The 44,185-nt window shown below is 71.2% G+C and carries 37 protein-coding genes; 19 read left to right on the top strand and 18 right to left on the bottom strand.

Features of this window, described 5'->3' with window-relative positions; genetic code table 11:
- Positions 1-366: 366 nt before the first annotated feature.
- Entirely contained in the window at positions 367-1,374 is a 1,008-nt protein-coding gene (locus AC07AW_RS40690; protein WP_478820499.1) for a stage II sporulation protein M, read from the bottom strand.
- 119 nt (positions 1,375-1,493) lie between these two features.
- On the opposite strand from AC07AW_RS40690, the gene AC07AW_RS40685 reads away from it, so the two are divergent.
- Complete coding sequence (locus AC07AW_RS40685) at positions 1,494-2,456, top strand: RDD family protein (RefSeq protein ID WP_478820498.1); 963 nt, start codon at positions 1,494-1,496, stop codon at positions 2,454-2,456.
- A gap of 13 nt (positions 2,457-2,469) precedes the next feature.
- Here the strand turns inward: AC07AW_RS40685 and AC07AW_RS40680 are convergent, their stop codons facing one another.
- The 8 genes from AC07AW_RS40680 to AC07AW_RS40645 all read right to left on the bottom strand — a co-directional run bounded on the left by AC07AW_RS40680 (position 2,470) and on the right by AC07AW_RS40645 (position 11,253).
- On the bottom strand, positions 2,470-3,084 hold the full coding sequence (locus AC07AW_RS40680; protein WP_478820497.1) for a hypothetical protein: 615 nt from the start codon (positions 3,082-3,084) through the stop codon (positions 2,470-2,472).
- A 154-nt stretch (positions 3,085-3,238) separates the two neighbouring features.
- On the bottom strand, positions 3,239-4,693 hold the full coding sequence (gene ahcY, locus AC07AW_RS40675) for an adenosylhomocysteinase (protein WP_478820496.1): 1,455 nt from the start codon (positions 4,691-4,693) through the stop codon (positions 3,239-3,241).
- A 475-nt stretch (positions 4,694-5,168) separates the two neighbouring features.
- A complete protein-coding gene (locus AC07AW_RS40670) occupies positions 5,169-6,134 on the bottom strand; it encodes a cation diffusion facilitator family transporter (protein WP_478820495.1) in 966 nt (321 codons plus the stop codon).
- A 66-nt stretch (positions 6,135-6,200) separates the two neighbouring features.
- Positions 6,201-7,352, bottom strand: a complete 1,152-nt coding sequence (gene manA / locus AC07AW_RS40665; RefSeq protein WP_478820494.1) for a mannose-6-phosphate isomerase, class I — start codon at positions 7,350-7,352, stop codon at positions 6,201-6,203.
- Between the two features lie 227 nt (positions 7,353-7,579).
- The gene (locus tag AC07AW_RS40660; protein WP_478820493.1) at positions 7,580-8,728 is read right to left on the bottom strand and encodes an SIS domain-containing protein; all 1,149 of its coding nucleotides are present in this window, start codon (positions 8,726-8,728) and stop codon (positions 7,580-7,582) included.
- A 345-nt stretch (positions 8,729-9,073) separates the two neighbouring features.
- On the bottom strand, positions 9,074-9,256 hold the full coding sequence (locus AC07AW_RS40655; protein ID WP_086832166.1) for a Trm112 family protein: 183 nt from the start codon (positions 9,254-9,256) through the stop codon (positions 9,074-9,076).
- A gap of 90 nt (positions 9,257-9,346) precedes the next feature.
- Positions 9,347-10,714 carry a phosphomannomutase/phosphoglucomutase gene (locus tag AC07AW_RS40650; protein ID WP_478820492.1) on the bottom strand — a complete coding sequence of 456 codons (1,368 nt, stop codon included), beginning with the start codon at positions 10,712-10,714 and terminating at the stop codon, positions 9,347-9,349.
- A 104-nt stretch (positions 10,715-10,818) separates the two neighbouring features.
- Positions 10,819-11,253, bottom strand: coding sequence for a DUF3499 domain-containing protein (locus tag AC07AW_RS40645; protein ID WP_478820501.1), 435 nt, complete (start codon positions 11,251-11,253; stop codon positions 10,819-10,821).
- Positions 11,254-11,552: 299 nt separating this feature from the next.
- Between AC07AW_RS40645 and AC07AW_RS40640 the strand changes: the two genes are divergently transcribed.
- Positions 11,553-12,008 carry a metallopeptidase family protein gene (locus AC07AW_RS40640; RefSeq protein WP_392160872.1) on the top strand — a complete coding sequence of 152 codons (456 nt, stop codon included), beginning with the start codon at positions 11,553-11,555 and terminating at the stop codon, positions 12,006-12,008.
- A 226-nt stretch (positions 12,009-12,234) separates the two neighbouring features.
- On the opposite strand, the gene AC07AW_RS40635 is transcribed toward AC07AW_RS40640, so the two are convergent.
- The 3 genes from AC07AW_RS40635 to AC07AW_RS40625 form a co-directional block, all read right to left on the bottom strand.
- Positions 12,235-13,761: a DUF5719 family protein gene (locus AC07AW_RS40635; protein ID WP_478820491.1), complete on the bottom strand. Its 1,527-nt coding sequence runs from the start codon at positions 13,759-13,761 to the stop codon at positions 12,235-12,237.
- Complete coding sequence (locus AC07AW_RS40630) at positions 13,758-17,471, bottom strand: glycosyltransferase family 2 protein (protein WP_478820490.1); 3,714 nt, start codon at positions 17,469-17,471, stop codon at positions 13,758-13,760. The genes AC07AW_RS40635 and AC07AW_RS40630 overlap by 4 nt, the downstream gene beginning before the upstream one ends.
- A 323-nt stretch (positions 17,472-17,794) precedes the next feature.
- Positions 17,795-18,058 (bottom strand): WhiB family transcriptional regulator, encoded by a 264-nt coding sequence (locus AC07AW_RS40625; RefSeq protein ID WP_015033978.1) that lies wholly within the window; start codon positions 18,056-18,058, stop codon positions 17,795-17,797.
- Positions 18,059-18,711: 653 nt separating this feature from the next.
- Between AC07AW_RS40625 and AC07AW_RS40620 the strand changes: the two genes are divergently transcribed.
- The 3 genes from AC07AW_RS40620 to AC07AW_RS40610 all read left to right on the top strand — a co-directional run bounded on the left by AC07AW_RS40620 (position 18,712) and on the right by AC07AW_RS40610 (position 21,702).
- Positions 18,712-19,221: a cysteine dioxygenase gene (locus tag AC07AW_RS40620; RefSeq protein ID WP_478820489.1), complete on the top strand. Its 510-nt coding sequence runs from the start codon at positions 18,712-18,714 to the stop codon at positions 19,219-19,221.
- 13 nt (positions 19,222-19,234) lie between these two features.
- Positions 19,235-20,191 carry a 2-phospho-L-lactate transferase gene (gene cofD / locus AC07AW_RS40615; protein WP_478820488.1) on the top strand — a complete coding sequence of 319 codons (957 nt, stop codon included), beginning with the start codon at positions 19,235-19,237 and terminating at the stop codon, positions 20,189-20,191.
- 164 nt (positions 20,192-20,355) lie between these two features.
- Entirely contained in the window at positions 20,356-21,702 is a 1,347-nt protein-coding gene (locus tag AC07AW_RS40610) for a coenzyme F420-0:L-glutamate ligase (protein ID WP_478820500.1), read from the top strand.
- A 7-nt stretch (positions 21,703-21,709) separates the two neighbouring features.
- Here AC07AW_RS40610 and AC07AW_RS40605 read toward each other — a convergent pair whose 3' ends face one another.
- From AC07AW_RS40605 to AC07AW_RS40595, 3 genes are all read right to left on the bottom strand, one after another.
- A complete protein-coding gene (locus AC07AW_RS40605; RefSeq protein ID WP_478820487.1) occupies positions 21,710-22,654 on the bottom strand; it encodes a DNA-3-methyladenine glycosylase family protein in 945 nt (314 codons plus the stop codon).
- Between the two features lie 387 nt (positions 22,655-23,041).
- Positions 23,042-24,124 carry a mannose-1-phosphate guanylyltransferase gene (gene manB, locus AC07AW_RS40600; RefSeq protein ID WP_478820486.1) on the bottom strand — a complete coding sequence of 361 codons (1,083 nt, stop codon included), beginning with the start codon at positions 24,122-24,124 and terminating at the stop codon, positions 23,042-23,044.
- Positions 24,125-24,240: 116 nt separating this feature from the next.
- Complete coding sequence (locus AC07AW_RS40595; protein ID WP_478820485.1) at positions 24,241-25,689, bottom strand: peptidoglycan recognition protein family protein; 1,449 nt, start codon at positions 25,687-25,689, stop codon at positions 24,241-24,243.
- Between the two features lie 137 nt (positions 25,690-25,826).
- On the opposite strand from AC07AW_RS40595, the gene AC07AW_RS40590 reads away from it, so the two are divergent.
- From AC07AW_RS40590 to AC07AW_RS40540, 11 genes are all read left to right on the top strand, one after another.
- On the top strand, positions 25,827-26,579 hold the full coding sequence (locus tag AC07AW_RS40590; protein WP_478820484.1) for a TIGR03089 family protein: 753 nt from the start codon (positions 25,827-25,829) through the stop codon (positions 26,577-26,579).
- A 186-nt stretch (positions 26,580-26,765) separates the two neighbouring features.
- A complete protein-coding gene (locus tag AC07AW_RS40585) occupies positions 26,766-27,929 on the top strand; it encodes an LCP family protein (RefSeq protein ID WP_478820483.1) in 1,164 nt (387 codons plus the stop codon).
- A gap of 231 nt (positions 27,930-28,160) precedes the next feature.
- Positions 28,161-29,906, top strand: a complete 1,746-nt coding sequence (locus AC07AW_RS40580; protein WP_478820482.1) for an LCP family protein — start codon at positions 28,161-28,163, stop codon at positions 29,904-29,906.
- A gap of 50 nt (positions 29,907-29,956) precedes the next feature.
- Entirely contained in the window at positions 29,957-31,711 is a 1,755-nt protein-coding gene (locus AC07AW_RS40575; RefSeq protein WP_478820481.1) for an LCP family protein, read from the top strand.
- A 202-nt stretch (positions 31,712-31,913) separates the two neighbouring features.
- Positions 31,914-32,342, top strand: a complete 429-nt coding sequence (locus AC07AW_RS40570) for a hypothetical protein (RefSeq protein ID WP_478820480.1) — start codon at positions 31,914-31,916, stop codon at positions 32,340-32,342.
- A 420-nt stretch (positions 32,343-32,762) separates the two neighbouring features.
- A complete protein-coding gene (locus tag AC07AW_RS40565; protein ID WP_478820479.1) occupies positions 32,763-33,209 on the top strand; it encodes a hypothetical protein in 447 nt (148 codons plus the stop codon).
- 148 nt (positions 33,210-33,357) lie between these two features.
- Positions 33,358-34,326: a hypothetical protein gene (locus AC07AW_RS40560; protein ID WP_478820478.1), complete on the top strand. Its 969-nt coding sequence runs from the start codon at positions 33,358-33,360 to the stop codon at positions 34,324-34,326.
- 73 nt (positions 34,327-34,399) lie between these two features.
- Positions 34,400-36,085 (top strand): peptidoglycan-binding protein, encoded by a 1,686-nt coding sequence (locus AC07AW_RS40555; RefSeq protein WP_478820477.1) that lies wholly within the window; start codon positions 34,400-34,402, stop codon positions 36,083-36,085.
- Between the two features lie 92 nt (positions 36,086-36,177).
- A complete protein-coding gene (locus AC07AW_RS40550) occupies positions 36,178-36,837 on the top strand; it encodes an ABC transporter ATP-binding protein (RefSeq protein ID WP_478820476.1) in 660 nt (219 codons plus the stop codon).
- A gap of 65 nt (positions 36,838-36,902) precedes the next feature.
- Positions 36,903-38,084, top strand: a complete 1,182-nt coding sequence (locus AC07AW_RS40545; protein ID WP_478820475.1) for an ABC transporter permease — start codon at positions 36,903-36,905, stop codon at positions 38,082-38,084.
- Between the two features lie 108 nt (positions 38,085-38,192).
- Complete coding sequence (locus tag AC07AW_RS40540; RefSeq protein ID WP_478820474.1) at positions 38,193-38,651, top strand: hypothetical protein; 459 nt, start codon at positions 38,193-38,195, stop codon at positions 38,649-38,651.
- A 254-nt stretch (positions 38,652-38,905) separates the two neighbouring features.
- On the opposite strand, the gene AC07AW_RS40535 is transcribed toward AC07AW_RS40540, so the two are convergent.
- Positions 38,906-39,943 carry a glycosyltransferase family 2 protein gene (locus AC07AW_RS40535; RefSeq protein WP_478820473.1) on the bottom strand — a complete coding sequence of 346 codons (1,038 nt, stop codon included), beginning with the start codon at positions 39,941-39,943 and terminating at the stop codon, positions 38,906-38,908.
- 125 nt (positions 39,944-40,068) lie between these two features.
- Here AC07AW_RS40535 and AC07AW_RS40530 point away from each other — a divergent pair, with 125 nt between their 5' ends.
- Positions 40,069-41,532: an LCP family protein gene (locus AC07AW_RS40530; protein ID WP_478820472.1), complete on the top strand. Its 1,464-nt coding sequence runs from the start codon at positions 40,069-40,071 to the stop codon at positions 41,530-41,532.
- Between the two features lie 214 nt (positions 41,533-41,746).
- On the opposite strand, the gene AC07AW_RS40525 is transcribed toward AC07AW_RS40530, so the two are convergent.
- Positions 41,747-42,292, bottom strand: a complete 546-nt coding sequence (locus AC07AW_RS40525) for an acyl-CoA thioesterase (RefSeq protein WP_478820471.1) — start codon at positions 42,290-42,292, stop codon at positions 41,747-41,749.
- Positions 42,293-42,461: 169 nt separating this feature from the next.
- On the opposite strand from AC07AW_RS40525, the gene AC07AW_RS40520 reads away from it, so the two are divergent.
- Both AC07AW_RS40520 and AC07AW_RS40515 read left to right on the top strand, forming a co-directional pair.
- On the top strand, positions 42,462-43,670 hold the full coding sequence (locus tag AC07AW_RS40520; protein WP_478820470.1) for an LCP family protein: 1,209 nt from the start codon (positions 42,462-42,464) through the stop codon (positions 43,668-43,670).
- 55 nt (positions 43,671-43,725) lie between these two features.
- Positions 43,726-44,034 carry a putative quinol monooxygenase gene (locus AC07AW_RS40515; protein ID WP_478820469.1) on the top strand — a complete coding sequence of 103 codons (309 nt, stop codon included), beginning with the start codon at positions 43,726-43,728 and terminating at the stop codon, positions 44,032-44,034.
- Positions 44,035-44,090: 56 nt separating this feature from the next.
- Here AC07AW_RS40515 and AC07AW_RS40510 read toward each other — a convergent pair.
- The coding region (locus tag AC07AW_RS40510; protein ID WP_132919430.1) for an acyl-CoA dehydrogenase family protein at positions 44,091-44,185 on the bottom strand (95 nt) is incomplete at its 5' end.

The following is a 44,185-nucleotide window of genomic DNA, read 5'->3' as shown; positions in this document are numbered from 1 at the left end:
CGCTTCCTTCGTTCCTGTTTCCAGGCCCTCCGGGCGCTTCCTTCGTTTCCGACTCTATCAGATCTTTTCGATCCGATTTCCTCGGTGCTTTCCGGCCCCTTTCGCTTTCGCTCCGGGCCCTTCCGGCTGTTTCGACTTTATCAGATTCATTTCGGCCGACCTAATCGGTGGCTTTCGTGATTCGAATAAGAATCGGGATGACTCCGTGGAATCGAATCCCTTACCGGAGTGAGTGAGACTCTACCCGGTCACTGCCGAACTGTCCAGTTCTAGGCAACCGTTTGAATCTACCTCCCCACGAGCCCCGTGTCAACGGGTTTCGCGAGCACCGGAGGAGACTAGCAGCTCAGGAGGGGTCGACGCACATCAGGCGGCGGTGGGGAGCATGGCGCTGCGGTCGGGTTCCTCCAGGTCGCCGATGTCGCCGGCCCGGGCGGCGCGGCCGCCGAGGACGTAGACGTACGCCAGGAAGGCCAGCTCGGCGGCGATGCCGATGGTGATGCGGGCCCAGGTGGGAAGGCCTGAGGGAGTGACGAAGCCTTCGATCAGGCCCGACACGAAGAGCACCAGGGCCAGGCCGATCGCCATGCCGACGGCCGATCGGCCCTGTTCCGCCAGGGCGGCGCGGCGTGTCCTCGGGCCCGGGTCGATGACGGTCCAGCCGAGCCGGAGGCCCGTACCGGCGGCCACGAAGACGGCGGTCAGTTCGAGCAGGCCGTGCGGAAGGATCAGGCCGAGGAAGACGTCGAGGCGGCCGGCGGAGGACATGAGCCCGATGCCGACGCCCAGGTTCAGCATGTTCAGGAAGAGGATCCAGAGGACCGGGATGCCCAGGAACGCGCCCAGGACCAGGCACATGGCCGCGGCCTGGGCGTTGTTCGTCCAGACCTGGGCCGCGAAGGACGCCGCCGGGTGGCTGGAGTAGTACGTCTCGTACTGGCCGCCGGGGCGGGTCATCTCGCGGAGGTCGGTGGAGGCGCCGATCGAGGCCTGGACCTCCGGGTGCGTGCCGATCCACCAGCCGATGAGGACCGCGAGCAGGGTGGAGAGGACGGCCGTGGGGATCCACCAGCGGCGGGAGCGGTAGACCGCGGCGGGGAAACCGGCCGTCAGGAAGCGGATCGCGTCCCGCCAGGAGGAGCGGCGGGTGCCGGTGACGGTGGCGCGGGCGCGGGCCACGAGCTGGGTGAGCCGGGCCGTGAGCATGGGGTCCGGGGTGCTGGACTGGACGATCGAGAGGTGGGTGGCCGTGCGCTGGTACAGCGCGACGAGCTCGTCGGCCTCGGCGCCGGTGAGCTTGCCGCCCTGGCGCAGGAGGTGGTCGAGGCGTTCCCACTCGGCGCGGTGGGCGGTCACGTAGACGTCGAGGTCCATGATCGGCTGCTGCTCCAGGCACTGGCTGCGGACGGGTCCGTACTACTGCGGCGCGCTGCGGGTCAGCTTGGCAGACTGGCGTTCGGAGGGGCCGGGAAGGTCGGAGAAGGGTGGGTGCCGTGAGTGGGCTGGTGACGGGAGACGCCGTCGTACTGGGGTTGCAGCCGGCGCGGCTGCCGAGTCGGGCGCTCGCGGTGCTCATCGACCTGGTCGTGGTGTGGGCCGCGTACCTGCTGATCTCGCTCGGGCTCGCGGTCGCGACGGCTTCGCTGGACGAGGCGGCGGTCATGGCGGTGTCCATCGCGTCCTTCCTGCTGGTGCTCGTGGGGGCGCCGATCGCCGTGGAGACGCTGTCGCACGGGCGGTCGCTGGGGAAGCTGGCCTGTGGGCTGCGGGTGGTGCGGGACGACGGGGGGCCGATCCGGTTCCGCCACGCGCTCGTGCGGGGCGCCATGGGGGTCGTGGAGATCCTGATGACCTTCGGGGTCGTCGCCTGTGTCGCCTCGCTGGTGTCCGAGCGGGGGCGCCGACTCGGGGATGTCTTCGCGGGGACGCTGGTGGTGCGGGAGCGGATACCCGCGGCGCGGGTTCTGGCGGTGCCTCCGCCGCCGCCGTGGCTGGTGGGGCGCTTCGCCGGGCTCGATCTCTCGGCGGTGCCGGAGGCGCTGTGGCTGGAGATACGTCAGTACCTGACGCGGTCGCGTGAGCTGGACCCGGTCGTGGGGCGGCACCTTGCGGAGCGGCTGGCCGACGAGATCGTCACGCGGACCGGTACGCCTCCGCCGGCGGGGGTGCCGGCCGACGCCTATCTGGCGGGGGTGGTGGCCGAGCGGCAGGCGCGGGACGCCCGGCGGGCGTTCGCCCCGGGCGCGGCGGCCGGACTGTCGGGTGCAGCTGGCTTGTCGCGGGCGGCCAGCTTGTCAGGGGCGTCAGGGGTGCCTGGGGTGTGGGGGGTGCCTGGCGGTGTTCCGGCCTCGGTTGCCGCTCCCCCGGTGGTTTCTCCCCCGGTGCCGTCTCCCCCGGTTGTCGATCCTGTCGGGGAGTCCGGGGTGCGTCCTACCGGGTTCGCGCCTCCGGCCTGAGGAGCTGATCCGGTCAGGGAAAGACCGAGGGCGGGGTCTCCAGGGCTTCGAGTTCGATGCCGGGGGCGGAGAGGACGACGTCGCCGGCGATGTGGACCGTATGGCGTTCGCCCGTGTCCAGGGCGCTGACCTGGTACTCGTCCACCATCAGAAGGCCGTTGTCAGTGGCGTGCGCTTCACTTCTCAGCAGGGCCCAGGACTGGTCGACCGTGAGGGGGGCGAGGACCGGGTCCGTGAAGGCGACCAGCCTGACACGGGTCTCGGGGGAATCGGGGGTGAGACGCAGGAGTCGCGTGAGGGCGACGAGGAACGCCGGGGACGTGCCGGTGAAGGCGTGGGCGCGCACATTACCTTCGGTGGCGTGGGTTCCGGTGGGGTCCGTACGGACCCAGGTGACGCCGTCGAGGGCCGCGCCGCGGACCTGCCAGCTCGCGGCGTGCAGTTCAAGGCGGATGGGGCGGCCGAGTTCGTCGACGGCCAGGTCGACGGAGCCACGGTGGTCGCCCTCGGGGGTGGTGATCTGCGAGACGTAGCGCCAGCCGGAGGGGCCGGGCGCGCAGTGGAAGTGCTCTTCACCGAGGGGGGTGTGATCGTGCGGGTCATGGAGCGAATAACGGCCGCGGGGCATGGGTCCTCGGGGTCCTCGGGTGGCTACCGGGTGCGGTAGCGCTGGGCGGGACGGGGCAGGCCCCCCGGCACGGGGGTGCGGGGGGCCTGCCTGAGTCCTCTACGGGTGTCCGGGACGGCGCCGCGTCAGCGCGCGGGCGCCGCCGGCCGGGGCATCAGTAGCGGTAGTGGTCCGGCTTGAAGGGGCCCTCGACCTCGACGCCGATGTAGGCGGCCTGCTCGGGGCGGAGGGTCGTCAGCTTGACGCCGAGCGAGTCCAGGTGGAGGCGGGCGACCTTCTCGTCCAGGTGCTTCGGGAGCACGTAGACGTCGGTCGGGTACTCCTGCGGCTTGGTGAAGAGCTCGATCTGGGCCAGGGTCTGGTCCGCGAAGGAGTTCGACATCACGAAGGAGGGGTGGCCGGTCGCGTTGCCGAGGTTCAGCAGGCGGCCCTCGGAGAGGACGATGAGGACCTTGCCGTCGGGGTAGGTCCAGGTGTGGACCTGCGGCTTGACCTCGTCCTTGACGATGCCCGGGGTCTTGGCGAGGCCGGCCATGTCGATCTCGTTGTCGAAGTGGCCGATGTTGCCGACGATGGCCTGGTGCTTCATCTTGGCCATGTCCCCGGCCATGATGATGTCCTTGTTGCCGGTCGTGGTGATGAAGATGTCGGCGGTCTCGACGACCTCGTCGAGGGTCGTGACCTGGTAGCCGTCCATCGCCGCCTGGAGGGCGCAGATCGGGTCGATCTCGGTGACGATGACGCGGGCGCCCTGGCCGCGGAGGGACTCGGCGCAGCCCTTGCCGACGTCGCCGTAGCCGCAGACGACGGCGGTCTTGCCGCCGATGAGGACGTCGGTGGCGCGGTTGATGCCGTCGATGAGGGAGTGGCGGCAGCCGTACTTGTTGTCGAACTTCGACTTCGTCACGGCGTCGTTCACGTTGATCGCCGGGAAGAGGAGCGAGCCGGCCTGGTGCATCTCGTACAGGCGGTGGACGCCGGTGGTGGTCTCCTCGGTCACGCCGCGGATCTCGGACGCCAGCTGGGTCCACTTCTGCGGGTTCTCGCCGAGGGTGCGGTTGAGGAGACGGAGGATGTGGCCGTACTCCTCGCTGTCCGCGGTGGACGGGTCCGGGGCCGAGCCGGCCTTCTCGAACTCGACGCCCTTGTGGACGAGGAGGGTGGCGTCACCGCCGTCGTCCAGGATCATGTTCGGGCCGCCGGTGGGCGTGTTCGGCCAGGTGAGGGCCTGCTCGGTGCACCACCAGTACTCCTCCAGGGTCTCGCCCTTCCAGGCGAAGACCGGGACGCCCTGGGGGTTCTCCGGGGTGCCGTTCGGGCCGACGGCGATGGCCGCGGCGGCGTGGTCCTGGGTGGAGAAGATGTTGCAGGAGGCCCAGCGGACCTCGGCGCCGAGGGCGACCAGGGTCTCGATGAGGACGGCGGTCTGCACGGTCATGTGCAGGGAGCCGGTGACGCGCGCGCCAGCGAGCGGCTGGGTCTCGGCGTACTCGCGGCGGATCGACATCAGGCCGGGCATCTCGTGCTCGGCGAGGGTGATCTCCTTGCGGCCGAAGGTGGCCAGGGAGAGGTCGGCGACCTTGAAGTCCTGGTGGGCGGCAGTCGTCATGACTGGGCTGCTCCTCGTGTGTGCGAGTGCGAGGGTCGGTTGAGGCGCCTGGCACCGGGGCAGGGCGCCGCTGGGCACACGAATGCCCGGGCGCTTGCTCGGTGCCGTCGTCGGAGGCCCTCTCTCCCTCGGCCGGTCCTCGGACCGCCCGACCGCCATCAGCAGCGACGTCTGGCTGGTCACGAATCTACACCGATCGGTGCGGCGGGCCACAGTCCGCATCGAGCCCGCGTGGGACTGCTGTGCGCTGTGGCTCGTACTGTCGTGCGCTCGTCATCTGTGGCCCGTACGGGCGTACGGGCGTGCGGACGTGCGGACGTGCGGACGTGCGGACGTGCGGGCGGCGGGCGTGCGGGCGTGCGGGCGCACGAGACCCCCGGGACGTGTGGTCCCGGGGGTCCGAGGGGGTGGGGCGTGCGCGCCCGGGGGCCGGTGGCCCTGATTGCGCCTCGCCGGTGGGGCCGGGGGCCCGGGGTCAGTGGCCGGGGCCGCCCGGGGTCTTGGCCGGGTTCTTGCCCGCCGAGGCGGCCGTCTCGCTGTAGATGTCGGGCTCCAGGTAGATGACCCGGGCGATCGGGACGGCGGCGCGGATGCGCTCCTCGGCGGCGTTGATGGCGTTCGCGACCTCGGCGGCCGTGTTGTCGTGCTGGACGGCGACCTTGGCGGCGACGAGGAGCTCCTCGGGGCCGAGGTGGAGCGTGCGCATGTGGATGAGGCGGGTGACGGTCTCGCCGTCGACGACGGCCGCCTCGATCTTCTTGACCTCGTCGACGCCGGCGGACTCGCCGAGGAGCAGCGACTTGGTCTCGCCGGCGAGGACGATCGCGATGAGGACGAGGAGGACACCGATGCAGACGGTTCCGATGCCGTCCCAGACGCCGTTGTCGGTCAGCAGGGCGAGGCCGACGCCGCCGAGGGCCAGGACGAGGCCGACGAGGGCGCCGAGGTCCTCCAGGAGGACGACCGGGAGCTCGGGGGCCTTGGCGCGGCGGACGAACTCCTTCCAGGAGAGGCCGCCGCGGATCTCGTTGGACTCCTTGATGGCGGTGCGGAAGGAGAACGACTCGGCGATGATCGCGAACACCAGGACGCCGACCGGCCAGTACCAGGCCTCGATGGGGTGCGGGTGCTTGATCTTCTCGTAGCCCTCGTAGATGGCGAACATGCCACCGACGGAGAAGAGCACGATGGAGACGAGGAAGGCGTAGATGTACCGCTCGCGGCCGTAGCCGAAGGGGTGCTGCGGGGTCGCCTCGCGCACGGCCTTCTTGCCGCCGAGGAGCAGCAGGCCCTGGTTGCCGGAGTCGGCGAGCGAGTGGACAGCCTCGGCGAGCATCGACGACGAACCACTGAAGAGGAACGCCACGAACTTGGCTACGGCGATCGCGAGGTTGGCGGCGAGTGCCGCCACGATCGCCTTGGTTCCGCCTGACGCGCTCATGGGTGTACGTGGTCCCTTCGTCGGTGCTCCGGCTCGATCGCCGCGGCTCGGCCGGTCATTGTCGCATCAGGCCACGACGGTCGCGCGGAAGACGGTGCCCACCCCCGACAGCTCGGTGGGCTCGCCCGCCGGTACGAAGACGGACTCGCCGGGGCCGAGGGTGACCTCGCCCGCCTTCGGGCGGCCCGCGACGGCCAGCAGGATCTGGGGGGTGGCGGCGGTGACGTCCGTCGGTGCGGCGCCTTCCGGGCGGACGAACCGGGAGAGACGGAACTCGTCGATCGGGGTCTCGTAGACCTCCTCGCCGGAGGGGGAGGCCTCGGGGCGCAGGACGGCCGGGTCGTTCGGCTCGAAGCGGACGACCCGGAGGAGTTCGGGGACGTCGACGTGCTTGGGCGTGAGGCCGCAGCGCAGCACGTTGTCGGAGTTGGCCATGATCTCGACGCCGAGGCCGTCGAGGTAGGCGTGCGGGACGCCGGCGCCGAGGTAGAGGGCCTCGCCGGGCTGGAGCCGGACGCGGTTGAGGAGCATGGCGGCGATCACGCCGGGGTCGCTCGGGTAGTGGTGGGCCAGGGTCGCGAACGGGGCGTGGTCGCCGCCGAGGCGGTCGGCGGCCGCATGGGCCTCGGCGACGGTGTGCGCCATCTCCTCGCGGTCGGCGGTGAGCAGGGCCGTCAGGACCTCGCGGAGCGCGGCCTCTTCGGGGTGGGCGTGGAGGAGGTCCACGTACGGCTTGAGGGAGTCGACGCCCAGCGCGGCGATGAGGTCGGCGGCCTCGACAGGGGCGCGGAAGCCGCACAGGCCGTCGAAGGGGGTGAGGGCGCAGATCAGCTCGGGCTTGTGGTTGGCGTCCTTGTACATGCGGTGCGGGGCGTCGATCGGGATGCCGGCGGCATCCTCGGCGGCGTACCCGGCCTTCGCCTGCTCCAGGTCGGGGTGGACCTGGAGGGAGAGCGGGGCGCCCGCGGCGAGCAGCTTCAGGAGGAACGGGAGCCGCGGCCCGAACTTCTCGACGGACCGCTCCCCCAGCTCACGTACGGGGTCGGCGGCGATGAGCTCGTTCAGCGCGCCGCGGTCGGTGCGGGAGGGGGCACCGGGGTGGGCGCCCATCCACATCTCGGCCTGGGGCTCGCCGGTGGGGGCGGTTCCGAGCAGTTCCGGGATGGCCGTCGTGGATCCCCAGGCGTAGGGGCGGACGGTGTTGACGAGGCGGTCCATGGTGCCTGCCAGCTCCTCGGGGTGGTGACGGATCGTGCGGGTGTCGGGAGACAGGTGACAGGGGGCGGGTGACGGATGGGTGACGTGGTGGGGGCTTGGTGGGGGCCTGGTGGTGGCCCTCCGCCGACGTGGCCGGGTGGGGTGGTGCCGGGGGGTCTTCGGTGGTGCTCGGCTGGTGTGGGTGGGTGCCCGCCCGGTGCCCGGTGGTGCCTGGTTCGTGTGGGTCGTCAGTGCGGGGTGCGGCCCGGGGTGGCCAGGTTGAGGTAGACCGCCGCGAAGTCGGTCACCGCGAGCAGTTCGGCGAGTGTCTCCAGGTCGCCGCCCTCCTCCGGTTCCAGTTCGCTGATCGCGGTCTCGTGGCCGAGGGCCAGTTCGCGGGCGGCCGGGGCCGCGGTCAGGCCGTCCGTCGGGCGGTCGCGGAGCAGCACCACGCGCGCGCGGAGCGCCTGCTGCTCCTCCACGCGGTCGCGGAAGAAGTCGTCCGGGTCGGCGCCGGCCGCGTAGTCGCCCGCGAGGAGGACCCCGTGCGCGGGCAGGGCCTCGGGGAGTTCCGCGGCGAGCGCCGGCAGGCCCGCGAGTTCGGCGAGGACGGCGGCGAAGCGGCGGCCGGCCGGGCCGGCGGCGTTGCCCTCGGTCCAGATCAGCGGGAGCGAGTCCGCGAGTTCGGCGGCGAGCGTCTTCGCCGGGTTGCTGTACGTGGCGATGGCCGGGCCGCAGCGTTCCGCCGTGCGGTCCAGGCGGTCGGCGACCTTCTCCAGGGCCTCCGGCGGCGCCTCGATGAGGCCGACGCGGTCCAGGAGCGCGAGCAGGGGGGTGAACAGGGCCCAGAGCGCCCCCGGGCTGGCAGCGATGCTCTCGGCGTACTCGTCGGGCGTCTCGTTCGGGGCGATCGCCATCGGGACGAACAGGCCGCGCGAGCCGTTCACCGCCTCGGCGAGCGGGGAGGCCTTCGGGGCTACGGCGACGACCGTGATCCCGCGGCGGTACGCCTGCTCGGCGAGGAGGGCGAGGCCCGGTTCCGAGCCGTCGGTGGTGGGCAGCAGGAGCAGGTCCACCGATCCCGCCCAGCCCGGCAGGGCCCAGCGCAGGGCGCCCGCGGCGGGGGCGACGCCGGTCGGCTGGAGCCGTACGACGGGGGCGGCGGCGCCGGCGAGCGCGCCGATCAGGTCCGCGACGCCTGCGGCGGCCGTGCCGGGGCCCGCGACGAGGACGGCACGGGGGCGGCCCTCGGGGCGGAGGTCCGCGATGCCGGCCTCGGCGGCGTGCCGGGCGGCGGTCCGTACCCGTGCGCCTGCCTCGGCGGCGCCGCGGAGGAGGCCTCGGCGGTCGGCCAGGGCGAGGTCGTCCGGGGCGTCGAGGAGGGTCTCGTCGAGCATGTGCGGTGCCTCCTGGGTGGACGGGGTTACGGGGTCCCGTGCGGGGCGCTGCGAATGCGGGTGCAGGTGGGTGGGTGCGGGGTGCTGGGCCCCGGCCTCCCGCACCAGCGCGGTGCTGTCTTCCTGGGTGCGGGTTCAGGCGCGGGAGCCTAGGCCCGGCAAGGGGCGCCGTCCGTTGTGCCCACCCGTTCCGCCCCAGCGGAACGATTGCCCACAACGGCGGGGGCGGCGGACGTAGGGGTGGGCACCGCCCCAGCGGAACGATGGCCCACAACGGCGGGGGCGGAGGACGTGGGGATGGGCACCGCCCCAGCGGGACGATTGCCCACGCGCGCGTGGGGGCCGTTACGCCGGCTTGCGGGCCTCGTCCGTGAGGAGGACCGGGATGCCGTCGCGGACCGGGTAGGCGAGGCCGCAGTCGGGGCTCGTGCAGATCAGCTCGGGGGTCTCGTCCGCCGTGCGGTCGTTCAGCGGAGCGTGGCAGGCCGGGCAGGCCAGGATCTCCAGGAGGCCGGCTTCGAGCGGCATGGGATGTCCCTTCGAACAGACGGATCGGGCCAGGTCAGCCTACCGCCGGGGAACGGGGCACGCCCCCGTTCCCCGGCGGGACGGCGGGGGTCAGTCGGTCGCCCGGACCAGGGCGAGGACCTCGTCGCGGATCTTGGCCATGGTGGCCTCGTCGCGGGCCTCGACGTTGAGGCGCAGCAGCGGCTCCGTGTTGGAGGGGCGGAGGTTGAACCACCAGTCCGCCGCCGACACGGTCAGGCCGTCGAGCTCGTCGAAGGTGATGCCCTCCGCGCCCTCGTACGTCGCCCGCACCTTCGCCGTGCTCGCCGCCTGGTCCGCGACCGTCGAGTTGATCTCGCCCGAGGAGGCGTACCGGTCGTAGGCCGAGACCAGGTCGGACAGGGTGCCCTCCTGGCCGCCCAGGGCCGCCAGGACGTGGAGCGCGGCGAGCATGCCCGTGTCCGCGTTCCAGAAGTCCTTGAAGTAGTAGTGCGCCGAGTGCTCGCCGCCGAAGATCGCTCCGGTCTTCGCCATCTCCTCCTTGATGAAGGAGTGGCCGACGCGGGTACGGACCGGCTCGCCGCCCTGCTCGCGGACGACCTCCGGCACCGACCAGGAGGTGATCAGGTTGTGGATGATCGTTCCGCCGGGGCTCTTGGCGAGTTCGCGCGCGGCGACGAGGGCCGTGATCGCGGACGGGGAGACCGGCTCGCCGCGCTCGTCGACGACGAAGCAGCGGTCGGCGTCGCCGTCGAAGGCGAGGCCGAGGTCGGCGCCCTCGGCGAGGACGCGGGCCTGGAGGTCGACGATGTTCTTCGGGTCGAGCGGGTTGGCCTCGTGGTTCGGGAAGGTGCCGTCCAGCTCGAAGTACATGGGCACGGTGTCGAGCGGGAGGCCCTCGAAGACGGTGGGGACCGTGTGGCCGCCCATGCCGTTGCCCGCGTCCACGACCACCTTGAGGGGGCGGATCGCGGTGAGGTCGACCAGGTTCTTGAGGTGGGCGGCGTAGTCCGCGAGGGTGTCGCGTTCCGTGATCGTGCCCGGCTTCGCCGCCGCCTCCGGGGCGCCCGTCTCGCTCCACTCCTGGGCGAGGGCGCGGATGTCGGCGAGGCCGGTGTCCTGGCCTACGGGGGCGGCGCCGGCACGGCACATCTTGATGCCGTTGTACTGGGCCGGGTTGTGGGAGGCCGTGAACATGGCGCCGGGCAGGCCGAGGCTGCCGGAGGCGAAGTACAGCTGGTCCGTGGAGCAGAGCCCGATGAGCGTGACGTCGGCTCCGAGGCGGGCCGCGCCGCGCGCGAAGGCGTCCGCGAGGCCGGGCGACGAGGGGCGCATGTCGTGGCCGATGACGATCGCGTCCGCGTCCGTCACCCGTACGAAGGCGGCGCCGAAGAGCTCGGCGAGCGTCTCGTCCCACTGGTCGGGTACGACTCCGCGGATGTCGTACGCCTTCACGATCTGCGACAGATCGGCAGTCACGGATCCACCCTCCTGAGTTCTCCACACGCGTGTGCGGCGCGTGTACGGAACGCCAAAACTACCCGGAGCGCAGTCGGGGATACGCGGACGGTGGCCGGTTGCCGTCAGTTGTCGGGCGAACGGAGCACCCTGAGGTGCCCGCGGCGACCGACCTCCATGGGGTCGCCGCCGCGGCCTCCGCCGCCCTTGCCGCCTGCCCCGGCCGCGCGCTCCTGGGGGCGGGCCGCCTCCCGTACCGCGTTGGCCAGCGCTTCGAGATCGTCGCCGCTGGGGCGGGCGGGGGCGGATCCGTCGGAGAGCCGCACCACCTCCCAGCCGCGCGGGGCGGTGAGGCGCTCGCTGTGCTCGGCGCACAGGTCGTAGCAGTGGGGCTCGGCGTAAGTGGCGAGCGGGCCGAGGACCGCAGTCGAGTCGGCATAGACGTACGTCAGTGTCGCGACGGCAGGGCGGCCGCACGCGGTGCGCGAACAGCGACGTACAGGGCTCACGACGTTGGACGGTACCGCACTCTTGACCGGGCCGCGACGACTCTCCCTCAGGTCACTCCACCGTGTCGCGGTGTGACCTCCGCCACCCCCCTTCGAGTGGTGACGGCTCTGACCTGCACGGGAGGGGGCACAGGGGGGTGGGGGGAGGGGGCTATCCGGACACCTTGGGATACAAATCCGGTCAACCAGGGCCAGATGGCCGATCGTGACGGGCTGTCGAATCGGGCGGGTGGTTGGCCGGAATGTTCAGGTTTCGACAAGGCGGGGGGCGACGGGGCGGCCACGCCGGAAAAGGTGGCGAGGATGCGCCACGGTGCGCTGGGACGGATGAGGGTTACGCTGCGTCAGTGATGGACAGTCCTGTGCCGCCGAGCCCCTCGCACCGTCCCGCGGAGCCCCCGGCGGAGCCTCGGGTCCGCCGCCGCGACCGGCACGGCCGCGGGATGCGGGGACCGGTCGCGCCGCCGCAGGTGCCGCTCTCCGCGAGCCGGGCCGACACCTTCCGCGATCTCGTCCTCGACTCGGTCGAGCGCCTCGAACGGCGCTGGCCGCAGCTCGCGGACGTCGACTTCCTGGTGATGGAGGTGCCTCCGCCGGTGTCGGGCGAGACGGTGCCGCTGGGGGGCTCGGTGCCCGCCGAGAAGAACGAGCCGGCGCGGGTGGTCGTCTACCGGCGGCCGGTCGAGATCCGCTCGAAGAGTCGGGACGAGCGGGCGCTGCTGGTCCACGAGGTGGTTGTGGAGCAGGTCGCCGAGCTTCTCGGGCTCTCGCCGGAGTCTGTTGATCCTCGGTACGGGCAGGACTGAGGCCGCGCTTCCCCCGTACGGGGCACAACCTGGGACGCCGCGCGCCCGGTGCGGGTTCAGGCGCGGGAGCCTAGGCCCGGCACGGGGCGCCGTCCCGTGTGCCCACCCTCCCCCAAGCTCTCGGCTCCGCTCGAGCAGGGGGGACCCCCATCGCCCCTGCGGGACGATTGCCCACACGGCGGGTGGGCGGGGCGGGACGATTGCCCACACGGCGGGTGGGCGCCGATCAGTCCAGTACCCCCAGGTCCTGGTGGGCCGACGGGACCTCGACCGTGCCTCGGTCGTCCACGAAGGTCTGGATCGTGAACATCGGGACGCCGTCCTCCGGAAGGGCGAGGGTCCGGGCCGCGTGCACCCTGCCGCCCGAGACCGGTTCGACCGTCAGCGCGTAGGAGCCCTTGAGGCCCTCCGGGACGAGGTCGGTCAGGACCGTCGTCGTGCCCGCCTTCACCGTGACGGTCTTCGACATCGGCGCACCCCCCTCGGAGCCGGCCGAGGCCGTGACCTTGACCTGGGCGTCCGCGCCGGGGGCGGTCAGGGAGAGCGTCGAGGCCTTCGCGCGGTTGTCGGCGACCGTCGCCCGCGCGGAGACGGCCGCGGCCGCCGGGATGAACGCGATCTCGGTGTTCTCGCCCTTGCCGCGCACGACCTCGAGGGCCGCCACCACCGGCGTCGGCTTCTTCGGGTCGCTCGGGGTCAGCAGCAGGGAGCCCACCGCGCCCCGGGTGAGGTTCGGCAGGTCGACAGCGGCCGTCATCCCGGACTTCACGTGCAGGGAGTCGGCGCCCGCCGGGACGATCGTGCCGCTCGCGGTGACCAGCTGGACCTTGAGGTCGGCGTCGTCGTCGCCGGGGGCGAAGGCCACGAGCCGCACCGCGGTGGCGTCGGCCGGGATGCCGGGGAGCACGGCGGTGCTCGCCGGGTCGGCGGCCGGGGCGATCCAGTCGCTGCCGAGCTTGTCGTCGGCGGCGGCCACGGCGGCGCCGACGCGACCGCTGCGGGTGGTGACGTGGACGGTGACGTCCTTCCGGCCGGCCTCGGTCGTGAGGGTGGACAGAAGCACCGGAACGGTGGAGCGGGCGGGGACCGGGATGCCCTCGGTGAACTGGGACTTGAGGGCGCCCTCGGGGCCGTACATCTCGATGTCGGCGACGGCGGCCGTGTCGTCCGGGTTGGTGAGGTGGACGTAGTCCTGGCGGTCCTTGTCGGTGGAGGCCGCCGGGAACCAGAAGTCGGTGTCGGGGGCTCCGCAGCCGAGGCCGAGGAGGCCGCGCGCGCCGCCCGCCGGGACGACGGTGGTCTGCTGGACGGTCCAGCCGGGGGCCAGGCTGCCGGTCGCGGCGCCGGTGAGGGCGGGCACGGAGCCGCCGTCCGCCTGGGCGGTGACGGGCTTGCCGGGGGCGGTGACGGTCGCCGGGGCCTTCGGGGCCTGGGGCTTCTTGCCCGTCTTTCCGGTGCCGCCCGTCGCCGGTCCGCTCGCGGCGGTCCGGAGCAGCGCCGTGGGCGGCTCGGCCTTGCCGGAGCCCGCGGCGGCGGAGCCCGTACCCGTCGGGGTGTACGAGGTGTAGCGCGTCTCGGCCACCTCGGAGGTGCTGGGCACCGGGCAGACGAGGCCGGCGCGCTCCACCGGCAGGCGGGTGGTGGCCTTCGCCTCGGCGACGGCGGTGCCGTCCGGGGCGGTGAGGGCCGCGAAGCCGGTGACGGCGGCGAGGGCCGTGGCGCCCGCGATCAGGGAGAGGGTCGTGCGCTTCACTGGTTGCTGCTCCCGTCGGGACGCTGCTCGGTCTCGTGGCCCTGGGGGTATCCGTAGCCGTAGCCGCCGTACGGGTCGTACTGCTGCTGGTCGTACTGCTGCTGCGGCTGCTGCGGGTCGTACTGCTGCGGCTGCTCGTAGCCCTGCTGTTCGTACCCCGGCTGGTCGTAGCCCTGCTGGGGGTACGCGTACGGCTGCTGCTGGTACGGGTCGGCCGCGTAGTCCTGGTAGTAGCCCTGGTCGGCGTACGGCTGGGTTCCCGGCTGCGCCGGGGCCTGCGCGTAGGCCGGGTCGTAGCCGGCGGCGCCTTCCTGGTCCTGGTCCTGTTCCTGGGGCTCGTAGGACTGCTGCCCCGGGATCGGGGCCGGCGCGCCCTGCGCATGTCCGAAGGCGTCGAAGGCCTCGGAAGCGTCCGGGGTGCCGGACGCGGCCTCCGCGGCTGCTTCGGCTTCCGCGGCGGCGCGCAGGCGGCGGGCGCGGCGGCCGTCGCCCTCGGTCGCCTGGGCGGGGATCGCGAGCTCCTCCTCCGGCAGGTCGTCGTCGATCTCGCGGCGTCGCCCGGGCAGGGCGAGGACGAGCAGGACGACGGCGAGGCCGGCCTGGGCCCAGATCCACGCGGTGTGGGTGAGCGGCTCGTCGTACGTGAGGTCGAGGCGGCCGCCCCCGGCGGGGAGCTCGAAGCCCTGGGCCCAGCTGTCGACGGTGGTCCGGGTCAGCGCCTTGCCGTCGAGGGTGGCGGTCCAGCCCTCGTCGGCGCGGTCGGCGAGCCGCAGGACGCGGCCCGTGGGGCCGGCCGGGACCTGGGTGTGGGCCTCGACGGGGCCGGCGGCGACGGCGACCGGCTTGGCGGTCTCCTCCTTGGCGCCGTCCTCCGCCGTGGCCTTGGCCGCCGGCGGGACGATCATGATGCGGGCGATCTCGCGGTCGACGCGCCAGAGCGCGCTGCCGTCGAGCTGGCTGAGGCGGCTGAGGCCGGGCGTGGAGTCGAGGACGCGGCTCATCTGGCGCGGTGCCCCGTCCCGTACGAGGACGTACCGGATGGCGTAGCCGCTGAGCTCCTGGGTCTGGTCGGCGCCGGAGCCGGCGACGAGGTGGGCGACGACCGCGTCGAGACGCTGGTCGGGCTCGGCGGTCGCGGTGAGTTCGGCGTCGCCGAGGCGGGCGCCGGAGCCGCGGACCAGGGTGTAGGCGACCTCGCCGGGCGCGCCGGCGCCGAGGACGAGGGTGCGGGGCTGGTCGCGGGTGCCGCTCTCCTCGGCGACGAAGGCCGGGACCTGGACCGGGTCGCGGCGGGTCAGCGGGCCGTCGGCGCCGCCGATCATCCAGCCGGCGGCGGCGACGGCGGGGCCGAGGGCGCAGGCGAGCGCGATGAGGGCGGCTACGGGCTGGCGCCAGCCGAAGCCGTGGGCGGCGACGCGGGTGCGGCCGCCCTCGGCGCCGATCATGCCGGCGGCGATGAGGGCGGCGCCGTAGACGAGGGTGGCGGGTCCGGCCCAGCCGGTGCCGCCCGCGCCGTTGGTGAGGACGGCGAAGAGGAGTCCGGCGAGGGCGGCGGCCCAGGCCGTACGGACGGCGAGCTGCCGCTCCTCGCGGAGCAGTCCGGCCAGGCCCGCGAGGACGAGGCCGATCAGGAGCAGGCCGCCGGTGGTGCCGGGGCCGCCCGGGCTGGTGCCGAGGAGGTCGAGCGCGGTCGCCGTGCCCGTACGGACGTCGAGACCCACCTCGCGCAGGAGGGAGCCGGGGTCGGTGAGGAGGGTGAGCGACCAGGGCGCGAGGACGAGCAGCGGGGTGCCGACGGCGGCGAGGAAGCGCAGCCCGTACGCGGTGAGGTCGGAGCGGCGGACGGCGAGCACGCCGAGGCCGAGGAGGACGGCGAGCGGCCAGACGACCGGGGTGAACGCCATCGCGAAGGTCAGCAGGAAGGCGTACGCCCAGGTGGCGCGCCAGCTGCCCCGGTCGGGCCGGTTGAAGCCGTGGGCGGCGACGGCGGCGCGGGCGATCAGCGGGAGCAGGATCGCGAGGACGGCGGTGCCGAGCCGGCCGGCGGCGAGGGCGCCGGTGGCGGCGGGCAGGAAGGCGTACGCGATGGCGCCCCAGGCGCGCAGGAGCCGGGACTCGACGATGCCGCGGGCGGCGAAGTACGCGGTGAAGCCGGCGAGCGGGACCGAGCAGACGAGCAGCAGGGTCAGCGCGGTGGAGGTGGAACCGAGGAACAGTGCGGAGAGCGCGGCCAGGACGGCGAGGTAGGGCGGTGCGGTCTGGGTGCCGCCGGTGCCGATGGCGTGCCAGGCGTCGGCGTACCGCGACCAGAGGCCGGAGACGGTGTCGGGGGCGGGCAGCAGGGCGCCGCCGGCCAGCGAGCCGCCGGCGAAGAGGTTGCGGCAGGCGACGAGGGAGACGAGGAGGAGCAGGGCGAAGAGGACCGGGCCCGGCTTGCGGGCGATCTTCTTGAGCCGGGCGAACTGCTCGATCTCCAGGTAGTCGGCGTCGTCGCCGCCGGGCCCGGACTCGACGACGCCGTGGCGGGAGCCGCCGGTGTCGGCGTCGGATCCGCCGAAGTGGGAGGCGAGCTGCTCGACGGTGGCGCGGACGGTGGCGCCGGGCGGCGGGAAGAGGGAGCGGAACTCGCTGTTGAGGACGGCGGGGTTCCTGCGGCGCTTGCGGGCGGCGAGGATCTTCTCGGGCCGCAGCAGGGTCGCGAGGAGGCCCATGACCTCGTCGACCGCCTGGCCCGGGGCCTTGCCGACGAGGTAGGCGAGGGTGCGGAGCAGGGTGCTGAGGACGAGCCGTACGAGGACGTACGGGAGGGCCAGGCCGCGGGCGTTGGCGAGGAGGGTGTGGACGGCACCGGCCTTGTCGACGCGGTGCGGGTTGGCGGCGGTGCGTCCGGCGCAGTCGACGGTGCGGCGCTCGCGGGCGGAGGCCTCGGCGTGCCGCAGGACGGCGTCGGGGGCGACGAGGACGTGGAAGCCGGCGGAGTGGGCGCGCCAGCACAGGTCGACGTCGTCGCGCATCAGGGGCAGGCGCCGGTCGAAGCCGCCGAGGCTCTCGAAGACGTCGCGGCGGACGAGCATGCCGGCGGTGGAGACGGAGAGGACGGAGCGGACCTGGTCGTGCTGGCCCTGGTCCTGCTCGCGGCGGTCGAGGCCGGTCCAGCGGCGGCCGCTGCGGGCGATGCTGACGCCGGCTTCGAGGAGCTGCTTCCTGTCGTACCAGCCGCGCAGCTTGGGGCCGATGACGGCGGCTTTCGCGTCGGACTCGGCGACGCGCAGGAGTTCGGCGAGGGCGCCGGGCTCGGGGGCGCAGTCGTCGTGGAGGAGCCAGAGCCACTGGACCGGTTCGCCGTGCGGGAGTTCGGGGAGGTCGTACGCCTCGTCGTTCCAGGTGCGGCTGACGGGGTCCCAGCCGCTGGGGCGCTTCAGGTAGGGCAGGTCCTCGGGTCCGAGCAGGGGCGCGGTGCGGGCGGCCTCCTCGACGGCGGCGCCGAAGCCGGTGCGGCGCGCGAGGTGCAGGACCCGGTCGGCGCCGATGGCGTCGGCGACGAGCTGCGCCGAGTCGTCGGCGCTGCCGGTGTCGGCCGCCACCACGGCCTGCACGGGGCGCTCCTGGGCGAGCAGCCCGGCGAGTGCGTCGGGCAGCCAGCGGGCGCCGTCGTGGGTGACGAGCACGGCGGTGACGACGTGTCGCGGAAACTCAGGAGTTGAGGACATCGAGCTACGGGCCCTCCGGCCGGGGTCGCCCGCGGGGGGCGTGGGGAGCGTCTCGGACGGAGGCCCACACTAACGGCTGCACGCGGAGCGGTCCGCCGCCCTGTGGACAGACCGTGCGGGACGCCTTCGTAAGGGACACAGCGTTCCGGACATGCAGAACGGTTCGCCGCCTGTGGACGGAGCGGCGGACGGTTCCGTACCGGACGCTTCGCCCCGGACATGCAGAACGGTCCGCCTCCTGTGGATGGGCACAGGGGGCGGACCGTTCGTCGTGTCCTGGTGTGCGCGCCGGGGCGCGCGGGGCCGGACGGGCTCGGCGCGGTTCAGACGGCGGCCTTCTTCAGGCGGCGTCGCTCGCGCTCGGAGAGGCCGCCCCAGATGCCGAACCGTTCGTCGTTCTGCAGGGCGTATTCGAGGCACTCGGAGCGGACCTCGCAGGCGAGGCAGACCTTCTTGGCCTCGCGGGTCGAGCCGCCCTTCTCGGGGAAGAAGGACTCGGGATCGGTCTGGGCGCACAGCGCGCGCTCCTGCCAGCCGAGTTCCTCGTCCGCGTCCTCGACCAGCAGTTCCTGGAACAACTCGGTCATGTGCGCCCCTCGTCTGTTCTGTGCGTCCCCGTGATGTTGCCGGGGCGAACCCGGCCGAACGACACGAGTGAAATTACAAGTTCGTGCTCTGTGCGAGTCAAGCCGAGATCTGCTATTGGGCCCCGTATTCACTCTGCGGAACCAAGCCTATGCAGAAAGTGTTCAAATCACCAAAAAACGTGACACATGCCGCCGGCTTGACCGCGCCGCGACACCTTCACAGGGGAGGACGTCCAGGACTTGGATCTTGTTGCGATCCAGCCATGGATGCGATCTGGATCACAGTCCGATCACGCCCGGCCATGTTTAAGGGCGCGGTCGAAGCGCCATCTCTCCTGGTCCGCGCGTGAACAAACCTTTCTCCGGGGACTGTAACCGGATGAGGTGAAACATTACCCCCAAATCGGGCATTGAGTTGACAGTCGGGTGCCCCTCCGTCCACCTTGGGTGGCATGCCAGCGACCGCAGCGCCCTCCGCGACCCACGCCCGTGGGTTCCGCCGCGCTGTCCAGGCGCGCTGTTGCTGTTGCTGTCCCAGCTGTTGATGCCGTAGAGCTCCAGCTTCTTCTCCCAGCGTCACCCTGCGTCACCCGTGTCACCTCTCTTCCGTGACCCCCACCGCTTCTGTTTCTGCTGAGGAACCTCCCCATCCCATGAACATGGACAGCGACCTTCAGATCGCCGGCGACATCCTCGAAGTCCCGCACCTGCTCCAGCCCGAGCGCGCCCACCCCGTCACCGTGGCCGAGTTCGCCGGCCTCGCGCGCTCCATCGCCGAGGACCGCTCCCAGTGGGCCCCGTACGTCGAGTACGACGCCACCACCCGCTGGTACCACCGCCTGCGCACCGGACCCGGCTACGAGGTGTGGCTGCTCTCCTGGGTGCCCGGCCAGGGCAGCGGCCTCCACGACCACGGCGTCTCCTCCGGTGTGCTGACCGTCCTGGAGGGCGAGCTGACGGAGCGCACGGACCGGGGCGCCCGGACGCTCGACGGCGGCGCGCAGCGGGTCTTCGCGCCCGGGTACGTCCACGAGGTCGTCAACGACTCCCTCGAACCGGCCGTCAGCCTGCACGTCTACTTCCCCGGCCTCACCGAGATGCCGATGCACGAGTCGCTCCAGGCGCAGTGCGCCCCGGCCGCCCCCGGACTGATCGTCGCCTGACAGACTGCACTGCATGCGCATTGTGGTTCTGGCCGGCGGCATCGGTGGTGCCCGTTTCCTTCGCGGCCTCAAGAAGGCCGCGCCGGACGCGGAGATCACGGTCATCGGCAACACCGGTGACGACATCCATCTCTTCGGGCTGAAGGTCTGCCCCGACCTGGACACGGTGATGTACACCCTCGGCGGTGGCATCAACGAGGAGCAGGGCTGGGGACGCACGGACGAGTCCTTCACCGTCAAGGAGGAGCTCGCGGCGTACGGGGTCGGGCCCGAGTGGTTCGGCCTCGGCGACCGGGACTTCGCCACCCACATCGTCCGTACGCAGATGCTCGGCGCGGGCTACCCGCTGAGCGCCGTCACCGAGGCGCTGTGCGCCCGCTGGCAGCCCGGCGTACGCCTCCTCCCCATGTCCGACGACCGCGTCGAGACGCACGTGGCGATCGAGGTCGACGGCGAGCAGCGCGCCGTGCACTTCCAGGAGTACTGGGTGAAGCTGCGCGCCTCCGTCGACGCGAAGGCCGTCGTGGCGGTCGGCGCGGAGGCCTCGAAGCCCGCGCCGGGCGTCCTCGAGGCCATCGCCGAGGCGGACGTCATCCTCTTCCCGCCGTCCAACCCGGTGGTGAGCGTCGGGACGATCCTGGCCGTGCCCGGGATCCGCGAGGCGGTCGTCGCGGCCGGCGCGCCGGTCGTGGGCCTCTCCCCCATCGTCGGCGACGCCCCCGTGCGCGGCATGGCCGACAAGGTCCTCGCGGCCGTGGGCGTGGAGTCCACGGCGGCGGCGGTGGCCCTGCACTACGGCGCCGAACTCGTCGGCGGCTGGCTCGTGGACACCGTGGACGCGGGCGCGGTCGCGGAGGTCGAGGCGGCGGGCATCGCGTGCCGCGCGGTGCCGCTGATGATGACCGACGTGGACGCGACGGCCACGATGGCCCGCGAGGCGCTGGCGCTGGCCGAGGAGGTGCGGGGGTGACGACTGCGGGCCCGGGCGGGTCGGTCGGGGCCGGGGGCGGTTCCGGGGCGGTCGGTGGTTCCGGGGCGGTGGGTTCGGCCGGCTCGGTCGGGGCCGAGGCGACCGGTGGTTCCGGAGCGGGCGGGGTCGAGGGAGGTTTCGGGCCGGCCGGTGGTTCCGAGTCGATCGGGGCCGACGGCGGTTCCGGGGCGGGCGGGGTCGGCGGCGGCTCGTACGCGCCCGCGTATCGCGTGTGGGCCGTGGCCGGGCTGCCCGAGGTGGCCCCCGGTGACGATCTCGCCAAGCTGATCGCCTCCGTGTCCCCGGGGCTCGTCGACGGGGACGTCCTGCTCGTCACCTCCAAGATCGTCAGCAAGGCCGAGGGGCGGATCGTCGCGGCCGACGACCGCGAGGAGGCCATCGACGCCGAGACGGTACGGGTGGTGGCCCGGCGCGGCACGCTCCGTATCGTCGAGAACCGGCAAGGGCTCGTCATGGCCGCCGCCGGGGTCGACGCCTCCAACACCCCTTCCGGGACGGTGCTGTTGCTGCCCGAGGACGCCGACGCCTCTGCGCGGCGCATCCGTTCGGGGCTGCGCGAGGCGCTCGGCGTCGACGTCGGCGTCGTCGTCACGGACACCTTCGGGCGGCCCTGGCGCACCGGGCTCACCGACGTGGCGATCGGCGCGGCCGGAGTGCGGGTCCTCGACGACCTGCGCGGCGGGACCGACGCGCACGGCAATCCGCTGAGCGCGACCGTGGTCGCCACCGCCGACGAACTCGCCGCCGCCGGAGACCTGGTGAAGGGCAAGGCGGCCGGGCTTCCCGTCGCCGTCGTCCGCGGACTGCCCCATGTGGTGGGCGGCGACGACGAGGAGGGCGCGCGGGCACTCGTGCGCATCGCCGCCGACGACATGTTCCGGCTCGGGACCTCGGAGGCCGTACGGGAGGCGGTGACGCTGCGGCGGACCGTACGGGAGTTCACCGACGAGCCGGTCGACCCGGGCGCGGTCCGGCGCGCGGTCGCCGCCGCCGTGACGGCCCCGGCGCCGCACCACACCACGCCGTGGCGGTTCGTGCTCCTGGAGTCGGCGGAGTCGCGGACGCGGCTGCTCGACGCGATGCGGGACGCGTGGATCGCGGACCTGAGGCGGGACGGCAAGTCCGAGGAGTCCGTCGCGAAGCGGGTCCGGCGCGGGGACGTCCTGCGCAACGCGCCCTACCTCGCGGTGCCCTGCCTCGTCATGGACGGCTCCCACCACTACGGCGACCCGCGCCGGGACGCCGCCGAGCGCGAGATGTTCGTGGTCGCGACGGGCGCGGGCGTGCAGAACTTCCTGGTCGCCCTCGCCGGCGAACGGCTCGGCTCGGCCTGGGTGTCCTCGACGATGTTCTGCCGGGACGTCGTACGGGACGTCCTCGGGCTGCCGGACGACTGGGACCCGATGGGCGCGGTCGCGATCGGCCACCCGGCGGCTCCGCCGAAGGAACGTCCGGCGCGGCTCGCTTCGGAGTTCGTCGCGGTGCGGTGAGGCTCTTCTAGAAGCGTGTGATGTCGTTCGGCGTCATGCGCGGGGCCCTGCGGGGCGGTACGCGGCCGCTGAGGAGGATCAGGCGGGCCGCGCGGTGACGCTGGCCCGCGTACGGGGCCAGGAGCTCCAGCATCGCCTCGTCGTCCGTCGTACGGTCGCCCGCGAGCGCCCAGCCGACGATGCCGGGCAGGTGCAGGTCGCCGGTGGTGACCTCGTCCGGGGCGCCGTTGCTGCGCTGGATCGTCTCGGCGCTCGTCCAGGGGCCGATGCCCGGGACCAGCTCCAGGCGCTTGCGGGCCGCCGGGCCGTCCATGTCCGCGGCCTCCTCCAGGCGGGCCGCGACCCGCGCCGCGCGGACGATCGTGGCGGCGCGCTTGCCGTCCACGTTCGCGCGGTGCCACTCCCAGGACGGGATCTGCGTCCACGCGCGCGCGTCCGGCATCACGTACAGGCCCTCCGGGGCCGGGCCCGGGGCCGGCTCGCCGTACTTCCGTACGAGCGCACGCCAGGACCCGTACGCCTCGATCGTCGTGACCTTCTGCTCCAGGACCGACGGGATCAGGGACTCCAGGACCAGGCCCGTACGGGTCAGGCGCAGGCCCGGGCGGCGGCGGTGGGTCGCCAGGACCAGCTTGTGGCGGGGGACGAAGGCGGTGGGGTCGTCCTCGGCGCCCAGGAGGGCCGGGAGACGGTCCAGGAGCCAGCCTGCTCCCGGGCCCCAGGCCTCGGCGCCCCCTGCGGTGATACGGAGCGTTCCCGGGCCGTCCGGGGTGCGGCTGGCCCGCCAGACCGAGCCGTCCGGGGTCACCCGGAAGGTGGGGTCGGCGGGGCCGCGGCGGAGGGGGCCGAGGGTGAGGCCCAGGTCCAGGGCGGCGTCTTCTGTGACGGGGAGGGGGATGTGGCCGCCGCGTGTGGTGGTGCGGGTGGGTTTGGGTGCGAAGCGGCCGGCCATGGGTACGAGCGTAGCCGGGCGGGCCTTTGCCTGGGCCGCGCCTGTGTGGGCGCCCGCGCCCGGGTGGGCCTGCGCGCCCGGCTGGGCGGTGCCCCCCGCCCGTATGGGCCCCCGCGTGCGGGGCGGTGCCCTCCGCCACCCGCCGTGTGGGCAGTCGTCCCGCTGGGGCGGGACGGGTGGGCACACGGGACGGCGCCCTTCAGCGGCGCCTCCGCATTCCGCGCCTGGACCCGCACCACGAGTGCGCCGTACCTGCGGGTGCGGGTCAGGGAGCGGAAGCCTCTGGCGCCGGCAGGGCGCGGGTCCGTTGTGCCCACCCGTTCCGCCCCAGCGGAACGATTGCCCACAACGGCGGGGCGCAGGCCCACAACGGCGGGGGCGGCGGTACTACTGGTCTGAGGAGAAGCGGACCGCGCCCGCGGGGAGGGTGGTGTTGCACCAGACTCGGACGCCGTCCCGGAGTTCGTTGTCCGGGCCCACCTGCGCGCCGTCCCCGATCACCGCCCCACTCACCACCGTGCGCGCGCCGATGCGCGCCCCCGCGCCGATCAGGGAGTCCGTGATCACCGCGCCCGGTTCGACGATCGCGCCGGCGAGGAGGGTCGAGCCGATCACCCGGGCGCCTTCGCCCACCACCGCGTCCGCGCCCACCACCGTGCCGCCGGTCAGCTTCGCGTCCGGGGCGACGCGGGCCGACGGCAGGACCAGGCGGTCGCCGCAGCGGCCCGGGACGGCCGGGGAGGGCGCGCGGCCCATGACCAGGTCGGCGGAGCCGCGGACGAAGGCCTGCGGGGTGCCGAGGTCCAGCCAGTACGTGGAGTCCACCATGCCCTGGAGGTGCGCCCCGGAGGAGAGGAGCTCCGGGAACGTCTCGCGTTCGACGGAGACGGGGCGGCCCGTCGGGATCGAGTCGATGACCGAGCGCTTGAAGACGTACGCGCCCGCGTTGATCTGGTCCGTGACGATCTCCTCCGGCGTCTGCGGCTTCTCCAGGAAGGCCGTGACGCGGCCCGTGGCGTCCGTGGGGACCAGGCCGAAGGCGCGCGGGTCCTCGACCCGGGTCAGGTGGAGCGAGACGTCCGCGCCGGAGGAGGAGTGGGTCGCGACGAGGGCCTGGATGTCCAGGCCCGTGAGGATGTCCCCGTTGAAGATGAGGACCGGCTCGTCGGGGCCCGAGTGCAGCCGCGAGGCGACGTTGCGTATCGCGCCGCCGGTGCCGAGGGGCTCCTCCTCGGTGACGTACTCCAGGCTCAGGCCGAGGGACGAGCCGTCACCGAAGTGCGGCTCGAAGACCTCGGCCAGGTAGGAGGTGGCGAGCACGATGTGCTCGACGCCTGCCGCGCGGGCCCGGGCCAGCTGATGGGTCAGGAAGGGGACGCCCGCCGCCGGGACCATGGGTTTGGGCGTGTTGACCGTGAGGGGTCGCAGCCGTGTGCCCTTGCCACCGACCAGGAGGATCGCTTCTGTCACCTTGTCGTCTCTGCTTCCTGTTCGGGGCCGGTCAGCTCGCCCGTCTCGGTCGTCCGTGCGATATGACCGGTCAGTTTATGCAGATGGTTGCCTCCCTGACCGCATCCGAGACCCCATCAGGGCCTTCCCTGGTACTTCGCCGAGGTCGTGCGGGCCGTGCCGAGCTTGCCGTACAGGCGTCCGCCGGGACATTCCGTGGCGAATCCGTCGCGGTGTCCGGCGATGGCGTTGAACCGTACCGTCGTGCCCTTCTTGTACAGGTTTCCGCCGCCTGAGATCAGGTACGACGTGCCCTTCGGATTCACCCCGTGCAGCCCGAGCTTCCAGGCCGTCAGGCGCGCGACGGCGGTCACGACGGCGGCGGGCGGGTTGCTCTTGCTGAAGGTGCCGAGGACGGCGATGCCCATGCTGTTGGTGTTGAAGCCGAGGGTGTGCGCACCCATGACCGGCTTGGCGACGCCGCCGGCCCGGCCTTCGTAGATGTTTCCGCACTTGTCGACGGCGAAGTTGTAGCCGAAGTCCCGCCAGCCGCTGCTCTTCACGTGGTAGCGGTAGATGCTGCGCAGGACGGAGGGGGCCTGCTTGCAGGTGTAGTTGTTGCCGGTGGCGCTGTGGTGGACGAAGGCCGCCTTGATGGTCTTCGTGTAGACGAAGCCCTTCTCGCGGATGCTCTCGTCCGCGCCCCAGCCCTTACGGGTGATGATCTTGGGGCGGGGGCCGATGTACGGCTTCGCCGCGAGCGCGCCCCGGGCGGCCTGGACTCCCTGTGCCGCCTGCGCCGCCTGCGCTGCTTGCGCCGCCTGTGCCGCCTGCGCCGCTTCCTGTTGCGGCATGCTCCGGGCCGTGAGTTCGGTCTCCTCCTTCGAGAGGGCCGGGATCCAGGCCGCGCCGTACGGGGCGAGCTGGGCGTTCACCGCGCTCGCCGCCGCCTCCGCCGCGCTCAGGCCGACCGGGCCGGCCGGAAGCCTGGCGCTCCGGGCGTGGGGCGTGGGGGCCTCGGGCTCGGCGACCGGGTCCTGCCCCGGGGCCTCGCCCGGGTCCACCAGTTCGAGCCGCAGGCCCGCCGGGAGCGGTTCCTCCCCCCGTACGCGAATCTCCACGCCGTCCGAGTCGCCCACCCACAGCGGGGCCGTGGAGCCGCGGAGCGCACGGGCGGAGCCCTCGGCGGTGCCCGGGTCGGCACCGTGCTCCTCGTTGTGGGTCTCCACGTCCTGCCACTCCGACCAGGCGCCGCCGCCGGTGGCGCGGGTGCGGACCTGGACGGTGCCGTGCAGCGGGGCCGCCGGGTCGTCCCAGACGACGCCGACGAGCGAGAAGGGCCTGACGTCGCGTCGGGTGAGCCCCTGCTCGCCCGAGCCGATCGCCCCGCCGACCAGGGACCGCGTGGCGGCACCGAGCGGTTCGAGCGGCAGCGACTGGGTGGAGCCCGGGAGTTCGGGCGCGGGTGGCAGTGCGGAGGCGGCCGTGGGTGGCGCCGAGGCCGCCGCCGGCGCGGTGAGGGAGACCGGCAGGGCGAGCACCGCCGCGCAGGTGACGGCGATCGAGGAGGCGAGTGAGGCACGCATGGGCCGATCGTGCGGATCGCCGGGCCGTTCCGCGCGCCGGGAACCGGCCCGGAAGCTGACGAGCCGTCGGTCCGACCGGAGGACGCCGTCACCGGTACGGCGGACCCCCGCGCGCCCGCCCGCGTACGCTGTCCGGCGTGAACGCCAGCGACCGCACCCCCGCCGACCTGCTGCGATCCGCGCTCGCCGCGGACCCCGCCCGCCCCTTGGTCACCTTCTACGACGACGCCACCGGTGAGCGCGTGGAATTGTCCGTCGCCACCTTCGCCAATTGGGTGGCCAAGACGGCGAACCTGCTCCAGGGCGAGCTGTCCGCCGGGCCCGGCGACCGGCTCGCGCTGCTGCTGCCCGCGCACTGGCAGAGCGCGGTGTGGCTGCTCGCCTGCTCGTCCGTCGGTGTGACCGCGGAGGTCGGCGGCGACCCGGCGGACGCGGACGTCGTGGTCGCGGGGCCGGACACCCTGGAGGCGGGTCTCGCCTGTTCCGGGGAGCGGATCGCGCTCTCCCTGGCCCCGCTGGGCCGGCGCTTCCCGGCCGCGCCCGCCGGATACGCGGACTACGCGGTCGAGGTGCCGAGCCAGGGCGACCGGTTCGCCCCGTTCGTACCGGTCGATCCGGAGGCTCCGGCGCTCGTCGTCGACGGTACGGAACGCAGCGGAGCCGAGCTCGTCGAGCAGGCCCGCACGGACGCGGCGGCCCTCGGCCTCGCTCCCGGCTCCCGCCTCCTCTCCGGCCTCGGCTACGAGACCTGGCAGGGCCTCTCGTCGGGCCTGTACGCCCCCCTCGCCGCGGGCGGCTCCGTGGTCCTGTGCCGGAACCTGCACGAGCTGGCACCCGAAGGCATGGAGAAGCGCGTCGAGAGCGAGCGGGTGACGCACACGGCGCTCTGAGCGACCGCGGTCCACCGTTTGGCCCAGCGGCGCGCCGAGCCCCCAGGTCCCCGTGCCCACTCCGGTACATGATCGGCCAGGGGGAGTCGACTCCTTCCGCACAACCATGCGTCGGGTTCGGCCGTCTCCTTCAGTGACCGGTGGATGCCCTGCGCGCCGCCGACGCCTCGAAGGACGGACCCTGACGTGACGGACCGTGCAGGCACGCCCGCCGACCCGGACCCCCCGGCCCCGGGGGACGAGGAGCCGCGCCGGCGCCACTGGCTGCGCTGGACCGCCCTCGGTTGCGCGGTCGTCGTGCTGGCCGCCGCCGGGGTCGGCTGGTGGTTCTACCGGAAGCTCGACGACAACATCACCACGGACACCACCGCCGCCGCCGAGCTGGAGAAGTACGAGAAGGAGCGCCCGCCGGCGGGCACCTCGGCCGCCCGGAACATCCTGCTCATCGGCTCGGACACCCGGGCCGGCGAGGGCAACCGCAAGTACGGCAAGGACCGGGGCACCCAGCGCTCCGACACGACGATCCTGCTGCACCTCGCGGCGGGGAAGTCGAGCGCGACCGCCGTCTCGCTCCCCCGGGACCTGATGGTGACGATCCCGAGCTGCCGCAAGCCGGACGGGACCCGCACCCGGGAGCAGTTCGCGCAGTTCAACTGGGCCTTCGAGTTCGGCGGTACGGCGTGCACGATCCGTACCGTCGAGAAGCTGACCGCGATCCGGATCGACCACCACATGGTGATCGACTTCCGGGGCTTCAAGAAGATGGTGGACGCCGTCGACGGGGTGGAGGTCTGCCTCAAGGAGCCCGTGAACGACCCGGACGCGAAGCTGAAGCTGCCCGCGGGGCGCCAGACGCTCCACGGGGAGCAGGCGCTCGGCTTCGTACGGGCCCGCAAGTCGATCGGCAACGGCAGCGACACGGAACGCATGGACCGCCAGCAGCTGTTCCTCGGCGCTCTCGTCAACAAGGTGCAGAGCGACGGGGTGCTGCTCAACCCGACCAAGCTCTACCCGGTCCTGGACGCGGCCACGAAGGCGATCACCACGGACCCGGGGCTCGACTCGCTGCGGGACCTGTACGACCTCGCGCGGGACATGCGATCCATCCCGACCGAGAAGGTGCAGTTCCTCACCGTCCCGCGCCGTTCCTACCGGTACGACGCGAACCGGGACGAACTCGTACAACCCGCGGCGAGCGACCTGTTCAAGCAGCTGCGCGAGGACAAGCCCGTACTGGTGACACCCGACAACGAGAAGAGGGACGGGAAGCCGGACGACGCGGACTCCCCGGTGCCCTCCGCGACACCGACTTTCACGGGACGGAACGCTGCGGAAGGGGTGTGTGAGTAAAGCGCGCCCCAAGGGGAGCGCGGTCAGCGATGAGGTTTGGGCAAATTGCCCGGTTGTAAGGGGCGTGGAATTTGTCACGGACGTCGCCCCACGCTGAACTGGGCGGATAGTGTGACGCGATCCGGTGCACCCCGACCGCGTGGTCGCACTCACCAAGGATCGAACGACCGAGAGAGCGGCGCCCTGTGGGGGAGGCGCCTCGCGTGGCACCGACGGAGGACTCGAGTAACCGTGGACGCGCACAGCCGTGGACGGGCGGACGAGATCGACCCCGCCGACCAGTGGGTTCTCAACCCGCAGACGGGCAACTACGAACTGCGACTGGACCGCTCCGCTGGGCAGTCGCGGCCGCAGTCCCCGTCCCGCCCCCGCAGATCCGCCTCCGCCGCACCCACGCCGGCGCCCGCCGCCACGCCGCCCGAGGCGCCCGTACCCGGCCAGCGCCGCCGCAGGGCCCCCGAGGAGTCCGGCGGCGGCCAGATCCCGGCGCAGAGCCGCCGCAAACGCAAGCAGGGCGCGAGCCGCAAGAAGAAGGTCCTGCTGTGGACCGGCGGCACGATGGCGTTCGTCCTCGTGGGCGGCGCTGCCGGTGCGTACGCGATCTACAGCAAGCTCGACGGCAACATCGGCACGGTCGACGTCGGTGATGCCGCGGTCGACACCCCGGGGATGGAGGGGCCGCTCAACATCCTGATCATCGGCAACGACGTCCGCACCGGCGCGGGCAACAAGAGCTACGGGGACAGGGACAACGTCACCGGCCACGCCGACACGACGTTGCTCATGCACGTCTCCGACGACCGCACCAACGCGACGGTCCTGAGCATCCCCCGGGACCTCAAGACCGAGATCCCGGACTGCCCGACGAAGCAGCCCGACGGTTCGACGAAGGTGATCCCCGGCCCGGTCGGAAAGACCCGGTTCAACGAGTCGTTCGGCGTGAGCGGCCGCGACCCCGGCTGCGTGATGCGCACGGTCAAGGAGATGACCGGCGTGGGGATCAACCACTTCATGATGGTCGACTTCAACGCCGTCAAGACACTGTCGACGGCCGTCGGCGGCGTGAAAGTCTGCCTGACCAAGCCCATCAAGGACCCGGGCTACTCCAAGCTCGACCTGCCGGCGGGCGAGAACCGCATCCAGGGCGAGACCGCACTCGCGTTCCTCCGCAACCGTCACGGTCTCGGCAACGAGAGCGACCTGGACCGGATCAAGATGCAGCAGCAGTTCGTCGCGTCCATGATGCGGCAGCTGAAGGAAGACACCCTGGACAGCCCGACGCAGCTGCTCGACGTCGCGAACGCGGCGACCGAGGCGCTGACCGTGGACAAGGGGATAGGAAGTGCCCTGAAGCTGACCAGCCTGGCCAAGGAGATCGGGAAGGTCGATCTCAAGAACATCAGCTTCATGACCGTTCCGGTCGTCGACAACCCCGATGAGCCGCCGAACAAGCGGGCGACGGTCGTCCTCGACCAGGTCAAGGCTCCGCAGGTGTTCTCGATGATCCAGAACGACGTCTCCTTCACCGAGGTGAAGCGGAAGCAGCAGGACGCCAAGAACGCCCAGGCGAAGGCCCAGGCGAAGCTGCTCCAGGGCCCGCGCGCCGAGGCCGTCGACGTACGCGTCGACGTCTACAACGGCAGCGGGATCCAGGGTGCGGCCCAGTCGACCATCAACTGGCTGCAGAACGACGAGGGTGTGACGCGGTCCACCAACAAGAGCAACGCCCCCGAGAAGGCGGCGAAGACCACGCTCACCTATGCACCTAACCAGGCCGATCAGGCCCGCAAGCTCGCGGACATGATGGGCCTGCCGGCCTCGGCGCTCAAGCAAGGCACGGAGGACGCCGCCGCGCGCGAGCCCATGACGCTCGTACTCGGCGCCGATTTCAAGGGCGCAGGGGTTTCCATGACCGCTCCGACGAAGGCGCCGGACGTGGGTCAGGTAGAAGCAGACAAGCAGGTGTGCGCCAAGTAGCCCGGAAACACCGGAACTTGGCACACTGCTGACCGACGAGGGGACTTGGGGTGGGACAGAGCAGCGTGCGTGGGGAGGGAACGCGGGGACGCGTTCCGCGCGCCCGTGAACTGGGCTGGGACGATGATCTGCACGGCGCCGGAGAGGCAACCGGCGCGGGCGGCGATGCCCCCGAGGGGGAGGCGGAGGCCGACACCCCCGTGTCGACCCGCGCCTCACGCCGACGCGGCGGACACGGCAGCGGTACGGCCGCGGGCGGACGCGCAGCCTCGCGCCGCCGCGCCAAGAAGACCGGCAAGCGCAAGGTGCTCCGCTGGACGGCGATCACGCTGTCGCTGCTGATACTCGGGACGGCCGGCGCCGGATACCTGTACTACGAGCACCTCAACGGCAACATCCGCAGCGGTGACCGTGCGGGCGGCGACAGCGGCGTGAAGAAGTCCGCGCCGAACGCGCTCGGCGACACCCCGCTGAACATCCTGCTGATCGGCTCCGACAGCCGGGCCGACGCGAAGAACGTGGCCCTGGGCGGCGGAAAGGACCTCCGGAACAACCCGCCGCTCGCCGATGTGCAGATGCTGCTGCACGTCTCCGCGGACCGCAAGAACGCCTCCCTGGTGTCCATTCCGCGTGACACCATCGTCCACATCCCGGAATGCAAGGGCAAGGACGGCACCCGCTACCCCGCGACCGACAACCAGCCCATCAACGAGACGCTGAGCCGCGGCGGTCCCGGCTGCACCCTCACCACCTGGGAGGACCTCACCAAGGTCTACATCGACCACTGGATGATGGTCGACTTCGCAGGAGTCGTGTCGATCGCCGACGAGGTCGGCGGTGTCCCGGTGTGCGTCAAGACCGGCGTGTGGGACCACCCGACCGCGCGCGTGAAGGGCGGCTCCGGACTGAAGCTGCGCGCGGGCACGACCGAGATCCAGGGCAAGCAGGCCCTCCAGTGGCTGCGCACCCGGCACCCCTTCTACAACGACCAGGGGCGTGCCAAGGCCCAGCACATGTACCTGAACGGCATGATGGAGAAGCTCCAGAACCAGAACGCCTGGACCGACACCGGCCGTCTCATGGGCCTCGCCGAGACCGCCACGAAGGCCCTTCAGGTCTCCGACGACCTCGACACCGTGAAGAAGCTGTTCGACCTGGCCATGCAGCTCAAGAACGTGAAGCTGAACCGCCTCACCACGGCCAACGTCCCGACGGCCCAGTGGTCGCAGGACGAGAACAAGAACGTCCTGATCAAGAAGTCGGCCGACAAGATGTTCGCGATGCTCCGCGACGACATCGCCTTCGACAAGAACGGCGACCCGGCCGACGCGAAGCCGAAGCCGACCGCCTCGGCCAAGCCCAAGGCCACCGCCGAGGCGCCCGGCTCGCTCGTCGTGACGGTCGTCAACGGCACGGGCAGCGACACCGAGCCCGCCGCCGAGGGCCGCGCCCGCACGATCACCGAGCTCCTCCGAGGCAAGGGCTTCACCGAGGCCAAGTCCTCCCAGGAGGGCGGAAACCGCGCGGACACGGTGGTCACCTATCCCAAGGCCGACGCCGACCAGGGCAAGGCGAACGCCCTGTCCGTGGCCAAGGCGCTCGGGCTGCCCGACTCCGCGGTCCGCGCCGACGCCAAGGTCGAGGGCATCACCCTGACTGTCGGTGCCGACTGGCGTGAGGGCTCCGTCTACAAGCACGAGAAGCCGAAGGCGGGCGACCTTCCGGACGGCTCCGACGTGATACAGGGCGACAAGAAGGAGTGCATGCCGGTCTACTCCGCGTACTACTGGGACGGGAAGAGCTGAACCCACTTCGGTGATATGGACGGCCGGATCCCCACGAGGGGGGTCCGGCCGTCGGGCGTTTACGCCAACTCGACCTCATTGCGAGGGAATTCAGCAGCGGGAATGTGACGCGGCTCACCAGCTCCGGCCGATTGCCAAAAACGATCATGGTGGATAGCTTCAACGGGCTTTACAGCCCCCCCTTCACTTGGAGCAATGACCCATGAACTTCGGCAAGAAGGCAGCGTCCACCCTCGGTGCGCTCGCCGCGATAGCGGGACTCTCCCTCGTCAACGCCCCCTCCGCCGCCGCGAGCACGCCCTCCGGGTGTGCCAGCGTGTCCCAGATCGGCAGCACCCGGGTGCTCCAGATCGGCGGAGTGGACGCCGCGTCGGTCAAGCAGTACTACGGGTGCGGGTACAACTACGCCTACATCTACGTGTGGCAGCAGTTCCGCAACACGCACACGAACTGGGACCTCTACGTCCACGTCGTCAACGAGTCCGACTCCGGCACGGACTACGGCGACGCGTCGCTGTCCAACACGACGCGGTCCGAGCTCTGGGGCCCGGCGGCCAACACCGCGGCCTACTGCACGCACGCCACGGGCTACCTGAACTCGACGGGCGGCTCGACCTCCAGCGTCTGCTGACACCAACTGGCCAGATTTCAAACGATGTTGACATGAACCTGGCCCCATGACGCGCGCGCACGTCGAAACTCCGGAGGTTCAGGGTGACTTGGGAAGGTCATCCCGTCCAACCGGAGTTCGTTGCGTTCGTGACGGGCCGAACCGGACTCACCGCGCCACTGCAGCGGCCGAGACGCCGACAACGAGGGGCAGTTCGTTCGCGTCCGACAGGACGTGCGTCCTGGAGCCCGGCTCACCCGATCTGAGCTGCAGAGCAGTGAAGTTGGGCACACGGCGACTGCACGAAATCTCCTTGCCCCACCCGAACGAGTGATCACATAATGAGCTGCTTCTGCGCAACGGGGCCCCCTGGGCAGATTCTTGACTATCCATCAGTTCTTTTGCGCCTACAGCAAGAGACAGAGAAGCAAGGGTAAGACGTTGCGCATCTGGTCCAAACTGACCGTGGCGGGTCTCGTCGCGGTCACACTCCTGAGCACAGCCGCGCCGTCCAACGCGGCAGGTCACCGCTCATACGGGAACAGCACCGGACGCTGCGGGGCCTCCGTTCTGGGAGGGGGCAACTGGCAGCCGCTGTGCCTCTTCTTCGTGCACGACGGAAGCGGCGCCATCTGGGGTCAGGACGGTAGCACCTACGACCTCGCCGGCAAGTACTTTCTGGCCGGCACCGGCACCGGCTCCGGCCAGCGCGTGAAGAACAACGCCACGGCGATGGAGTCGGAGTACTGGGAAGGCTCCGGTGGAACCGTCTGGTTCAACAGCGGCTACCAGGGCAACTACGACTTCGCGTATGACGGCCAGGGCGGCCCGCTCTACTACACCTGGAACGAGAACGCCTCGACCCAGGTCGGCATCGGCGTCGGCTGACAGTTGCTCCACTGGCCGCCGTTACAGGCAGATGCGTGCTCCGTAGCCCATCCGCCTGAACGCGGTGCCACCTGATCATCCGTTTCCGCATTTGTCTGGCCGGGCTGCGCCCGGCCAGACAAATGCACTTCCCTGCCTGAGGTTTACGATGCAGCTCATCAAAATACGTGTCATCGCAAGCGCAACACTGACCCTCGCGGTGTTCGGTGGTGCGACTGCGTGCTCAAGCGGGGGGAAGGACGGAGCGGCGGACAGCTCGCATCGAGCACCGCAGCCGACGGTCTCGCAGATACCGGGCGTCAAGAAGATCGAGCCGCGGTCGGACACCGCTGAACTTTCGTTGCCCATTGATGAGTTCATGGCAAAGGGATCCGATCTGGAGCAGACCGCCAAAGCGATGTCCGTGCTCGAAACACGATGTGCGAGCCGGTTCGGTTTCAGCCTCAAGCTGCCGGAACCGATATCGCCGGGGTTCGGTAAGAACACGCGGCGATACGGCGTTCCCGAGTCTTTGGAAGTTGCCCAGAGGTTCGGCTTCCACATGCCGAAGAACGACCCTCGCGCAGTGACGAACAGATCCGGCGTCCCGCCCACAGAGGAACAGATGAAGGTCCTCACCGGGTCGACGCCCCGCGGCCCCGTCAAGGATTACAACGGGATCGCGGTGCCCGAGGGAGGCTGTGCGGGCGAGGCGGGCCGGGCCATTTCAGGTTCGGACGACGCGCGCGTCGGACACTCACCGGTGGCTGAGGAGATCCGGGCGCACTCATTCGAGCTGTCCCGGCAGGATCCCCGGGTCATCGCGGCGCAGGCAGCCTGGGTGAAGTGCATGAGCTCCCAGGGCTACAGCAACTACAAGACCACGTTCGACGCGGGCGGCGACAGCAGGTGGAATGCACCGGCAGCCACCTCCCAGGAGATCACGGTCGCGCTGGCGGACTGGAATTGCGCCAAGAGCGCCAACCTTGTCGGTGTGTGGTCGGCAGTCGAGACCGCCTACCAGAACACCCAGATCGATCAGCATGCCGAGGAACTCAAGCAGGCGCAGGCAGACCTGCGTGCGCAGGCGAAGCGGGTCGCCGCGATCGTCTCCGGCGCCACGCCTGCCTCCTCCTGAGGGCAACGCTGACGACCGCCTGTCCCGCTGCGATGCGGTGGGACACCAATCCGATCGGCAAGGCGCGGAATTGATGGGTGATCTGATGAAGACATCAGCTGGTCGCGAGCAGAGGGACGCGGAAAGCCAGTGGGAGGCCCCGAGACCTCTGCCTGAACTCGAAGTACCGGTTGCCGACTCCCCCGACAGCGAGCAGCCGTTCGCTGAGATGCCGGACGAAGCGACGGAGAGCTCCCCGGCGGTGGAGCACACGGCAACGCCCGTCCCGACCCGCTCGCGGCTGGCGCGACGCCGGCGCCTGGTCATCGGTGTGGCCGTGGCGGCGGCGCTGTTGTCCACCGGAGGTCTGGCCGGATCGATGCTCGTGAAGTCCCCGGCCCAGGTGGCGGCAGATGCTCGCGCACCACAGGCCAGCGTTCTGACCGCGCCAGTGGTGTACCAGAAGCTGGCCAACACCGTGGTCCTGCGGGGTGACTTCTCCAGTGGTGAGCCTTTCTCGGTGACGCCGTCCTCCGTCGCCGCGACGGCCTCACATTTCGGAGGCATCAATCCAGCGGGTTCGACCGTCATCCTGACCAGGACCCTTGTCCATCTGGGCGACAAGGCAAGGGCCGCCCAGCCCCTTGTCGAAGTGTCCGACCGGCCGGTGTATGTACTGCCAGGTGCGACTCCCGGATACCGGGACATGCTTCCGGGTGAGTCCGGCCGGGACATAGCCGAGTTGCAGACTGCGCTCCGCGGGCTCGGTCTGTACCAGGGCGGCGACTCCACCGGATATTTCGGTGCCGCCACCAAGACCGCCGTGACCCGGCTGTACCAACGGATGGGATATCCGGCACCCATCACCGGTAAAGAGACTCAGCAAGCGGTTCAGCAGGCCAGGACCGCCATGGACGAGGCTCAGCAGCAGGTCCGCCGGCTCCAGGACGAGACCTCCGGGAAGTCGACCGGTGAGTCCGCACCGAAGGTAGGGTCATCGGCATCCATCACCACCGGAGACGGGAAGAGCGGAGGCGCAGCAGCCGGCGGAGGGACACCGCAGCAGCAGCTGGCCCGGGCCAAGCAGCAGGCCGTACAGGCACAGCAGGCCCTGGCCCTGGCTGAGGCCCAGGACGGAGCATTCGTCCCCGCTTCGGAGATGGCCTTCGTTCCCACCCTGCCGGCACGGGTGACCGCGCTGCCTGCCAAGATCGGCGACAAGGTCGCCGGTCCGGTCGTCTCGCTGGCCACCGGTGATCTGCGTCTGACCGGTTATCTGGACCCCATGCGGGGTCCTCTGGTCAAGTCCGGCATGAAGGTCGAGATCACCTCCGAGAGCCTTGGTCTGTCCTCCGAAGGACAGGTACGGTCCGTCGGTTCGCTGGTGACTCCGGGCGACAAGGCCAACGGGGCGGCGGCGAAGGGCGCTGCCGACGCAGGCGGCCAGAACGGGCAGCCCAGCGGCCCTCTCATCAACGGCGGTGTTCCGTTCCTCCCGCTGGAGGTACTTCCGAGCGGCACCTGGAATACCCGCTTCGACGGTCAGAACGTACGCATCACCATTACAGCGGCTGCCACGGACCGGGCGGTACTGACCGTGCCTGAGGCCGCGATCACCTCCGGTGCCGACACTCGGACCATCGTCACGGTCGTGCGAACAGACGGCACCCAACACGAAGTTCCCGTCACCACAGGCGTATCGGCCAACGGACTGGTGCAGGTCGCTCCGAGCGATCCCGCAGCGCTGCGCTCGGGTGACCGGGTGGTGATCGGGCAGTGAAGCTGCTCACCAGAAGCCGCAGACACGCAGCCGACGAAGTCGGGGCGACAGTGCCTCCGCCGACCGAGGCACCCACCATACGTCTCCGTGGCATGGCCAAGACCTATCCCGGGACGGTCCTGGTCCACGCGTTGCACCCGACCGACCTGGAGATCGAACGCGGGGAATTCGTCGCGGTAGTCGGTCCCTCAGGGTCAGGCAAGTCGACGCTGCTCAACCTGATCGGCATGCTGGATCGCCCGACGGCCGGCAGCTACGAATTGGCCGGCATCGATGTCTCCACCATGAAAGAAGCGGAACGGACCACGGTACGCGGCCGCAAGATCGGTTTCGTGTTCCAGTCGTTCCATCTGCTGCCCCATCGCACCGCCACCGAAAACGTCGCACTCGCCCAGCTCTACGTGACCACCGACCGCAAGGCCCGCCCGGCCCGTGCCGTGGAGGCGCTGCGCACAGTCGGACTCGGACACCGCCTTGATGCATTGCCGCCGACCATGTCCGGTGGCGAACGCCAGCGTGTCGCCATCGCCCGCGCGTTGGTCAACCGACCGGACCTGATCCTGTGCGACGAGCCCACCGGCAACCTCGACTCGAAGACCTCGGCATATGTCATGGGGCTTCTGGAAGAACTGCACGCCACCGGCCTCACCGTCGTGGTGATCACCCACGATCCGGCCGTGGCCGATCGGGCAAAGCGTGTCGTGACCATCCGGGACGGGCGCATCCTCTCGGATCGGCGGTCGAACAGGTGATCTCACGGCTACGGCGAACGCCGGACTCCAAGCGGTACGCACCATCCCGCCTGCTGGTACGCGACATGCTCGCCGAATCGCTCGCGGGCCTGGTCCAGCGGCCTGGGCGATCCCTGCTGACCATGCTGGGCACGATTCTTGGGGTCGGTGCCTTTGTCACGGTGTTGGGATTCACCTCGACCGCGACGGGCCAGATCAGCGCCTCTTTCAGCACCTTGCAGGCCAGCACTGTCACCGTCAACGACGTGGTGCCCCCCGAGGGGCAGAGGCCCACGGTCAACTTCCCCGAGGACTCCGATCAACGGATAGAGCAGCTCAACGGTGTCCGGGCGGCCGGCGTGTGGTGGACAACGCCGCTGCACAGCCCGACCATCGCCACGCGTCCACTGCCTTCCAGCGAGGGCGGCAACAACGGCATGACGGTTTTCGCCGCCTCCCCCGGTGCGCTGAACGCCCTTGAGCCAACGCTCAGCACCGGCACGCTCTACAACGAATTCCATCAGCGGCGAGGCGAACCGGTATGCGTGCTCGGCAGCGGGGCGGCCCGGCTGCTCGGTATCACCCGGCTCGACAACCGGCCCGTCGTCTTCGTCAACAGCACCGCCTATGCCGTGGTGGGTATCGTCTCGGACGTCCAGCGCATGCCCGAATCGCTGCTGGGCGTGATCATTCCGACGTCCACCGCTCTCAAGGCATTCGGTCCGCCCGTCGACCATCCGGCGCAGATGATCATCCACACCCGCCTCGGTGCCGCCCGCCTCATCGCGCACCAGGCGCCGATCGCACTGCGTCCCGACAGCCCACGTCTGCTCACAGCCGTGCCTCCGCCCGACCCGCACTCGCTGCGAGACGCCGTGAACACCTCACTGTCCGGGCTCTTTCTCCTGCTGGCTCTGATCTGCTTGGTGATCGGCGCGGTGGGAATCGCCAACACCACCCTGGTCGCGATTCTTGAACGTACGGGGGAAATCGGACTGCGGCGGTCATTGGGCGCCCGCCCTCGCCATATCGCGGTGCAATTCCTCACCGAGTCGACCGCGTTGGGAACACTTGGCGGGCTCATAGGCACGGGCATTGGCGTGACCGTAGTAGTGACAGTGGCCCTGCTTCAGGAGTGGACGGCCGTCCTCAATCCGGTCACCGTACTTCCCGCTCCGCTTGTGGGATCCGTGGTGGGTCTGCTGGCCGGCCTCTACCCGGCGCTCCGGGCTGCCCGTATCGAGCCTCTCGATGCGTTGCGACAGTGAATTGGAATCTCGAATTCCGCAACGATCGTTGACTGCCAATCCGATTGCACTATTGATCATGCACATGCCATTATTTTCGAGTACACCTCTGAAAGGAATTCAGCAGTCATGAGCATCTCGGTAAAGAAGATCGCCGCCGCCTCCGCGTTCTCCCTCGCGCTGGGTCTTGGCACGCTGTCCATGGGCGGTTCCGCCGAAGCAGCGACCACGTGCGGGAACACTTGGCAGTATCTCGAGCTGGACTACAACTCCTACAACGGGGGCGCCAGCAAGGGATTCAACTCCAACGTGTACGACCTCGCGGGCTACACGTTCTGCACGGGGACGTACGCCGACGGCAGCCCGGTCCCCGGCGCCGGCCAGCCGGTCAAGAACAACGCCGCAGGTGGGTTCAACTACAGCGGCACCAGGGCGACCGTCTGGTACCACTCGGGCTACTGGGGATCGAACGTCGTGATCCCGCCGGCTACCGGCGCCGGTGGCAGCTGTGTCGGGGACACCGACTTCTCCTGCTACAACTTCCCGAGCTACCTCAAGAACGAAGACGCGTCCATCTCCTTCGGCTGAGGCACCGGCAGCCGGGGGGTGTCGGTGGATGCACGGCGGTAATCACCTTGCGTGCGTAGGCCGAGGTCGAGGTACCGAGGTCGTGTGCCGGGACGGCTCAGCCACCTACGCCGAGGCCGTCCGCCGCGCCCTCCTGCCCTGACGGGTACCCGGCGTCACGCGGATCGGCTCTCTCCTGGACGCGCCGACGGCCGGGCCTCTTTCGGGGCTCGGCCGTCGGCGTCGGTACGGAGGTCGTGTGTGCGGAGCGGTCGTCAGACCGTCTCGGTCTCGCCCGCGCGCACCGCCGGGCGGCGGCTCGCGATGACCTTCTTCGCGAGGGCGCGGGGGCTGGTGAGGAAGCCGTAGCCCCAGGACATGTGCATGGTCGCGAGGGCCACCGGGATCTGGAGGCGGGCCTTCAGGGGCAGGCCCTTGCCCGCCGGGAGGGAGCCCGCCGTGATCGCCGCCAGGTAGCCCGCCGGGATCACGAAGCCCAGCGGGGTGAGGACGGCGCCCACGACCAGGCCCGCGGCGATCGCGACGACGGCGGTCGGCGGGGCCAGGTAGCGCAGGTTGATCGAGCCCTGGTGGTAGCGGGCCACCACGTGCCGCCAGCGGCCGTAGTCCTTGTACTGCTTGGCGAGCGCCTTCACCGAGGGCCGCGGTCGGTACTGGACGCGGAGCTCCGGCGAGAACCAGATCAGGCCGCCCGCCTCGCGGATGCGGAAGTTCAGCTCCCAGTCCTGGGCGCGGATGAACTCCACGTTGTACCCGCCCTGCCGCTCCAGGGCCTCGCGCCGGAAGACGCCCAGGTAGACCGTCTCCGCCGGGCCGGCCTCGCCGCCCGTGTGGAAGGCGGCGTTGCCCACGCCGATCTTCGAGGTCATCGCGGCCGCGACCGCGTCCTCCCAGGCGTTCTCGCCCTCGGCGTGCATCACACCGCCGACGTTCTGCGCGCCGGTCTCCTCAAGGAGCCGCACCGCGGTGGCGATGTAGTTCGGGGAGAGCATGCCGTGGCCGTCCACCCGCACCACGATCGGGTGACGGGAGGCCTGGATCGCCGCGTTGAGCGCGGCGGGGGTGCGGCCGGTCGGGTTCGGCACCGTGACGACGCGGCGCGTTCCCGAAGCGGTTTCGCGGACAAGCTCGGCGGCGATCTCGTCCGTACGGTCCGTGGACGGGCCGAGGGCGATCACCACCTCCATCTCGCCGTCGTACTCCTGCTCCAGGATGTGACGAACCGAGGTGCGCAGATACCGCTCCTCGTTGAGGACCGGCATGATCACGGAGACGGGGGGCGTGGCGTTCATCGCCCGCCACGTTACCGCGAATGGGGGACAGCGGTGCGCGCCGAGCAGGTGGTGCGCCCTTGCGCTGATCGTATGGGCCTACCGTGCTCACGGTTCCCCCTGTCCCACCGCGGAGGTGTCCGTCCGTGCCCACACCGCCCCGCACGCCCCGTCCCCGGCCCGCCGCCCGTCGCGTACCGGTCCGCCGGAGGCGGAGGCGGCCCCGGTGGGGGATGCGGATGGCGACGGCGCTCTCCGTGGCGGTCCTCACGGCCGGCGGGGTCGGGCACGCCGTGGTCACCGGCCTGGACACCGGGATCACACGGGTCGACCCCTTCAAGGACATGAAGAACCGGCCGCAGGCCGGGCACGGGATGAACGTGCTGGTCGTCGGGACCGACGGGCGCGACCGGATCACCCCCGAGGAGAAGGCGAAGTACCGGCTCGGCGGTGCTCCCTGTCACTGCACCGACACCGTCATGCTCGTGCACATCTCCGAGGACCGGGAGCGGGCGAGCGTCGTCAGCCTGCCCCGCGACTCGTACGCGGAGATGCCCGAGCACACCGACATGAACAGCGGCAGGAAGCACCGGGCGCACCCGGTCAAGCTGAATGCCGCCTACGCCGAGGGCGGGCCCGGTCTGACCGTGCGGACCGTCGAGTCCATGACCGGCGTCAAGATCGACCACTACCTGGAGGTCGACTTCACCAGCTTCATGCGGACCGTGGACGCGGTCGGCGGGGTGCAGATCTGCACGAAGCGGCCCCTCAAGGACTCGTACACCGGACTCGACCTCTCCCCCGGCACCCACGAACTGGACGGCGGGCAGGCCCTGCAGTACGTGCGCTCCCGGCACATCGACGGGGCCGCCGACCTCGGCCGCATGCAGCGGCAGCAGCGGTTCCTCGCGGCGCTGATCGAGCGGATGACGGACGGCGGGGTACTGCTCAACCCGGTGCGGTTCCGTGAGGTCGCGACGACGATGCTCGGCTCCGTACGGGCCGACGAGGACTTCGGTACGGATCAGCTGCTCGCCCTCGCCAAGGCGATGCACGGCTTCACCCCGGCGTCGTCGGAGTTCGTGTCCGTACCGATCGGCGACATGAGCTTCCCCGTGAAGGGCATCGGCTCGACCGTGAAGTGGGACGCGGCCAAGGCGCAGAAGCTGTTCCAGTCGCTGCGGGACGACCGGCCGCTCGCCGCCGCGCCCCGTTCGGACGCCTCCGGGAAGGCGCCCAAGGCGGTCGTCGTGGACGTCCCGCCGCGGACGATCCGCGTCCAGGTCTACAACGGGACCCGGACCGACGGGCTCGGCCGCAAGGTGGACGACGCCCTGCGCGCGACCGGCTTCGACACCACCCGCACGCCGATGACCGGGGCCGGGAAGGAGCGGGCGCGGACCGTCGTCGAGTACGACCCGCGGTGGGACCGCTCGGCGAAGTCGCTCGCGACGGCCTTGCCGGGGGCCGAGCTGCGGGCGGTGGCGGGGCGGGGCGGGACGTTGCGGGTGACTGTGGGGGGTGACTACAAGGGGGTTGCGGCGGTGCGGGCGGAGGCGTCGGGGGTGCCGTTCGAGGCGGTGACCGGGGATCGGGTCGTCTGCCCGTAACCCGCGTGTGGGCAATCGTCCCGCAGGGCGGGACGGGTGGGCACACGGGACGGCGCGCTTGGCCGCGCCCCCGCCTTCCGCGCGTGGACCCGCACCACCAGCGTGCCGCGCCACGGGGTGCGGGTTCAGGCGCGGAAGCCTCCGGCGCCGGCAGGGGCGCCGTTCCGGTGTGCCCACCCGTTCCGCCCCAGCGGAACGATTGCCCACACCTCCATCAGTCCTCGTAGCCCTCGGCTGCTCGGCGTTCGCGGAGTTCCTTGATTGCCTGGCGGCGGGCCAGGCGGTGGGTGCGGCGGATCTGGGCTTCCTGGTTGCGGCGCTTGTCCTGTTCCGTTTCCGGGATGACCTGGGGGACGGGGCGGGGCTTGCCCTCCGCGTCGACGGCCGCGAAGACGAGGTAGGCGGAGCCGACCTGGGTGGCGGGCGTGGACTCGTTCCAGCGCTCGGCCATGACCCGTACGCCGACCTCCATCGAGGACCGGCCGGTCCAGTTGACCTGGGCCTTCACATGCAGCAGGTCCCCGACCCGTACGGGCTCCAGGAAGGCCATCTCGTCCATGGAGGCGGTGACCGCGGGTCCGCCCGAGTGCCGGCCCGCGACGGCGCCCGCCGCGTCGTCGACCAGCTTCATGATCACGCCGCCGTGCACCGTGCCCAGGAGGTTGGTGTCGTGGCTGGTCATGATGTGGCTGAGGGTGGTGCGGGACGCGGAGGTCGGCTTGCCCGGAGGTCCGCCCGGGGTATCGCCCTGGTCTGTCATGTCCTCCACCTTATGCCGGGTCCGCCCCGCGTCCCCGGCGGGTCCGCTTTGCATCAGCTTGGCAACAGCACCGGTCCGATCCTCCACCCGGACTGTCGCCCGGAAAGGGCCGCCCGGCACACTGGTCCGTATGAATGACTGGCCCGATGAGCCCCAGGGACCCCGACGGATGAGCCATGTGCAGCGCCCGCAGGTTCCGCAGCAGCCGCCGCGTTCCCAGCAGGGCTACGGCCAGGGCCAGGGCTACGACCCGAACTTCACTCAGGCGCAGAACCAGGGGTACGACTCCGGTTACAGCTCCGGTGAGGTGTACGGCGGCGGTCCCCAGAACCACGGCGGTGGTGGCCGGGGCGGCGTTCCTCCGCAGTACGCGCCCCCGGGGCCGGGCCGTCCCGCGCCGGACTGGCGGAAGCGCATCAAGGTCGGCTCGATCGTGCTGGTCGTGGCGATCGTCGGCTGGGGCGTCGGCACGTACGCCTGGGCCTCCTCGAAGATGCGCAACGAGGTCGATCTCTCCAAGGTCATCGAGCGGCCGGAGGAGGGCGACTGCACGACGTATCTGATCGTCGGCTCCGACAGCCGTGAGGGCATGTCCGCCGAGGAGAAGAAGAAGCTCCACACCGGTTCCGCCGAGGGCAAGCGGACCGACTCGATGATGATCCTCGCGGCCTGCTCCAGCGGGAACACGATGGTCTCGCTGCCCCGTGACTCCTGGGTGACGATCCCGAACTTCGTCGGCTCCGAGTCGGGCAAGTCGTACCCGGCCCGCGGCGGCTCCAAGCTGAACGCGGCCTACGCGATGGACGGCCCCGAGCTGCTCGTGCGGACCGTCGAGTACAACACCGGCCTGCACATCGACCACTACGCGGAGATCGGCTTCGCCGGCTTCGCGAACATCGTGGACGCGCTGGGCGGTGTCGAGCTGAACATCGACAAGGGCTTCAAGGACAAGAAGTCCGGCGCCGACTTCCAGGCCGGCACGCAGACCCTCAACGGCGAGCAGGCCCTGGCCTTCGTCCGTACCCGGTACGCCTTCGCGCAGTCGGACCTCCAGCGGACGAAGAACCAGCAGAAGTTCCTCTCCGCCCTCGCGAACCAGGCGGCGACGCCGGGCACGATCCTCAACCCGTTCGCGCTCTACCCGACGCTCGGCGCCGGTCTGGACACGCTGATCGTGGACAAGGACATGTCCCTGTACGACCTCGGGAAGATGTTCTTCGCGATGAAGGGCATCAGCGGCGGCGACGGCAAGTCCATGAACATGCCGCTCGCGGGCTCCGCGCCGCAGAACTCCCTCAAGTGGGACATGCCGAAGGTGAAGCAGCTCGTCGAGCAGATCAAGAACGACGAGCCGGTCACGGTCACCTCGGACCGCTGACCCGCGGGTAGCCGCCTAGCCTGGAAGAGGGGTCTTCCCGGCGAGGCGGTGTGCCATGGCAGAGGACAGCAGGTTCTGGGCCTCCGGTGACTGGCGGGTCTCCGAGGGAAAGGAAGACGAGTTCATCGAACGGTGGACGGCCTTCCTGACCTGGACGAAGAAGGACAACGACGGCTTCCGGTTCGCCCGCCTCCTCCGTGACTCGGGCGAACCTCGGCACTTCATCTCCTTCGCGTCCTGGAGCGACCCGGATTCCCTGAGCGCCTGGAAACAGAAGCCCGAGTTCGGGGAGCACTTCGGCGCCTGCAAGGGCCTGTGCGACGAGATGCGGGCCGGCGGCTACGAACTGGCCGTGGACATATAGCGCGAGAGGCACCCCCGGCCGGGGGTGCCTCTTTCCGTCGGGCGTACGCGTGCGCCTTACGGGAGGTTGCGGGCCATGACGATGCGCTGGACCTGGTTGGTGCCTTCGTAGATCTGGGTGATCTTGGCGTCGCGCATCATGCGCTCGACGG

It is taken from the genome of Streptomyces sp. NPDC044003 (genome assembly GCF_056435185.1).
Note: the sequence above shows the minus strand (reverse complement) of the source record. Positions and strands in the feature narration are given on the sequence as shown.

What these genes read in the sequence shown, in the direction of transcription:
- AC07AW_RS40540 (WP_478820474.1), top strand. Translation starts at nt 38,193, where the DNA reads ATGAGCATCTCGGTAAAGAAGATCGCCGCCGCCTCCGCGTTCTCCCTC.
- AC07AW_RS40690 (WP_478820499.1), bottom strand. Translation starts at nt 1,374, where the DNA reads ATGGACCTCGACGTCTACGTGACCGCCCACCGCGCCGAGTGGGAACGC.
- AC07AW_RS40630 (WP_478820490.1), bottom strand. Translation starts at nt 17,471, where the DNA reads ATGTCCTCAACTCCTGAGTTTCCGCGACACGTCGTCACCGCCGTGCTC.
- ahcY (WP_478820496.1), bottom strand. Translation starts at nt 4,693, where the DNA reads ATGACGACTGCCGCCCACCAGGACTTCAAGGTCGCCGACCTCTCCCTG.
- AC07AW_RS40520 (WP_478820470.1), top strand. Translation starts at nt 42,462, where the DNA reads ATGAGCCATGTGCAGCGCCCGCAGGTTCCGCAGCAGCCGCCGCGTTCC.
- AC07AW_RS40670 (WP_478820495.1), bottom strand. Translation starts at nt 6,134, where the DNA reads ATGAGCGCGTCAGGCGGAACCAAGGCGATCGTGGCGGCACTCGCCGCC.
- AC07AW_RS40595 (WP_478820485.1), bottom strand. Translation starts at nt 25,689, where the DNA reads ATGCGTGCCTCACTCGCCTCCTCGATCGCCGTCACCTGCGCGGCGGTG.
- AC07AW_RS40515 (WP_478820469.1), top strand. Translation starts at nt 43,726, where the DNA reads ATGGCAGAGGACAGCAGGTTCTGGGCCTCCGGTGACTGGCGGGTCTCC.
- AC07AW_RS40625 (WP_015033978.1), bottom strand. Translation starts at nt 18,058, where the DNA reads ATGACCGAGTTGTTCCAGGAACTGCTGGTCGAGGACGCGGACGAGGAA.
- AC07AW_RS40545 (WP_478820475.1), top strand. Translation starts at nt 36,903, where the DNA reads ATGCTCGCCGAATCGCTCGCGGGCCTGGTCCAGCGGCCTGGGCGATCC.
- AC07AW_RS40550 (WP_478820476.1), top strand. Translation starts at nt 36,178, where the DNA reads ATGGCCAAGACCTATCCCGGGACGGTCCTGGTCCACGCGTTGCACCCG.
- manA (WP_478820494.1), bottom strand. Translation starts at nt 7,352, where the DNA reads ATGGACCGCCTCGTCAACACCGTCCGCCCCTACGCCTGGGGATCCACG.
- AC07AW_RS40525 (WP_478820471.1), bottom strand. Translation starts at nt 42,292, where the DNA reads ATGACAGACCAGGGCGATACCCCGGGCGGACCTCCGGGCAAGCCGACC.
- AC07AW_RS40560 (WP_478820478.1), top strand. Translation starts at nt 33,358, where the DNA reads ATGCAGCTCATCAAAATACGTGTCATCGCAAGCGCAACACTGACCCTC.
- AC07AW_RS40535 (WP_478820473.1), bottom strand. Translation starts at nt 39,943, where the DNA reads ATGAACGCCACGCCCCCCGTCTCCGTGATCATGCCGGTCCTCAACGAG.
- AC07AW_RS40660 (WP_478820493.1), bottom strand. Translation starts at nt 8,728, where the DNA reads ATGCTCGACGAGACCCTCCTCGACGCCCCGGACGACCTCGCCCTGGCC.
- AC07AW_RS40555 (WP_478820477.1), top strand. Translation starts at nt 34,400, where the DNA reads ATGGGTGATCTGATGAAGACATCAGCTGGTCGCGAGCAGAGGGACGCG.
- AC07AW_RS40620 (WP_478820489.1), top strand. Translation starts at nt 18,712, where the DNA reads ATGAACATGGACAGCGACCTTCAGATCGCCGGCGACATCCTCGAAGTC.
- AC07AW_RS40655 (WP_086832166.1), bottom strand. Translation starts at nt 9,256, where the DNA reads ATGCCGCTCGAAGCCGGCCTCCTGGAGATCCTGGCCTGCCCGGCCTGC.
- AC07AW_RS40605 (WP_478820487.1), bottom strand. Translation starts at nt 22,654, where the DNA reads ATGGCCGGCCGCTTCGCACCCAAACCCACCCGCACCACCACACGCGGC.
- AC07AW_RS40640 (WP_392160872.1), top strand. Translation starts at nt 11,553, where the DNA reads ATGGACAGTCCTGTGCCGCCGAGCCCCTCGCACCGTCCCGCGGAGCCC.
- AC07AW_RS40680 (WP_478820497.1), bottom strand. Translation starts at nt 3,084, where the DNA reads ATGCCCCGCGGCCGTTATTCGCTCCATGACCCGCACGATCACACCCCC.
- AC07AW_RS40570 (WP_478820480.1), top strand. Translation starts at nt 31,914, where the DNA reads ATGAACTTCGGCAAGAAGGCAGCGTCCACCCTCGGTGCGCTCGCCGCG.
- cofD (WP_478820488.1), top strand. Translation starts at nt 19,235, where the DNA reads ATGCGCATTGTGGTTCTGGCCGGCGGCATCGGTGGTGCCCGTTTCCTT.